Raw genomic sequence first — 57,671 nt, forward strand, 5'->3', positions numbered from 1 at the left:
TACTGAATATGCACTTTGTGAGGTTTATCATAACAACAAGTTGCTCATTGTGCAAATTTACTCATTGTGCAATTATTTTTATATGACAGCTATACTGCGAATCAATGCTTCAACTCCTGAGGAATGAATGTTAAAATCAATAGAAAAACTTGGGGCGATAACGAGATATGAGTAGTCGTAAACAAAGTTTATTGGAAACAGCACTTGCACTATTTTTAGAGCATAGCTATGCAAATACAACAATCCAGATGATCTTGGATCAATCGGGTGTATCCAAAGGCACATTCTACAAATTCTTCAGTTCCAAAGAAGACTGTTTATATTCGATTATTGATCAGCGTATGCAAGAGGATGTTTTCATTCGTAAAGAGCTTGAACAAAATCACTATACATCGGATTATGCCCTGCTTGTTGATCAGATTGTCATTCCCATGTCTGGACCTGACAAAGAACGAGTGTGGGAATTGTATTGGACTGGTTTTTACGCCGGAGAGATCAACTCAGCGAAATTGGCTAAAGTACATCTAAACTGGCTGTCTACACGCTTGATTCAGGTGTTCGGAAAAGACATCAGCTTATATGCCAACGAAGGTGCAATATTGTGCTATGGCATACTGCATCAGATTGCCAACACCTCGAGAAGTCTAAATACGAAAAAACCGGTTTGGAGCGAAGTTGTTCCAAAAGTATTGACCTACATTGAAGTGATATTAAGAACAATGCACCAAAGAAATGAACATATTTTTGACGTTCAGTCTCTTTATTTTCTGAATGCCGATGAGCGTAACCGTGATCATGGTCTCGATATCGACAAGCTGTTGGAGGAATTGGATGAGTTCAACAAGATTGTTCAAAAATCCAAGGAATCTACATCATTAAAGCAACTTTCCAAGGGACTTTTGGCGTTATTACAGGATAAAGAGGATTTAAATATTCCTGTAATCGAAGTTGTCCTTCAAGCATTTCACAAAGAGTACAAATCAAGTGCGTTTCACTCCAAAGCCAATAGACTAACCGAAGCCTGTTGGTGGTATTTGGAACTTGTGAAGCACCATAATTAATTTGGAGGTTGGCCCCAAAGCCGACCTCTTTTTTTTCTTTTTTATGCTTGTAGTTATTATTAATATACTATTAGTATATTAATTAATTGTTGTTATAACAGTTGAATGGTGCAGTTTAAACTACGGAATTTGAAATTAATTATACGAGTAGTATATAATCGAAATGAACATATATTTCCATAGATTTCAATAACTTCACTATGAAAGGAAGATTTCAATGAATAATAACCAAACATCGGAAAAATCAGAATTCAATTTGTTTAGTGAAGAAAATGTTAAAGATCAATTTGCCATGTTTAAACAGATGCGATCCAGAGGCTCCGTTGTTCCTGTTCCCAATCCAATGGGTGGAACAGAGCAAACCTGGATTATAACTCGGATGGACGTCGCCATGGAAGTGTTGAAAGACCACTCTCGATTTACGGTAGATATGAACTCTATCGATAATGGCAATGATATTCGAAAGAATCTCTCAGACGATCTTGGTTCATCAGAACCCCAGACCTTTTTTACCGGAAAGTCGATGCTCTTTGTTGATGAACCGGATCACCGAAGACTGCGTAGCCTGGTGTCCAAAGCATTCACTCCAAGATATATGGAAAGCCTGCGTCCGCGTGTCCAGGAAATTGCTGATGAATTAATTGATCAATTTGAAGGAAAAGGAGAGATGGATCTTGTAAAAGACTATGCCTACCCTTTCCCAATTAACGTCATATCCGAAATGCTCGGTGTACCTCAGGAAGACCGACCTCAGATCCATGTATGGTCTGAAGCCATTGCGAAAGGTCTCGGTTTCGGTAAACAAGACCCTGAAGTAGCGCAGCATTTGCGATCATTCGCAGAATACACGGCTCAGCTTGTGGCGAACAAACGAGTGGAACCTTCCGATGACCTCATCAGTCAATTAATTGTGATCGAGGAGGAGGGGGATCGACTGAATGAAGATGAATTAATATCCATGATCACGTTATTAATATTTGCTGGACATGAGACAACGTCGAATCTGATTGCGACCGGCTCTTATCTACTTCTGACACATCCCGAACAACTGGAACAACTTAAACAAGATTTGAATCTGGTTCCTTCTGCGGTGGAGGAGTTGTTACGATATAACGGCCCCGCGACTTCGTCAGGTCCTCGATATGCAACGCAGGACACGGAACTGGATGGACAACAGATTAAAAAAGGAGATGTTGTGATTCCTCTCTTGAAATCAGCGAATCGGGACGAGTTACAGTTTGACCAACCTGAAGAACTGGATCTTGAGCGCAAAATAAAACGGCATTTGGCATTTGGCCATGGTATTCATATGTGTCTTGGTGCTCCACTTGCCCGTGTGGAGGGAGACGTAGCGTTTACTACGCTATTAAGTCGACTTCCTGGTCTTCAGCTTAGTGTTCCTCCGGAAGAGATTCATTGGCACTACTCACTATTATCTGAGGGATTGGCATCATTACCAGTAAAATTTAATAGATAAATTTAGTGTGTCTCACTGGAGTATGACGAATTGTCGTCATACTCTTTATTTATAATGATGATAGAACGGTATGAACAAGAAGCATTCCAATGGAGTGAACATGCTAATGCAAAAACATAAAATTGAGTACATAAATTTTGTTGCGGAGGTAAACTTTATGAATAAAGATGAACTATCATGCATAAAGCCATTGAGATTGATTTGCAAGCTCGCAAAGAAGGAAACGAACCATTCGGCCCATGATCAGTTAGTGGAAATTGCTGGCAGCAACAGTATGATCGCGTGTGAAGAAGTATATGAGAAAAGTCCTCAAAAACCTGAAGTAGTGGGGGGATTACTGAGCGCAGGAGGCTTGAAAGTATTCGAAGGATATCAATTTCTTTCTTAGTTCTCGTTCGGACAAAAAAATAATTTTTAATTATTGCTTGATTTTTTTTTCAACGTCTGATAGTGTAAGACCTGTGATTTTGGGAAGTTAATTTATCAATATGAATTAGAGCTTTCCAGCAGATAATTTTGACCACTTCACCAGGAAGTTAAGGCCATACGGACAGCCGGGTCAAACGCCGATTGGCAACTTACGTTGCTTTATTGATTGAGTTCAAAGCTCAAATTTTATAAGTTGGTTACTTTACAACCAGTGCAATTGCACATCAACTTGTGAAACGGTCAATAAGAGTGGTAAAGGCGAATTATTTGCTATATAGACTCTGATCCAATATTGATATACATGAAGGAGCTTTCCGCAAAAGGAGTTCTTGTGAACTTTTTTGGTCATGGAGACTTCACGTCTTTTTTATGATGTATATCGATAAGCAAGTGTGATGATGCGCGATTGCGGGCATTTTTCACCTTGCTTTTTTTGTTGTCTTGTTGTCGTTACTGTATCAAACAAATTAAACCAATTTAAAAAAATACATATTGGGATAGGAGAATGTAAAATGGGAAAAGCACTAATCATCGGCGCCGGCGGCGTTGCTTCCGTGGCAGTACACAAATGCGTTCAAAACAGCGAAGTTTTTGAGGAAATCTGCATCGCGAGTCGTACAAAATCCAAATGTGATGAACTCAAAGCCAAGCTGGACGGCGGAAAAACAAAAATTACAACAGCACAAGTTGATGCTGACAATGTTGACGAACTGATCGCTTTGATCAACGAAGTTAAACCGGATATCGTTATGAACCTTGCTTTGCCGTATCAAGATCTGACTATCATGGATGCTTGCCTTGCAACGAAAACAAATTACATGGACACAGCTAACTATGAGCCACATGATACAGCGAAGTTTGAATACAGCTGGCAATGGGATTACAAAGAGCGTTTTGAACAAGCAGGCATCACTGCATTGCTCGGTAGTGGATTTGACCCAGGCGTAACTGGCGTATTCTCCGCTTATGCCCTGAAGCACTACTTTGACGAAATTGAGTACATCGATATTCTGGACTGCAATGGCGGCGACCATGGCTATCCGTTCGCAACCAACTTCAACCCTGAGATCAACATTCGCGAAGTATCTGCGAACGGAAGATACTGGGAGAATGGTGAATGGATCGAAACGAAGCCAATGGAAATCAAACGTGTCTACGACTTCAAAGAAGTTGGCGAGAAAGACATGTACCTGTTGTACCATGAGGAATTGGAATCTTTGGCAAAAAACATGCCAGGTCTGAAACGTATCCGTTTCTTCATGACATTTGGTCAAAGCTACCTGACTCACTTGAAAGCTCTTGAAAATGTAGGCATGACTTCAATCGAGCCTATTGAATATGAAGGTAAACAAATTATTCCATTGCAATTCCTGAAAGCAGTACTGCCTGATCCAGCATCCCTTGGACCACGTACTGTCGGTAAAACAAACATCGGTTGTATCTTCAAAGGTAAAAAAGACGGTCAAGACAAAACATATTATGTATACAATATCTGTGATCACCAAGAGTGTTACAAAGAAGTGGGTTCCCAAGCGATCTCTTACACAACAGGCGTTCCAGCTATGATCGGTGCAGCAATGGTCATGACAGGCAAATGGAACAAACCAGGCGTATACAATGTAGAAGAGTTCAACCCGGATCCATTCATGGAAGAGTTGAACAAATGGGGCCTCCCATGGGTAGAAGACTTCAACCCGGTACTCGTTGATGAGCTGCCAGAAGAAGTTAAAGAATCGGAGCTAGTTCGTTAAAATGCGGTTCGAGCAATTACCGACACCATGTTTTGTTGTTGACGAGGCGCTTATCGAGAGAAACCTGAAAATCCTGAACGGTGTTATGCAGCGTACAGGTGCCAAAATCGTGCTTGCTCAAAAAGCATTCTCCATGACTGCGATGTATCCGCTGATTGGAGAATACCTGAGTGGTGCAACGGCGAGCGGTTTGTATGAAGCGCGTCTGGGCCATGAGGAAATGGGCAAAGAGAATCATGTCTTTGCTCCAGCATACCGCGCAGAAGAGATCGACGAGATTCTCTCCATCTGCGACCACATTATTTTCAACTCATTTTCACAGCTTGCAAAATTCAAGGATAAGGCGCTTCAAGCTGGCCGTAAGGTCGGCTTGCGCGTCAATCCAGAATGCTCTACCCAAGAAGGACACGAGATCTACGATCCGTGTTCTCCAGGTTCGCGTTTTGGCGCGAAACTTGAGGATTTCGATGCAAACATGTTGGAAGGTGTCTCCGGATTACACTTCCACACGCTGTGTCAGCAAAATTCCGACGATCTGGAGACTACGCTGAACGCAGTTGTTGAGAAGTTCGGACAATGGCTGCCACAAATGGAATGGATCAACTTCGGTGGTGGACACCATATCACACGTGAAGATTATGATATTCCAAGACTGGAAGCATGCATCAAACGTATGCAGAACGACTATGGCCTGGAAGTATATCTGGAGCCGGGAGAAGCTGTTGCGCTGAACGCGGGTTATCTGGTGACTTCTGTGCTGGATTTCCATAAAAATGGCATGGACATCGCCATTCTGGATACTTCAGCTACATGCCATATGCCGGATGTGCTGGAAATGCCTTATCGTCCGCCGCTGATCGGTTCGGGAGAAGTGGGCGAGAAAGCCCATCTGTATCGCCTAGGTGGACAAACCTGTCTGTCTGGTGACGTGATTGGGGATTATTCATTTGATCAGCCTCTACAAGAAGGCGACCGTCTGGTATTCGAGGACATGGCGATTTACTCCATGGTGAAAACCAACACGTTCAACGGCATGCCGCTTCCAGCGATTGCTGTTAAAAGAAAAGACGGCGATTGCGAAGTTGTTCGTGAATTCGGATATCAGGATTTCAAAATGAGGTTGGCATAATACTTCATTATATAGTAAGCATAGAATATTAATACAATGAAGGGAACCTGGAGACAGGTTCCCTTTTTAACGTTAACTGATGTTTAGCGATTAGATTTAATGATGTTTATCAGTGAGGTTAGATTAATGTTTACCGGTAATGAGCCGACTTAGCTTCGACTTCAGTTTTCGGGTTAATTTTGTGGTTTTGAGGCTGCTCTCGCAGCATATGGAAAGATCGGTTCTCTTAGTTCAAAGTCATACGTCAACCCATCCACAATGCCGACTACACTCTCACTGTCATACAACTCCAACAGAAAACCAGCCATTTGTTCCGCCGTATGGAATTTAGGAACTCTGCCCTCATATTCAAACTCATCTACATTAAAGGAATGTTTCGCAAATTCCGTCTCCGTTGCAGCCGGGGCGAGAACTTTGGCTTGCATTGCTGCGTTCTTGCCTTTCAACTCTTGCGCAAGTCCTTCCGTAAAGGCACTTACATAGAACTTGGTTGCACAGTAGGTTACTGCATCGGCTACAATCGTATATCCTCCACCAGATGAAATATTAATGATCTGTGTGCCATCAACGTTTGCATAATCACGTACATACAGGGAAGAAAGAATCGTAAGAGCTTCTATATTAAGATGAAGCATCTGCTCAATCTTGGGTAGGTGTTGTTCGCCAACGGAAGCAAAATTCCCGAATCCTGCATTGTTAATCCACGTCTCAATGGAGTAAGCCTGAAGACTCTCATAGAATTCATGCACATTAGCGGCAATGGACAGATCCACTGTACGAATGACAACATCCAGATCAGGATTGATTTCAGCTACTTTTGCTTTTAATTTGTCCAATTCATCGGTTCTGCGTGCTGCCAGGATCATATTTTTGCCGCGGGCTGCAAAAGCTAAAGCCGCTTCATATCCAATGCCCGAACTGGCACCGGTAATCACTGTGTATTTCATGGGAATTCCTCCTGGATCTGATTTCATTTTTTATTGTGATATGACCACGAGTTGATTATACTGATTAGAGCTTACTCTAAGTCAAGCGGGAAAATGGAGGGGAGGTTAACCATGCATACCATTGGTGAAGTGGCAGAATTACTCCATATCAGTGCACATACGTTACGTTATTATGAGAAGGAACAGATTGTAACCCCTCTCCGAGATGCGAGTGGAGACAGGCGATATAACGAGTCACACCTGAAATGGCTGCAATTTGTAATTAAATTAAAAGAGACTCAGATGCCCATTGCTACCATTAAGAAGTATGCATCCTTGTTTCAGGAAGGGGAGCATACGGCGGCGGATCGTTTGAAGCTGCTGGAGGAGCATAAAGAGTCGATTCAAAAACAGATGCACATACTTAACACAGCAGATGAGATGCTTGAGCATAAAATTTCGTCGTATCGAACATTCATCGGACAATGATGTAACACACATCAATGACGTTCTATTGCCAAAACAGTGATTTTTATTATAGACTATTTTTTATCGGTTGTTCATCAAGGGGGAAATGCAATGCATCAAATCAGAAAACAAAAGTCAAACAAGTTAAAAATCCTCTCCAAAGTATTATTGATTATCATTGGGGGATTTATAACGGCATATGGTCTCGAAGCCATATTGATCCCGAATAATGTCTCAGATGGTGGTGTCACAGGTCTGAGTATCGTAGGATCACAGTTGTTCGGATTACCACTGGGGATGCTCATCGGGATTATTAACATTCCATTTGTGTGGCTCGGGTACAAGCAAATCGGAAAAAGCTTTGCGTTATATTCGATCATCGGTATTGCTTCACTCGCTATCAGCACCAGTCTGATGCACCATGTACCAACCATCATTGAAGGTGATACCTTGCTCGTTACCGTTGTCGGCGGGATTATCATCGGTTTTGGTATGGGACTTGCATTACGTAATGGCGGGGCATTGGATGGCATAGATATGCTGGCAGTACTCCTTTCGCGAAAAGTACCTTTTGGAACCAGTGATCTCATTCTGTTCCTCAACATGTTTGTCTTTATTGTCGTTTCTACCGTGTTTGGCCTGCAAGGCGCAATCTTGTCAGGACTTGCGTATTTCATTGCTTCTAAAGTAATACATATTGTTGAAGAGGGCTTGAGCGGCTCCAAAACGTTTAAAATTATTACGAATCAACCTGAGATTATGGTTGAAACCATTCGGGATCGCTTAGGCCGTGGAGCAACGTATACCGAGGCTTACGGTGGCTACTCGAATGAGCAATTCAAGGAAATTACTTGTGTTATTAACCGGATGGAAGAGAGTAAAATTAAAGATATCATTCACGAAATTGACCCAACTGCCTTTGTAGTTGTATACGATGTAGCTGAAGTAAGAGGCGGCAATTTCAAAAAGAAAGATATTCATTGATACGACGGATTGTCAAACCAAGTGCGACAGTTCCTCTGTGAAAGATTCGTGAGCCGTCTTCCAACCCAAGCATTTTCGTGGTCTGTGATTCATTAGATCGAGTGAGTGTGCGAGTTCTTCATCCTCCACTTGAGCGAAATCTGTACCTTTGGGGTGGAACTCTCGTAGTAAGCCATTCGCATTCTCGTTGGAACCGCGTTGCCAAGAGGAATACGGATCAGCAAAAAAAACGTGTAGGTTATGCGTGGTTTCCAAACTGGCATAACATGCAAACTCCTTTCCTCGGTCAGCCGTGGCTGTGAGAAAGGTCCCTGTAGGGTACTGTGAGATGGCTACACCGAGTGCAATCTCCATCGACAACGCGGTACGGTCGGGCATGAGAACAGCGGTATATAGGCGTGTTTTACGTTCAATCAACGTGGCCACGCAGCCTTTACTTTTCCCACGGCCCGATACGACGGTATCCAGTTCCCAGTGCCCAAACGTTTCACGGGAACGTACCTCTTTGGGACGATCCGAAATGGATCGACCAATGGCAAATTTACCACGAGTTTCTGCGGGTTTTTGACGCTTCCCTTTGTGCCGAAGAATCTGTAATACGCCTTGAACCAAGCGCCCCGTGTAGATCCAGCGATAGATGGTTTTGAAGGTGACGGTTGGCAGGCCTTCCATGCGGAAACGTTCAGTGATTTGTTCTGGAGACCACGTCGCCTGAAGCTTCTTCTCCAAGGAAGCAGCCAAGGCTTCTGACCATTTACCTAGGGAGACAGAAGCCTTACGACGCTCCTCATAAGCGTTTTGAGCGTGTTCTGCCTGATAGGGTTGCGATGCAGCAACACGATCTAACTCACGACAAATCGTCGACGGATGCCTCCCCAGTTCTTTTGCAATGGCTCTCGAACTTTGGCCTTGGCTGTGGAGGATTTCTAGCTTGCTGCGTTCGATTATGCTAAGATGTGAATAACTCATGGACTGATTCTCCTTGTGTGAATGCTTGTGTGGTAACTTTCATTCTACACGAATCAGGCTATGAGCCATTTTTTTATTTCCAGTAGGTGTCGCACTTCATATTACAATCTGTCATACGAAAAACAAAATGAACTTAAACGTGTTAGTCAACCAGGAACTTCTGGTTGGCTTTTTGTTTGTTCACAGCTTAACTTGGAGTTTTAAAAGGCGGATTTCCTTGTTAATTTAATACGAATATTTAAATTTGCAAATAAAATAAAGATGGTTTATTAATATATCAAATGATACAAATAACTATCATTATTTTAAATTAAGTGTTGATCACAAAACAACAACATGAATGCAGAAGAGGAGAATGTTTTATGGCGTGGTTATTTCTTATTCTTGGAGGAATCTTAGAGATAGGTTGGGCATTAGGTTTGTCATTCTCCGATGGTTTTTCGAAAATCGAGATCGTAATCCCCACGGTTATTTTAATGATTGGCAGCTTCTACTTCTTTGCAAAATCCACTAAAATACTTCCTGTATCAACCGCTTATGCGGTGTTTACCGGTCTTGGTTCATTTGGAACCGTAATTGTGGGAATGATTTTTTTGGGGGACCCCGTAAGTGCAATTAAAATCGTGTTGGTCATGATATTAATCAGTTGCATCATCGGTCTGAAATTTGTATCCAATGAACCTAAACAAAAGGCAGGTGTATAGATATGAGTTGGTTTTTCTTGATCTTGGCTGGTTTATTTGAAGTTGGCGGTGTAATATTTCTGAAACTTTCAGATGGATTCACCAAATTGAAACATACATTTACGTTCGCTCTGTTTTTGTGATTAAGTTTTATTTTTCTTTCCCTGTCTTTGAGAGAGATACCAATCAGCATTGGTTATGGAATCTGGACAGGTATTGGGGCATCGGGCAGTGTACTATTAGGAATGTATGTATTCAAAGAGCCCAAAAATGCTAAGAAATTGGCTATCGTTAGTGGGATCATCGTCAGTATTGTGGGATTGAGACTAGTCTCTTAACTGTATAAATTAGCTACACTAACAACGGAACTATATCCATCTCATCTATATTCATGCATAAGTACAGCTCTCTTATGGAAAACTTCTATAGTGCGAATACAATGCATGATTTCATGTATGGGAGGTTAGCATAGTGACAAAACAAGACCCGCAAGAGCTTTTGAAGCAAAAACACGAGCTGGATGAGCAAAAAAGACAGTTCACTAATTTTTCGCGGAATATTTCAGGTCATGGTGAGGTTGAAGCTGGTCAAGAGTTCAGTGTTGACCGGGTATCAGATGATCAAAACCGTATGAAATCGGTTGAGAACAGACGCGGCGAAGCCTAAAACGTTACAACATAAGCCGATCCTTTCCGGGATCGGCTTATTCGTGCGCAGCAGTGTGATAAACTAAGAATATGTATTGTAATTGCGCATAGGAGAGTATATATATGGTGGTCAATCGTTGGAAAAGGTCGTATATTAATAATATGTCGATTGTGGAATTGAATATGGACCACATCGCAAAATGATAAACGATCTTACATAGAAGGACGGGAAAAAATGGATTTTAAACCGCTTGCTTCATTTATCGACCGCATTACATCCTGGCGTATACCGTGGGCAGAGGTGCTGGTGATGCATCGAAATGATACCGTTTTCCATTATCGTAATGGATACGCCAATCTGGAAGAGAAAACACCTGTCGGTGATGGAGCGATCTTCAATCTATACTCCATGACCAAAATTATGACCTGCGTGGCAGGGCTGCAACTGGTGGAGAAAGGGGCAATGCTGTTAAGTGATCCCTTGTCTGATTATCTGCCAGAGTATGCTGAGATGACGGTAAAGAAAACGATGCCGAACGGGGAGATCCGACTGGAAAAGGCGACAAGAGCCATTACAGTACGTGATTTGTTCACCATGACTGCCGGGTTCTCGTATGACGTTGGTTGTCCAAGCATTCAAGAAGCTGTAAAAAGCACCGATGGAACATTGCCAACACGTGATTTCGCGAGAGCGCTTGCCAAGGAACCGTTGCTGTTTGAACCAGGGACACACTGGAATTACAGCATGTGTCATGATGTGCTGGGAGCCTTGGTGGAAGTGGTAAGTGGCAAACGCTTTGGTACGTATCTACGGGACGAAATCACCGGACCACTTGGCATGAACGACACAGCATTCAATCTGAACGATGAGCAGCAGAAGCGCCTGATTCCACAGTATGCTTACAATGATGAGCTTGAAAAGGCTGTACGTTTGGACGGCAATGGATTCCGTGTGGGTACGGAGCTGGAAAGCGGCGGTGCAGGGTTGTTATCAACCGTTAGCGATTATGCACGTTTTCTGAACGCGCTTACTGGGCATGGTACGAGTCCTGAAGGTGTGCGCATTCTGTCACAAGCTTCAGTAGAACTGATGCGAACGGATCACCTGAACGAGATGACTCGTGCTGATTATTCGTGGGATCATATGTATGGATACGGCTATGGACTGGGTGTTCGCACACATATCTCCAAAGCAGGAAGCGGCTCACTGAGTCCAATTGGCGAATTTGGATGGAGCGGCGCTGCTGGTTGTATGGCTATTATGGATCCGGATTCAGAGCTTACAGTTATGTATGCACAGCACCTGCTGAATAGTCAGGAACCATACGTTCAACGACGCTTACGTAATGTGGTTTACTCCTGTCTGTAAATGATATCGTATTCGAAGTTAAAGAGCCGCTAAATAGCGGCTTTTTTATGTTACATGAGTCGAAATCTATTCTTTAGATTGTTATTTCTTTATTAGAAAGGGTATGATATCATTCTTAGGAAAATAGTACTAGTAGGAGGCATATGCTTATTGAACTGAACCTATATTCATTACATAGTTTGATCAAGGTTACACGCTAGCAAGTTTGATTGTTGAGATTGTGCACGGTTTAGAATTAGAAAAGCGCTACTAGATTTTTATTTTTTTACTCAAAGGAGATTCAATCATGATACACCCTAAACACAATGCAAAATGGGCTTCTCTGGCCCTATTAACTTTAATTGCCTATGTTCTGAGCGCATTACTTCTGCTACCACCCAATGCTGCTGCCAAAGGAGAGCAAATCTCAGCCAAGCAGCTCGAAAGTATGAGTCGGCTTTCATTTACGCTTCGTGATGCCAAGCAAACGGCTTACACCGTTTATATTTTTGCTTATGATGAACAGAAGAGCACACTAACCGAAGAAAATGGTTGGACCAACAATAAAAAAGGCGACAAGAGTTATTCAGGCACTTATCGTGCAGCCTTGTTGAAAAAAGGTGCAGCATACGGAACTGTTCAGGCGGCAAAACTGGATCTGAATACGATTATTTTGCCTCAAACCTGGAACTTCGTTGTGAAAAGCAAAGAGGCTAGTACACCAGACATGCTGATGATCACCGATTGGGGAACTTCTAATTTTAATGAGGTGAAAACGTATATTGTTCGTTCCGGGGAATTGCGCCGTGTAACATATGTCGATAATAAGGGGAAAAAATCGACGATTCCTACTCTGCAAGCAGAGATGATGGAATCCGTACTCTTTCAGGTGCCCGAGTACAGTTCAAAAATTACAACAACCTTCAATTTGTCTATGGAGTTAATACGTTTAAGTTGAATGTGAACAAATCGGAATTGCGGTTGGAAGATACGCGTAACCTCCGTTCAAAAGCTTGGCCGAACTCTGGTGTTGGTGATCGCGCTTACCTGAAAAGCCTGAAGGAAGCCGCTTTAAAGGGGGTATTGCCAGGTCGGACGGACATCAAGATTGGCATGACGCTTCAAAATGCGCAGAAAAAACTTGGGAAACCAACCTCTCGTTCAAACGAGGAATGGGGAGCGTTCTATTATTATTCTAAATTCGGCGTCGGGTTTGATTCATACATGCACGAGCTTACCAACAAATCACGTATTGCCGTTTTTGATTTGTACAATGAAAAGCAAAATCTTTCACCATGGAATGTGAAAAAATGGATGGGGAAACCTTCCTCAGAATACTACAATGAAGTCGTTGGTGGTTATGAGATGGTATACCAATTAGGTAATCACGCCATTGTATTCAACTATGAGGAAGAAGAGGACTTGATTGACTTTACGAGTATATATTAAGGTATAACACAGTAAGAATCAAAAGTATATCGTATACGAATTTACACGAAAAGCCGCTGATTAGCGGCTTTTTTTGTTATCCACGGAAGTGGACGGGTAGTCTATTTTATTGGAGTGTTATTAGAGCTTTGCACAGAACGTACACGATTGACTAAATAAATACCGACCGATACAAACAACAATGCAGCCAGATTCTTCAGTTCCAGAATCGTTTCCCCCAGGAATAATGCTGATAATAAAGCTCCAAACACAGGGATTAGAAAGTTATAAACAGACACTCTTCCGACCTTGTTGTACTTGAGAAGCATATTCCATAGACAAAATGCGACGGATGACAGTAAGGCCAGGTAGATCAAGTTACTGGTGGATTCCAAGGTGAAATGAGTAACCCGACCGCCGAGTGATAGACCTAACAGCGTAAGTACCAGTCCCCCAACGAACAGGCTGACCCCTGTTATGATCAGAACATCGATCGTAGCGGTGAGACGTTTTGCATAGAGGGCTGTAACGGAAAAAACAAGTGCTGCTATAATCACGAACCCTTCACCTGTGAATGAAAAGGAAAAAGCTAGCAGATCCGTATGGAAGTTTACGATGATTACACCAACAAATCCGAGCAAGCAGCCAACGATTTTATTTCTGCTTAATTTGTCATTTTTATAGATGAAATGGGCCAGAACAACACTGAAAAAGGTCGTCGTTGCGTTCATAATGGAGCCTTTGACACCCGTCGTATTGGCTACGCCAACGTAGAAAAACATATATTGCAAACCGGTTTGTAATATACCTAACATGATGAGGCCTGTCCACTGAGGTCTGGACAATTGAAGCTTCTCTTTTCTAACGATACGAGACAGGAGCAAGAGAAGCAAGCCCGCCAGTGTAAATCGATATCCTGCAAATACATACTTGGAAGCAATATCTTCCGGCAGAATGTTAAATGCGATATATCCAAGTTTGATGGATGGGTACGCACTTCCCCATAACAAGCAACACAGGCTTGCCACAAGCATGACAAAAATGGGATCACTAAATTTACTCGGTTTCTCAAGGGTATTTCTCTCTATCACTTTCGATCTTCTCCTCACATTTCATGCACATATGTATGTATGAATCTATTAATATCCTCCCTGACCATATCACATATCGCCAATGTTTTGTAATGAAAATTAATGAACCGCTCTTCAATTGGTAAGATTATAAAGAAGGAACGGTTCATGAGGGGCCGTTGTTATATATTCCTTTCTACAGCACATTGCGATCACTGCGGGTACACCGGAATGGTTGGAACCAGTGACAGATGAAGTTTACGGGAAGTTGTAAAATAAACGCTATGAATTGATTTATTCGAAAATGTTACTCCTAATTTGTTAAATTAAAGGCTATTTAAGGTCAGCGAGATTGCTGATTCTTATGTTGATCTGGGTGCCATCACTCTGAGTTTTAATCGAGTGATGGCCTCTTTACGTCTATGAAGTATCGATCTCCCTGACAGGTGAAAACCATGATACAGATGGATAGCACTGCACATTCATGTATACTTGGAGAAATTTCCAGATTGAAAACGCTTGTCAAACAGAAAAGAATATGATAATTTAATGTCTGTAACCGGTTACACATAGAGGAGAGCAACTTATGACAACAATTAAAGATGTAGCTCAACTGGCTGGCGTATCTGTTGCCACCGTATCCAGGGTCATTAACGATAGAGGTTATGTTCATGCGGACACACGCAAGAAAGTAGAAGATGCTGTGAAGGCGCTTAACTTTTCGCCGAATGAAGTGGCCCGCTCATTATATAAGCGCAAGTCCAAACTGATTGGCCTGTTGTTGCCGGATATCGCCAACCCTTATTTCCCGCAGTTGGCCCGCGGCGTAGAGGACAGGATGCAAGAGCAGGATTATAGACTGATATTTGGAAATAGTGATGAGGATGAACGGAAGGAGCAGGATTACATCCAGACGTTTATCCAGAACAACGTGGTCGGTGTGATCTCTTCAACGAACTACCCTCATTCTTCAATATATGAAAACCTGAAGATTCCCGTTGTGTTTCTGGACAGAACATCACTCGATCGTCCATCCGTGTATGCGGACGGCAGGGAAGGTGGAAGACTAGCTGCAAGGGAGATCATCAAACGCGGCAGTCGCCGGATCACAGTTATGCAGGGACCGTCACAGATCAGACCCGCTCAAGATCGCTTTGAAGGAGCGATTGAAATCATCCGTGATGCTGGGTTAGACTACAAGGTAATCCAGACGACCTCATTTTCAATTAACGAGGCAGGTGTATGGGCTGAAGAATTATTCAGAAAGTATGCGGACACAGACGGGGTCATTGCCAGCAACGACATCGCAGCCATGGCCGTACTGCATGAGGCATCACGAATCGGAAGAAAGGTTCCTGATGACGTACAAGTGATTGGTTTCGATGACATTCCGATGAGCAGGCTGTTATCGCCGGCATTGTCCACCATCCATCAGCCAGCATACGAGATGGGAAGGGAAGCGGCGGGATTACTTATCCAGCTTGTGGAACAAGCTGCAATAGAGAACAAAAACATACAGTTACCCGTAAGTTTCATCGAACGGGGCACTACGAGAAAGGTGAGATCAGATGGCTAAAATATGTGTAATAGGAAGCAGTTCGATGGATCTGGTTGTTACTTCGTCAAGACGGCCGGGAGCGGGGGAAACCGTTCTTGGCGATAGCTTCAAAACGGTTCCTGGTGGCAAAGGAGCCAATCAGGCTGTTGCCGCTGCACGACTGGGTGCCGAGGTTGCGATGATCGGCCGGGTAGGCGACGATGCTTTTGGCAAAGATATTTTAGAGAACTTTAGAGCAAATGCTGTAAATACGCAAAATGTGAAACCGGTTACACATTCAGAAAGCGGAACGGCTCATATCATTCTGGCAGAAGGTGATAATAGTATTATAGTGGTTGAAGCGGCGAACCGGGAAGTCACTCCTGCATATGTCGATGAAGCAGCTGAAGTGATCCGCGATGCAGATATCGTACTAATTCAGCAGGAAATTCCGGAGGAAACGGTTGTGCATGTGAGTATATTATGTGCAGAATTCGGAACACCGCTGTTGCTTAATCCCGCTCCGGCGAGAACATTGCCGCAAGAAGTGATCGACAATGCCGCATATATCACGCCGAACGAGCATGAAGCCGAGATTTTGTTTCAGGGCATGAGTCCGGCACAGGCATTACGTCAGTATCCTAACAAGTTGTTCATCACGGAGGGCAGTAAAGGTGTACGTTACTTTGATGGCACTGAGGAAATTTTAGTCCCAACTTATAAAGTTGAGGCTGTCGATACTACTGGGGCAGGGGATACGTTCAACGCTGCATTTGCAGTTGCTTTGGCAGAAGGGAAGGCCTTGCAAGAGAGTATACGCTTCGCCAATCGGGCTGCATCGTTGTCCGTCACCAAGTTCGGAGCGCAGGGCGGCATGCCGACGCGTGATGAAGTAGAGGAGAGCTTGTAATGAAAAGAAATGGCATGTTGAATAGTCACATTTCCAAGATTTTGTCTGACTTGGGCCATACGGACATGATTGCGATTGCGGATGCAGGTCTGCCGGTACCGGACGGGGTAGTCAAAATCGATCTGGCTCTCAAACTGGGAACACCAAGTTTTCGCGAAGTGGTGGAAGCGATCACTGAAGATATGGTCATTGAGAAAGTCATTGTGGCTGAAGAGATTCGCGAAGGCAATCCCGTAGCCATGCAATTCATCACAGAGAAATTTGGGGTAGAAGCAATCGATGCTTCGGTCAGCCACGAGCAATTCAAAGCATTAACACGGCAGGTGAAAGCAGTCATCCGTACAGGTGAAGCCACACCCTATGCTAATTGCATTTTACAATCGGGAGTCCATTTCGGTTAAAAGGAGGTTGCGTAATGCACATTCAGATGCAAGACATTCATAAAGCGTTTGGAACGAATCAGGTGCTGAGCGGAGTGGATTTTGAACTAAAGGATGGTGAAGTTCATGCCCTGATGGGGGAGAATGGAGCCGGGAAATCCACACTGATGAATATTCTGATTGGTCTCCATCAGAGAGACCAAGGGACCATCATGATCGACGGAGAAGAAAACTATTTTGCAAGTCCAAAGGAAGCCGAGAAACTGGGTATCACATTCATACATCAGGAGCTGAATGTATGGCCTGAAATGACGGTGCTGGATAATCTCTTCATTGGTAAGGAACTGACATCATCGTTCGGATTGCTTAATACAAGACAAATGAAAGCGCTTGCCAAAGAACAGTTCGCCAAGCTTTCCGTAGACATACCACTGGAACGCCCTGCGGGAGAGTGCTCTGTCGGGCAGCAACAGATGATCGAGATTGCCAAAGCGCTAATGACAGATGCCAAGGTCATCATTATGGACGAGCCAACAGCAGCACTTACGGAGCGTGAGATCCAGAAGCTGTTTGGTGTAATCAGTTCGCTGAAGAAGGAAGGCGTATCCATCGTGTATATCTCTCACCGAATGGAGGAGATATTCACGATCTGTGACCGGATTACCATCATGCGTGACGGAAGAACGGTGGACACGCAAGCTATTCCGCAGACAAGCTTTGATGAAGTGGTGCGGAAAATGGTAGGTCGTGAACTTACCGAGCGTTATCCTGTCCGGAATCCTTCGTATGGTGAAGTTGTCCTCGAAGTAAGAAATGCAAGCAGCAAAGGTCTATTCGAGAATATTAACTTCACGGTGAGAGCGGGGGAAATACTCGGCTTCTCAGGACTCATGGGTTCTGGACGAACAGAGATCATGAGAACCATCTTTGGTTTGGATACGTTGGATAGCGGTGAAATCTTCATCCGCGGCAAAAAAGCGAACATTCGTAAACCGGCAGATGCAGTGAAACATGGAATCGGGTTTATTACAGAAGACCGCAAGGATGAGGGGCTGGTATTAGACTTCTCCATTCGCGAGAATATGGCGTTGCCAAATCTGTTCAGTTTCTCAAGCAAAGGTTTCATCTCAGCTTCCAAAGAACAAGACTTCGTAGATACACTGATCAAACGTCTACAGATCAAAACGCAATCCTCCGAGACGGCGGCAAGGAATCTATCCGGGGGTAACCAGCAGAAGGTGGTTATTGCGAAATGGGTTGGTATCGGACCAAGCGTGCTTATCCTGGATGAACCTACCCGCGGAGTGGATGTCGGGGCGAAGCGCGAAATCTATGAATTGATGAATGAACTGACTGACCGCGGCGTTGCAATCATCATGGTATCGTCGGAGCTACCTGAAGTGCTTGGCATGAGTGACCGGATCGCGGTTGTGCATGAGGGACACATCAGTGGCGAGGTTGCAAGGGAAGTAGCAACACAAGAACACATTATGACATTGGCCACAGGGGGACAGTGATATGACAACAATGCAGGAAAACAAAACGGCTAAAAGCGGATTCCGTTTCTCAAACGTGATACAAAAATTGGGACCGCTACTTGGCTTAATCATTCTTATTCTCATCGTATCGGTGTTGAATCCAAGTTTCTTGGAACCACTTAATATCTTGAATTTATTGCGTCAAGTCTCGATTAATGCGCTGATAGCCTTTGGTATGACGTTTGTTATTCTGACGGGTGGAATTGATCTGTCAGTTGGATCGATCCTGGCTTTATCCAGTGCTTTTGTAGCAAACATGATGTTGTCCGGCCTGGATCCGATCTTGTCCATCATTATTGGTGTAGCACTCGGTGGTGTCATGGGTATGGTGAACGGACTGATGATTACCAAAGGCAAAATGGCTCCGTTTATCGCTACACTCGCTACCATGACGATATTCAGGGGACTAACATTGGTGTACACCAATGGTAATCCAATTACAGGCCTCGGCGATAATCTGTTGTTCCAACTGTTTGGCCGCGGTTACCTGCTGGGCATTCCGGTACCTGCAATTACGATGCTGATTACCTTCATGATTCTGTGGATTGTTTTGCATAAAACGGCTTTTGGCCGCAAAACGTACGCCATCGGTGGTAATGAGAAAGCTTCCATTATCTCGGGTATCAAAGTGAATCGCGTGAAAATTATGATTTACTCCCTAACAGGTATGCTCGCTGCTCTGGCAGGTGCAATTCTGACATCACGTTTGAATTCAGCGCAGCCAACGGCAGGTACATCCTACGAGCTGGATGCGATCGCAGCAGTTGTACTGGGTGGTACAAGTCTTGCTGGAGGACGCGGACGCATCGTTGGTACACTGATCGGTGTTCTGATTATCGGCGTGTTGAATAATGGATTGAACTTGCTTGAAGTAAACTCATTTTATCAAATGGTTGTAAAAGGTATCGTCATTGCCATTGCTGTCCTGCTGGACCGCAAGAAAACAGCATAAGGAGAGAAGCGAATATGAAAAAGTGGACTGTAACACTCATAAGTATGCTGATGATCATCGTTCTGGCCGGGTGCTCTCTGGAGCCACCGGAATGGGCGAAACCTAACCCAAACAAAAGTAACGGACAGAAGAAAATAGGTTTGTCGATATCTACACTGAACAATCCATTCTTTGTATCACTGAAGGACGGGGTAATGGCCGAAGCCAAAAAACAGGGAATACAGGTCATCGTGGTGGATGCGCAGAACGATTCGGCCAAACAAACCAATGATGTGGATGATCTCATTCAGCAAGGCGTTAGTGCACTGCTAATTAACCCTGCGGACTCTGCAGCGATCTCCACAGCGGTTCAATCCGCTAATAGTGTGGGCATTCCTGTAATCACGCTGGATCGCTCCGCAGATAAAGGCGAAGTGGCGGCACTAGTGGCATCTGATAACGTTAAAGGTGGACGCATGGCAGCTGAATATTTTGTGGAACAACTGGGTGAGGGAGCAAAAGTCATTGAACTTGAGGGTGTGCCTGGTGCTTCCGCAACAAGAGAACGGGGTAAAGGTTTCCATGAAGTGGCTGACAAGCAACTTGATGTGGTTTCCAAACAATCTGCTGATTTCGATCGGTCCAAAGGATTAAATGTCATGGAGAATCTGCTTCAGGGTAATCCTGACGTGCAGGCAGTATTTGCTCATAATGATGAGATGGCACTTGGTGCGATTGAAGCGATTCAAAGCTCAGGTAAAGACATTCCGGTCATCGGATTCGATGGTAATGATGATGCAATCAAATCCATTCAGGATGGGAAATTGACGGCAACAGTCGCTCAGCAGCCTATACTGATTGGCCAACTGGCGCTGCAAGCAGCTCTGGATGTGCTCAGTGGCAAGCAGGTGGAGTCATCGATTCCCGCTGAATTGAAGCTGGTAACGAAGGAAAATGTGAATGAGTAAATACATCATAAAACATGTATCTTCTTGGACATGAACATAGGACTAAACCAAGCCGCTAAATTAGCGGCTTTTTTCATTTTGGAAGAAGCGTGCGAGCATCACATCAATCAGATTATTGACTTTTAAAAGCATATTAAAGGTGCCCCAATTGAATTAATGTCCACTTTGTCATTTTGGACTGCTCCAAAAGAGCATTTTTGGATATGTATATCCAATCCATGCGTTGCTATACTAGCATGACGTTCTACACAGTCTTCACAACATAAGGAGGAGCTAATCTCATTGATACATTCCTGTTCGGAATAGAAAGAAGGTGGCTGACATGAAACATCTAGTAGAAGAAAATCTTCAAGCTGTAAGACAGCAAATGGCATTGGCCTGCCAGGCTTCAGGTCGCAACATAGAGGACATCAAGTTGTTGCTCGCGACCAAAACGGTACCGCTTGAGAAATTACAAATAGCTATTCAAGCAGGTGAGGTCCTCTTTGGAGAAAACAAAGCTCAAGAACTCCGAGACAAATTCCCACTCATGGAACAAAGCAAGCAGGTGGAATGGCATTTTATCGGACATCTGCAAACAAATAAAGTAAAGGAGGTTGTTAAATATGTTACTCTCATTCATTCCGTAGATCGTCTGAAACTGGGTCAAGCGTTACATAACCAGCTTCTCAAAGAGAATAAGACCTTAGACATTCTTGTGCAAATTAACACGTCCTACGAAGAAAGTAAATTTGGTGCCTCTCCAGAAACAGCCGTTGAGCTTGTAGAACAGTTAACTCAATTCGAGACATTGAACGTGAAAGGTTTAATGACGATTGGAAAACTGAATGCGACGAACGAAGAAACGCGACATTGTTTTCGATTGTTAAACCAGATCCGTTCACAGATTAAAGAGAAAAATATTCCACGCGTAGAAATGGATATTTTATCGATGGGTATGTCTGGTGACTTCCAGGTCGCCATTGAAGAAGGAGCTACAATGATACGTGTAGGGACAAGTGTATTTGGTCAACGCTACTTACCGGACGAGTATTACTGGAATGAAAACACACGCATCGATGATTAAGTGAGAGGTAGTGTTAAATATGAAGACAGCATCCCCTTCGTTACGTGGCCGTGATTTGATATCGCCGGTGATCGCCGCTTTAATATCCGTAATTGTTAATTACGGGGGAACGTTTATCCTTGTTTTTCAAGCTGCAAAAGTCGCTGGTTTAAGTCCGGAAATGACCGCTTCCTGGATTTGGTCCATCTCGATTGGGGTAGGAGTAACAGGAATTTGGCTCAGTTATCGATATAAGGAACCGATTATTACAGCCTGGTCTACACCGGGTGTGGCGTTTCTCGTTTCAGCATTAGCGGTAACCCCTTATCCAGAAGCTATTGGCGCTTACATGATTTCAGCAGTCGGATTTATTATTTTAGGTTTGTCAGGCATGTTTGAACGTTTCGTTCGACTTATTCCCCCAGGCATCGCTTCCGGATTGTTAGCCGGTATTTTACTACAGTTTGGTATTTCGGCCTTTGGAGGGGCGAAGGTAGATTCTTTGCTTGTGATTGTACTGTTTGCAGGCTATATCGTGCTAAGAAGGTTTACTTCCCGTTACGCCATTGTTGGCATATTGGCAATCGGCTTGATTTATTTGATATGCATGGGGAAAACAGACTTCAGTACGATCCAATTGGCTGTAGCATCGCCTGTATTTGTTGTTCCAGCATTTTCGTTAAATGCTTTACTTGGCGTTGCGCTACCGCTGTTCATTATTACCTTGACAGGGCAGTATATGCCCGGAATGCTTGTTCTGCGTAATGATGGATTCAAGACAAGTGCCAATCCTATTCTAGCTGTAACAGGTTTGGGTTCGCTTCTTGCAGCCCCATTCGGATCACATGCTTTTAATGTGGCAGCTATTACAGCAGCGATTTGTACAGGGAAAGATGCACATGAGGATTCAACGAAGCGGTATATTGCAGGTATTGCTTGTGGTGTTTTTTATATTTTTATCGGCATTTTTGGCGTAACATTGGCTGCTCTGTTTTTGATTCTTCCTGCTACTTTTATTGCAACATTAGCGGGATTGGCCTTACTTGGAACCATCGGTGGCAGTCTTGCCAATGCATTAACGGACCCTAAGGGACGTGAAACTGCATTGATTACGTTTTTGGCGACAGCAGCGAATGTGACTTTGCTTGGTGTGGGTGGTGCATTTTGGGGACTGTTTGCAGGAATGATGGCACATCTACTGATGAATAGTAAATTTCCCAAAAAACAACTTGGAACGAATAAATAACCGTAATATTGAGAGGAAGATGTTCATGAAACATTTGGAGAAGCAAGATAAAGTAATAGGAATGGCTGTCCAGCAAGAGCTTGGAAGGCAGCGGGATAAGATAGAACTGATTGCATCAGAGAATTTTGTAAGTCAAGCTGTGATGGAAGCAACAGGTTCGGTATTGACCAATAAATATGCGGAAGGGTATCCGGGCAGAAGATATTATGGCGGGTGTGAGCATGTCGATACAGTCGAAGAGATAGCAAATAGCCGCCTTAAAGCACTTTTTGGCGCTGAACATGCGAATGTGCAGCCTCACTCCGGTTCTCAGGCCAACATGGCAGTATATTTTGCCTCGGTTGAGATTGGGGACACAATACTTGGCATGAATCTATCCCAGGGTGGTCATCTAACACACGGAAGTACTGTTAATTTTTCAGGTAGGTTTTACAATTTTGTTTCATATGGTGTCGATGCACAGACGGGCCGCATTGACTTTGACGAAGTACGTAAACTTGCTTATAAGTATCGTCCACGCATGATTGTTGCAGGTGGAAGTGCATACCCGCGGACCATTGAGTTTGAATTATTTGCCCAGATTGCCGCCGAAGTGGGAGCTCTTTTCTTTGTAGATATGGCGCATATAGCAGGAATTGTTGCGGCAGGTTTGCATCCTAACCCGGTACCACTTGCCCATTTTGTTTCAACCACCACACACAAGACCTTACGAGGACCACGAGGGGGAGCCATTTTTTGCCGGGAGTCCTGGGCAAAGGCGATTGACAAAGCTGTATTCCCGGGGACTCAGGGCGGGCCATTCATGCACGTTATCGCGGGGAAAGCGGTGGCATTAGGCGAGGCATTGCAAACCGAGTTCACAACATATATTGAAGGTGTTCTGAATAACGCCAACGTATTGGCAGAAACTTTAATGAATGAAGGACTTACCCTTGTATCGGGAGGAACAGATAATCATATCGTGTTGGTTGACTTACGAACTATGGGCCTTACAGGCAAAGAAGCCGAAGCTTTACTGGATGAAGTAGGGATTACGGCGAATAAAAATGCAATTCCTCACGATACGGCAAGTCCTTTGGTTACAAGCGGTATTCGTTTTGGAACTCCGGCTATGACTTCAAGAGGGCTTGGAGCCAGGGAAATGAAAGAAATTGCTCAGTTGATAGGGCTTGCTTTTAAAAATCCAAAGAACTCGAATGTGAAAAATCAAATATTAGGTAGTGTCCGTGAAATCACTTCGCAATTTCCTCTATATGAAGGGCTTAAATAGCTCACAGCAGACACAAATAGAGCCTGCAATTGTTCCTGATGGATAACAATTGCAGGCTCGTAATGTGCTTGTTTATATTGAAACTAAGACGGCCCTAGTAGGCTATACCTACACGAGATTGTACATACTCATCAGACATTAATTGCTGATAAGCAAACTCCGCAGTATCGATTACAGATATAGAAGTTCCACCGTCAGGCAAATAGTCGCGCTCAACCCGGTACTTACCAAGAGATTCTCCATCAAATAAGTAGGTAGGACACACGATGGTCCATTCTAACTCTGAAGCCTTCAGAATGTTGTACATCTCCAGATGCTCTTCAGCTGCTCGCGTGGACTTACGTTTGGACTCAGGGGATTGAAAACGAAGCAAGCCAGGATCCGTTCGACTTTCCAATATTCCTGCTGTACCAATGGTAATGATTCTTTTGATACGCTCCTGAGCCATAACCTCAACAATATGTCCCATGGATTGCGATAATGTAGTTGTTCCATCGGTACTTAAGGAACTAACAACGAGATCCACACCCTGTATGGCGTAATGAATATCCTCTTTGACTAAAGCGTTTCCTTGATGTAGAACGAAATTGTCATCGTTGATTTGTACCTTTTCCGGGCTTCTAACCAGTGCAGTTACATGATGATTGGAACGTAGGGCATTAGAGACGAAATGACTTCCAACCCGTCCGGTGGCTCCTAACACTAAAATGTTCATTACAAAAAACATCCTTTCGAATCCGATTGGAGAGCATGTTCTCCATCATAATACAATCTTTGCAAGCCGATGTATGCCTTCCTCAATCTGCTCCTCATCCACTTTCGCAAAACCTAATATCCATCCTTTTCGATGACTCTCCAAGCAATATCTACTAAGCGGATACACGCGTACACCTTGATCAAGGGCAGCATTTGTCAGCGCTTCTTCGTCAAATGACGTTTCAGATTCTAGAAGCATATGTAATCCCGTTTCCACACCACTTAATGTAAATCGTGAGCCTAGCCCAGAAGCAACAATGGCTTTGGTCATGACTTCGTGTCTGCGTCGATATATGTTCCGAACTCTTCTCATATGGCGCATAAAATGACCACGCTCAATAAAATGAGTTAGCGTTAATTGTTCCATAATCGGCAGATGACGATAGGTTAATTCATGAACTTGAGTAAGGCGATCAATGGCTATTTTGGGGCCGATGATAGCGGATAGTCGAATGCCAGGTGCAACCATTTTAGAAAAACTCATCATATAAAGCGTATTCTGAGGTTGCTGACTAAATATAGTTGGAAGCGGATCTCCACGGTACCTAAATTCGCTATCGTAGTCATCCTCAACAATCCAATATCGATGATGAGCTGCCAAGTGCATCAATTGTTGCCTGCGTGGCTCCGACATAATAACACCAACGGCGCATTGATGAGAAGGTGTGACAAATACGAGTTTCGTCTGTGGGTGAATATGATCTACACTTAATCCATACTCATCGACTGGAACGGGATCGACTTGCATCCGGCGGTATTTCATCGCCATCCATGCAGCAGGAAAGCCGGGATCTTCTACGGAAACTGTGTCTCCCTCACTTAAGAGTGCTTGGGCAATTAAATCAATGCTATGTTGTGCACCTGAGGTTAACAAGATTTGATCAACATCGATATGAATGCCTCGTTCAAGTGACAAATAACGCTGAATCTGTTCTCTTAATGCCAGTAACCCTCTGGCATCGCCATAAGTCCATATATCCAGATTGGGTTCAGTGGAAGCTTGTAAAAAAGATTGCCTCCAGGCTTTTGTGAAACTTTCATCCAGATAAGGCTCGTGGGGATTAAAATCAATTTCTATTTTGCGATTGTCCCTATTGCCAAACCAACTATGCAGATGACCAATCGATTCGTTCAGTGCAGGCAGTTCGGGGGGGGTAGGCCCTTGCATCGTGACGCCTTCTGATGAACGAGGTGCATAGGTCCAATCACTAACCCTTGTCCCGGCCCGACGGGAAGTTACCGTATACCCTCGACTGAATAATTCCTCGTACACAATCTGTATGGTTGACCGTGAAACACCAATTAATTGAGCAAGTTCGCGTGATGGAAGCAGCAATTCGCCTGGTTGCCATTTCCCGGTTGTGATATTATGAATCGCTTGATCCAAAAGTTGCTGCCAGATCGGGCGATGGTCATTCCGATTAACTTTTAGCATTGTTTCACTCCATTACTCATCCTGAATTATGGATTGCATTTATTTATGTATTTAGTCATGTTATTGGCACTCCATTGATTGATATACCATTATAGCAAAAGTTTAATTTGCAAACAAAATAAAGCTGGACTACAGCGATTTTTACTGTGTGTCCAACCTATTTGGGTTGATCCTGCTTGGTTCATACTCGATTCATATTCAAGCCACAGACAGTTCATCTTCTTCGGTTACACTACGGGAGTAATAACCCAGAGATTCCTAATCCATAGACTAGACAGGAGAAGATGAGATTGACACGAAAGAAACGAACGTCTATCGCCGCCATAACTTTGGTGTTTGCAATGATGTCCCCAATGTCGGCCATGGCCACACCCGCTACCAGTAACGGTAGTAGCCCTACGTATGATCTAACTAAAAAGGCAGTAAGCGCAAAGGCCAAGGTACTCACTGAATCATACGCTACGACAAGTGTGCAGTACGCACTGATGGATGAGAGCGAGATTGTGATCTCCGGTCAGGCAGGCAAAAATGATCTGAAAAACAACATCCCGCTTTCTTCAGATACCATGTATGGCATTGGATCAACCAGCAAAATGGTGCTCACAACCGCCGTAATGAAGCTCGTTGACCAAGGCAAGATCGATCTTGATGAGCCTGTCGTGAAGTATATTCCAGACTTTGAAATGAAAGACAAGCGTTACCAACAGATTACACCACGCATGTTACTGAATCATTCATCCGGACTTCTAGGAACGTCAAGTAACAGTGCAATACTGTTTGGAGATAATGATACCTATGCACATGATACGTTACTGGAACAATTGGCGACGCAACATCTGAAGGCCGATCCTGGCACATACTCGGTGTATAGTAATGACGGTTTTACATTGGCTGAAATTCTGGTTGAGCGGGTCAGCGGCATGGACTTCACAACTTTCATGCACCGGTACATAACTGAACCCCTTGGTATGGAGCATACCAAAACACCGCAGGATATTGTGGACTTTAGCCAGATGGCAGCAACATATGCCCCTTCGGATGAGGAGAAACTTCCATTAGAGACAACAAATATGATTGCCTCGGGAGGCATCTATTCCACCGCTGAAGATCTGGTTCGGTTCTCGAAAATCTTTACAGATGAGGTTGAAGGTGTTCTTTCGGAGGAATCCGTAGAGGCCATGGAGCAAGAAGAATACAAGAGAGGCATGTGGCCAGAAGAAGGCGATTCGTCCATTGGTTACGGCCTGGGCTGGGACAGCGTGGACCTGTTTCCTTTTAATGATTACGGCATCCAGGCAGTAAGCAAAGGTGGCAATACAATAACCTATCATTCCTCCTTGATTGTGTTACCGGAGTATAATATGGCTGCTGCCGTAACCTCTTCGGGTGGTCATAGCTCAACGGATCAATTGCTGGCAACTGAGCTGTTGCTTAGTGCGCTTGAGGAGAAGAATATCATTCCAGAGCGTAAACCGGAGAAGTCACATGATGCACCGGTGAAAGCAACCATGCCGAAGGAGCTTACACAGCACACAGGCATGTACGCGGGTGGGGCAAACATGTTAATGAAGATGGACGTAACAGATGATGGGCAATTAACGCTATCTAATCTGTCGTCTCCTAACAGTCCTGATCAGACCTATACGTACACCGCTGATGGCTCATTTGTTAATGATGCGGCTACGGAAAAGCTGAAATTCGTTCAGGAAGTCAACGGGAACACATATTTGTGGTCTCGCTCGTATCAGTCTGTTCCTGGGCTTGGGCAAGTTGCTTCCTCTGAATATAAGGCAGAAAAGCTTGAAACCAATGAATTGTCGGAAGAAGCAAAGGCCGCATGGCAGAAACGGGAAGGCAAAGCCTACGTGTTGGTTAATGAAAAATACACATCAACACTGTACAACGCAGCGATGCCGATGATTCCCATTCATACTTTTAATGAGCTACCGGGTTATGTCTACACGAATAAAATCGTTGGAGCTAACCAAGCTGTGAACCAATTGCAAATTCCTGGATTAGCAGGCCGTGACACGATGGAGTTTAATTTCTATGAGGAAAATGGCGTGGAATACGTTACAGCTGGAGGCAACGTTTATGCTGCTCAAGAAATTATAAAACCGATCTATACGGGAAGACAATCAAAGACAACCATTCAAGCGAATGGTCATGCCACATGGTATTCGATTCCAGCATCAGCTGCAGGTAAAGAAATGACGGTCAAGATGTCTTCAAACAGCGCATTTGCTGTATACGACCAAGCAGGCGTAGGCATGAATCATACGGTGGTCAGTGGACAAAACGAAATTGTATTGCCTGAGAATGGAACCATTGTGTTCGCGGGTGAAGCTGGCTCGAAGTTCGAGATTGTATTGACAACCAGAGAAAATTAATAGATGATAAAAAACTGTACAACAGAAAGTCGCGGATAACGCGGCTTTTTTTGAGTTTTAAATTTTAAATAATACGTTTTAAAGTAAATGTACCTTTTTTTAGATTCACGATGTAATACTGGGTTTCGCAAAGCTTACCTGGAGGGTAAGTATTAAAAGGACTTTTACTGATTGGAAAAAATGATGGAGGAAAATGTTGCAAGTGGAAAGGCAAAGCATTGATTGTTAAAATACAGTAAATAATAACAATCAAATGGGCAGAAGATCGACAAAAAGCATAACCGTAATACCGATTCCAAAGAAAATAATGATTATTCGGACAATACCGAGACGGGGAGGACACATGAAAACAACGAAGATCTCATTTTTTATACTTTCACTGATGCTGCTCCTGGTGAGCGGTCTATCAGGATGGGTAGGGAACGCTGCTGCAGCGTCCGATTCCGGTAAAACCTATGTTATCGGAACTGATGTCACATTTGCTCCATTCGAATATGAAGATGAGAATGGTGATTTTGTTGGTATCGACATGGATTTGCTGGATGCCATCGCCAAAGATCAAAATTTCAAGTATCAAATCAAATCCCTGGGATTTAACGCAGCTGTACAGGCACTTGAGGCGAATCAAGTCGATGGTGTGATCGCAGGGATGAGTATTACGGATGAGCGAAAAGCAAAATTTGATTTTTCTGATACTTATTTTGAATCAGGTGTCGTTATGGGTGTTAGTGCCAACAATGACACAATTAAGAGTTATGAAGACCTTCGTGGACAGAAGGTAGCCGTGAAAACCGGAACAGAAGGGTTTAGTTTTGCAGAGTCCATCGCTTCAGAGTATGGATTTACGATCGTTCCGTTTGATGAGTCATACCAAATGTATGAAGATGTAAAAACCGGTAATTCCGTAGCCTGTTTTGAAGATTATCCTGTACTGGCCTATGGAGTTAATCAGAACAACGGTTTGAAAATTGTTACCGACAAAGAAGAAGGCGCTCCTTACGGTTTTGCAGTAAGCAAGGGGAAAAACCAAGAGCTTCTGGAGATGTTTAATACAGGTCTCGCCAATATCAAAGCTAACGGTGAATATAAGCGCATTACCGAGACATATCTGGGTGAGAACGCTCTGACTGTTGCTAATCAAGGTCGCTGGGAGCTAATTCAGAAATCTCTTCCTGCACTTTTTAAAGGTCTGGGAAACACACTTTTATACACGATTGTGTCCCTGTTTTTCGCATTTATCATCGGTCTGATTTTCGGATTCATGAAGGTGGGACAGAACAAATTCCTTCGTGGTGTTGCCACCGTATTTGTGGATATCTTCCGCGGTATTCCGCTGATTGTCCTGGCATTCTTTATCTATTTCGGGATTCCACAGGCGATGGGCTTCACGATGCCATTGTTCCTGGCGGCCATTCTGACACTTAGTCTGAATGCAGGGGCGTACGTAACCGAGATTATCCGAGGCGGGATTCAATCGATTGATCGTGGTCAAATGGAAGCTGCCCGTTCATTGGGCCTGCCTTATCGCAAAGCGATGATAAAGATCGTTATTCCGCAGGCGGTACGTGTTATGATTCCTTCTTTCATTAACCAGATGGTTATCACGTTGAAGGATACGTCAATCTTGTCCGTTATTGGGCTCGTAGAGTTGACACAATCGGGTAAAATTGTTATTGCAAGAACGTTCTCCTCTTTTGACATTTGGTTAACGGTTGCGGTTATGTATCTGATTGTTATCATCACATTGACCAAAATTGCTGATTATCTGGAGGTGAAGGTTCGTCGTGGCTAAAATAAAAGTTGAAGGTTTGAAGAAAAGTTTCGGCTCGAATCAGGTCCTCAAGGGAATTGATGTGGCGGTCAACGAAGGAGAAGTCGTCTGTGTCATCGGACCTTCCGGTTCGGGAAAAAGTACTTTCTTGCGCTGCATCAACCAATTAGATGCCATCACGGCAGGCCGAGTGATCGTGGATGATCAGGATCTGAATGACCCTAAAACCAATTTGAACAAAGCTCGTGAAAATATTGGTATGGTATTTCAACATTTTAACTTGTTCCCTCATTTTAGTGTACTTAAAAACATCATGTTTGCACCTAGAGAACTCGGGATATTAAATGCACAGAAGGCGCGTGATACAGCACTCCAATTACTTGACCGTGTGGGTCTGTCTGACAAAGCAGACAGCTATCCAACGCAACTGTCAGGTGGACAAAAACAACGGGTTGCTATCGCTCGTGCGCTTGCTATGAATCCGGATGTTATGTTATTTGATGAACCGACGTCGGCGCTTGACCCTGAGATGGTAGGAGAAGTCCTCAGTGTTATGAAGGACCTCGCGAGCGAAGGCATGACGATGATGATTGTTACCCATGAGATGGGTTTTGCTCGTGAAGTAGCTGATCGTGTGATCTTCATGGACGGTGGTTATATTGTCGAGCAGGGCACTCCTGAAGAGATATTTGGAAATCCGAAGAATGAACGGACGATCAGCTTTTTGGAGAAGGTACTCTAGAACTGAATCGAGAATGAACACATTGAAAGTCGCTATTTAAGCGGCTTTTTTTGTTATATTTATGAGGTGATTTAATAGAAAGACGGATTATAACTAAGCCAAGAAAGTGAGGTCTATACTCCATGGAAAACGTGTCACAAGAAGATCAACTGCAATCCATTAAAGCCTTTCAATCAACCATCCGCAAATCGGAAAATGCCTTAGTGAATATGACTCAGAAAAGGAATAACACAACATTGTTACAGAAACGTCTCCAAGCTTTATACATCGGCCTAGCACTGTTGGAAAAGGTATGGAATCAGAAATCTCATCCCTACACGGAGGAAGATATCGCAGAAGCTCGTCTTGTCTTGATGGGATTGTTCCCATCTCTAGAGAGCATGTATGCCAATTCCAAAGAAGGTAGCCCACAAAAGACTCTTCTAGAAAGAAGGATTAAAGCATTTCATCTGGCCGTACAAGCCATGGATGATCTCGCAATTTAAGTATTCCAACATTCTGCTTATTTTGATTGAAACCACTGAAAATGGTTTACGTATCATTGTTTTGACGGGAAGACTGGGTATGCGTAATTGACCATGGATACACATATGTCTATCGAATGGAGAATGATCATGGAAGAAGAAACGAATCAAGCAGGATTACCCGGAGAGCAGATCAACTCAATGAATGCTATGGTGTATGATACTTACGGAACCCCAGACGTACTTCGATTGGAAAAGGTGCCCATTCCTGTGCCTAAAGATCACGAAGTGTTAATTGAGGTCTATGCCACTTCGGTAAATTCATGGGATTGGGATCTATTGCGCGGGAAACCACTCGTTAACCGTATCGGCGCGGCAAGGCAGCCTCGTTATCGAATTCTTGGCGCAGATGTGGCAGGGCGCGTAATCGCCGTTGGAGCTTCTGCTACACGGTTCAAACCAGGAGACGAGGTGTTCGGAGATCTTTCCGGTTGCGGGTGGGGTGGATTCGCGGAATATGTATGTGCAGCTGAGAAGGCCTTGACACCCAAACCCGCCGGTATCAACTATGTGCAAGCGGCAGCTATTCCTCAGGCAGCCGTTCTGGCTTTGCAAGGTTTACGTGATCGGGGAGAGCTGCAAAAGGGACAGCGTGTTCTGATTAATGGCGCAGGTGGTGGAGTCGGGACATTTGCCATCCAATATGCCAAATTGCTTGGGGCTGAGGTGACTGGCGTTGACAGTGCTGAAAAGCTCGACATGTTGCATGCTGTGGGAGCTGACTATGTGTTGGATTATAGGAAAGCGAATTTCACTGCAGTAGGTGTACAATACGACCTGATTCTGGATGTCATCGGGAAGCATTCGGTTTTGGCTTTGAAACGTGCACTAGTTAGCGGAGGCAGGTACGTGATGATCGGAGGTCCAATGCCGCACATTCTTCTCAATCTGATATGTGCACCGTTCATTGCCAAATTTGAACATAAGAAAATAATGCTTCTCATCCATAAACCGAATCATGAGGATCAAGAGGTATGGAGAGAACTTGTTGAATCAGGCCATGTCTTGCCGATTGTTCACCGCGAGTACGCATTAAATGAAGCAGCTCAGGCCATTCAAGATATTGGAGAAGGTCGTGTGAAAGGAAAAGCCGTCATCTCCATCAAGAAAATAGATTTATGAATAGAAGGGCATCATGAAGGTAGCTTGTCATTCGATATCAAAATTATAAGATCATATTTCCTTCGAGGTCGCTAAGTTAGCGGCTTTTTTTGTGCGTTCAAGTATTATTGGAAATATACCTTGACAACAACAAGCTCATTAGTTATTATTTCATCCATGACAGTGATTACTGACATCCAGGGAGGAGATATATAGACATGTCCATTAGCAGCAATCTTAGCAGTAAAGAAAAATTAATGTTGACGGCTATCGATTTAATTTCAAAAAAAGGCTATAAAAGTGTGACGACACAGGAAATAGCCACAACAGCCGGACTAAGTGAGAAAACCTTGTTTCGTCTCTTTGGAACCAAACAAAACTTGTTAGAGACTGCCTTTGACCAATATCATTATGCAGAAGAGATGACAAGGATCTTCAATGAAAAACTCGTATGGGATCTGTATACAGATTTGTTGCTGATCAGCAAGACATATCATAACATCATGAACCGTAATCGAAAATTGTTTATGATTAGTCTGAAGGAAGTAGAGCATCTACCCGGTTATAGAGAGAGAACGGTAAAGCATCCTCAACAACTTTTGGATATTCTAACCAATTACTTTAATATCATGTATGATAAAGGAAAGTTGGTTAAAATCAATCCTGAACTGCAAGCTTTTTCATTCATGTCATTGAATTATGGCGTATTCATAAATAATCTTGAAGAAGATGTACTTTTTCCAGGGCTCTCATTGGAAGGTATCATTACAGAGAGTGTATGGACGTTTACTAGGGCGTTAACTCCCTAGTTTTTTTAAACTTTTAAATGTCAGTAAGTACTGACAGACTAAATATATTCAAAAGAATTGAGGAGAGTATGATGAACACCAATAAAGAAGCGTTATTACTCCGTGTTCTTGTTTTCACACTGATTATATCAGTCATGAATGGAATGATGTTTAATGTTGTATTACCTGTGATTGGTGAAGAGTTCCAACTTACTGCTTCTCAAGCGAGCTGGATCGTTACAGGTTATTTAGTTGTATATGCGATTGGTACAGTGACTTACGGGAGACTTAGCGATAAATACAGCATGAAGGTTCTAATTTCGTTTGGTCTTTGGATATTGGCAGCAGGCTCTCTTCTGGGGATTGTGGCAACAGAGTATTGGATGGTTATTATCGCACGGATCGTACAGGCTGCTGGTGCAGCGGTCATACCTGCATTGGCCATGATTATTCCCGTTCGATACTTCGCACCGGAGAAACGCGGGCAAGCCTTGGGTACCTCTGCCATTGGTATAGCTCTTGGAAATGCCCTTGCTCCGATCGTGGCCGGATTTGTATCGAGCGCTTTGAGTTGGGAATTTCTTTTTGTAATCCCATTACTTTCTCTTGCTACGCTTCCTTTTTATCGAAAATACCTAGATGAAGAAAAAGGCGGCAGTGAAAAAATGGATTATTTGGGTGGAGCGTTATTAGCAGGAACAGTTGCTACACTGTTGCTCTCATTAACCCAATCTAATGCATGGTTTCTATTAACAGGAATGGTCTTATTAATACTGTTCATCATGCGTATTCGTTATGCGGAAGTGCCGTTTGTGAAACCGGCCGTATTTCAAAACAAGGCATATTCAGCTGGAATGGGAATTGGATTCCTTCTGGTCGCTATCAGTCCTGCTATTCCATTTACTACGCCACAATTGCTCTCGGAAGTACATGGTCTATCCCCAGCATTGACAGGTGTCATTATGCTACCTTCTGCGCTCGTAGCTGCACTCCTCGGACGCAAAGGTGGAAGGCTTGCGGATGAAAAAGGGAATCCTTTTTTACTGTATACGGCATCTTCACTACTTGTTGTTGGTTTCATAAGCCTATCATTAGTAGTAGGTGCTACACCTGTCTTGATTTCTTTTTTTCTTGTTTTTGGTGTTCTGGGTCAGTCTTATCTGCAGATTGCGATCTCAAATACCATTGCTCAGACGCTTCCCAAAGAGCAAGTTGGAATCGGGATGGGGTTGCTATCCATGTTTAACTTCATTGCAGTGTCTGTGTCTACTGCTGCCCTAGGAAAGGTGCTTGACGGGGGAAAAAGCACGCTTCAACTGAACCCTTTGATTCAAGATAAGACAGTTTTTGTGTACAGTAATATTTTTATTGTGCTCGCTTTGTTTGTTATTGCGATGACCATGCTATATATGCTGCAATTTGGGCGTAAGTCCAAAACTGTTCATCCTTCGAGTGCATCTTAACGATAATCATGAAATGTGAGAGGTCTGTCTAATGAACGACAGACCTCTCTTTTTCTTTTGCAAGCTTAGGAAAACCGATAGAGACGCACGCCGTGCGCAGGTACAGTAGTAACTAAGGAGTTCTCTGTAAATTCAGCTGCTTCTCGGCTCCACAATTCAGTACCTTTGGTAATGCCGGACAGTCCGACCTCATCAATGGACAGATTCACAGGTAGAGCATTCTCACCGATGTTAAACACAGCGACGTAAGAGGAACCATCCGTATGCTGGGCAGTCCATACAATAAGATCTTCTTTGCGTAAGGCTTCTCTGGCTCCGTAACTCTCACGATGCATTCGCAGAACCTCGCGATTGGTCAACAGGGATAGTGTCCAGTCATCGTTATCTCGCAGTTCACCACCAAAGATGAGCGGGGAACGGAAGATGCTCCACAGCGACATCATCGTCAACTGCTCGTCAGGCGTGAACCGAGTCCAGCGATCTGCTCCACCACCATCTACAGAACGGATACCGATATGACCCAAAGGCAACATATCACAGTCTGGCCAGCAGCCTGCTTGGGGAACGCCCTGCCACGTCCGGCAGCGGTCGAACATATCCAATAACAACGGCCAAAGGTCCCAGAAATCGTCGGTGACACGCCACATGTTGGCATGATCAGCCAAGAATTCTGAGTATTCCACCGGGGCAGGGCCAGGAGAGAGACTTAGTACCATGGGCCGACCGGAGCGCTCAATCGATTTGGATATCATTTCGATCTCAGGCTGATGGGTGTCATAGAGCCTTGAAGCAGCAATATCGTCAACCTTCACCAAGTCAACGCCCCATTGTGCATACAGTTCAAAAAGCGAATCGTAGTAGGCTTGTGCACCTTCTTTTGAGCTATCAACACCATACATATCTGTGTTCCACGGACAGATGGAGTTCGGATGAGCAATATCACGCGCAGTGGTGGTTGTTCCCAGAATCGGAGTAGCCGCATGTGCAGCTTGACGTGGAATACCGCGCATGATGTGAATGCCAAATTGCAGCCCAAGACTATGAACGTAGTCGGCTAATGGCCTAAATCCCTGTCCACCTGCAGCGGAGGGAAAGCGATTCTCGGCAGGCATAAGCCGCGAATATTGATCCATGATAAGTGGAACGAACGGACGATATTGCGAAGAATTGGCCAAAGGCTCGTACCATTGAATGTCGACCGTAATGTAGCTCCAGCCGAAGTCTTTAAGATGTTCTGCCATGTACTCGGCGTTGCCACGAATTTCGTCTTCCGTAACGGCTGCGCCGTAACAATCCCAGCTGTTCCAGCCAAGCGGTGGAGTTGATGCTGCAAGTGTATGATTCATGGGAATGCTCCTTTATGGATTAATTATTGCTCTCGCTCAATTCATCATAATAAAGGATTTTATTAATATCTACAGTAATGTTGAGTGTCGAATAGCAAAATATTGCGGTTAGTCGAAGAACAATTTACGGTACACAAGGCTTTCTCCGCCACTACGAAATTCACCTGGCGTAACGCCTGTTATGCTGCGAAAGGCTTTGATAAAATAACTTCCGCTGGAATACCCGACTTGCTCGGCGATGACTTCAATGCTAAGAGAAGTTCCGCGCAGCAGTTCCATTGCTTTCTCTGTACGTACACGAGTCAAATAAGCACCTGGGGTCAAACCTGTACTGGAGGAAAAGCGACGTATAAAGTGATATTTGGAAAGGGAAACATGCTCCGCAAGGTGATCGATACTGATCATTTTGGAGTAGTTGTTTTCTATGTATTCAACGGCTATTTGAATGTTTTCAGACCAATTCTCCCTGTTGCGCAATGTTGTTTTCTGTAATCGAGTCAACTCTGTCATGAACTGATATACGCTGGATGATGCGATCAGAGGATCAGTGATTCTGCCTGCTGCCGCATCTGTCACGATCATCCGCAACAGTCGAATGGGTGTACAATCAGCGGGTAAATAGGGGACTTCTCCAGCTTCCCGAAGGAACTTTCGCCAATGGGGCAGAATAAGAGTGGGCCTGAACAGCAGGAACAGAAACTCCCAAGGTTCTTTTGATGCTGAATGGTAGTAATAGCGATGAGCTCCCGGAATTTCGGTCAAAAAAGCTTGTCCTGCGGTAACATGATGAATGCGATTATTCGACTCAAACACACCTTCACCCGAGATTGTATATTGGAATAACAGGAGAGGCCCGTCCGAACGTTCGAGTCCATCCCAATGATAAGAAGGATCGGTTATTGAATCACATCCAGCCGCATACAGTACACACAGTTGGAGCTCCTTGTCTTCCGCAAATCGAAACCCATAGGTTCCTCTAGGGATATTCATATCAGCTCTCCTTGTGCCCTGAATTTTTACTGCGCTCCGCGAATGAAAATATCTACTAGCTTCTGGCCTAGCGAAAAGTTGGAACCATATTTATGCAGGTTATCTTCCCGATTACCCATTAACATCAATGTCGAGAAGGTCTCTGCCAGGAAAAACGGATCGTCCGTTCGAAGTCTGTTTTCATCCATTGCCCGTTGGAAATGGTAGGCTAACACTTCGTGAATCTGATGCTCGGCGTTGCGTATATCCTGAATTTGAGCTGGTTCAAGAAAAGGTTCAGCTTCTCTGAGCATGGTTTCAATCTCCGCATGTGGATTACCCAGTCTGGCCTCTGCCAGACGAACAAGCCCCGACTCCAGATTCTCGGCTTGATCAAGGATATGCGAGGTTAACCGGCTCACATTCTGTAACATCGTTGTAAAGGCAACCTTAAACAGCTCTGGTTTGCTGGTGAAATGATAATAAATGGTTGGTTTTGATACGCTACATGTTTTGCCAATTTGCTGAAGCGTGACCGTTTCGTAGCCATACTCCATGAATAACTGTGAAGCAGTTTGAATAATGGTTTGCTGAATTGAGATATCGTCGTTGCCATGTTTGGGTCTTCCAGGCAATCGTTTGGGTGATTTTTCTGTCATTGGACTTCCCTCCATGAATATTTTATGACAAATAACGATAGTAAGCAAAATCATCTTGTAATTATACTTACCGGTAAGTATAATTATGGAGAGTTAAAAAAGACATATCATTATCCTCATACTAAGGTGGTTTTAAGGTTGAAAACAGCACAACGTACTAACAAATGGAAAAAAATAATCATGTGGACCATCTTGTCCATCGTTATCATCGCAGCTGGAGTTTTTGTATATCTCAATTCAGTTACGTATAGTCCCTCTGAGCGATCTGAAGCGGCGATGACAAGTGATGCTCAGGTTAATGTCACTAAGATTAAGGACGGTTACCGATTTGAACCCGTGGGTACAGAGATAACCAAACCGAATATTATTTTTTATCCGGGCGGTCTGGTCAAACCTGAAAGTTATTCTCCACTTGCCAGAGAAATGGCAGAACAAGGTCACCGGGTATACATCGCAAACATGCCAATAAACTTGGCGATTTTCGGTCAGAACAAAGCTGATTCCTTTATCGAGGAACATCCTGACGAATCGTTTGTTATTGGTGGCCATTCGTTGGGAGGGTCATTTGCATCACGGTATGCTGCGGAGCACAATGAGAAGTTGGAAGGCGTCTTTTTCTTGGCTTCTTATGCAGATGAAGGGGGGAGCGTGAAGAATACTGACTTGTCTATCTTACAGATTACAGGCTCGGATGACGGAGTGCTTAACTGGGAAGACTGGGAGAACTCCAAAGCAAATCTTCCGGAAGACACGACATATGTGAGTATTGAGGGTGGAAATCACGGTCAATTTGGCTCATATGGCATGCAAAAAGGAGATAATCAACCTGCAATTACAGAAGAAAAGCAGTTGGAAGAGGTAGCTATAGCCCTAGAGAACTGGATGGGGAAATTAAAATAATGTACTAAATGAATGTATTGAATGGTAATGATCGTGGTACGATTAAAGTCGCTATTTTAGCGGCTTTTTTTGTTGAATGATAAGCATATGCATCAATGGAGCAGAGCAGGCTTAGCTGCTTTTACCGATTGGATTTGTCTCAATGATTGGTTTATATAATTGCTTTAATTACCACATATCGTTAACATTAGAAGCATTGTCATCGTAATAGTAGCAAAACGGAAGACAGCAAGAGCAAGAACATCAAAAGGAGAAAAGATTATGGTTTTCAGAAAATTCGCTTACACATTAGTGATCATCCTCGCTGCATTATTGTTCTCAGGCTGTACGTCAGAGTCTTTGCTTGATCTCGGATCACCTCAAGTTTCGGAGGATATGGGATTTGATGAGGTTGCCGACTATATATCGGAGCACAATGAACTCCCACCAAATTACATTACCAAGAAAGAGGCAAGAGATCTGGGATGGGAACCAAGCGAAGGTAACCTGCGAGAAGTCGCTCCAGGCAAAAGCATCGGTGGCGACGTGTTCAGGAACCGGGAAGGATTGCTCCCCAACAAAAAAGGCCGGATCTGGTACGAAGCCGATATAAATTACTCAGGAGGACGGCGCGGAAGCGACCGAATTTTGTACTCGAATGACGGTCTAATCTACCAGACGACAGATCATTACAAGTCATTTGAACAGATAAAATAAACGGAGGAAATGATATGAGCATCATTCAGATTAACGGAAACGACTTTCACAGCAAGGAAGAGCTTCATCAAATTTTGCAGAACCAGCTTGAGTTAGACGAGAGTTATGGAGGCAATTTGGACGCACTATGGGATGTCTTAACTGGGGCTGTAAGCATGCCGCTTACTGTTCAATGGATTGGTTTTGAGAAAAGCAAAGAGATTCTTGGAGATTACGCTGACCAACTCATGGAATTGTTGCGTGATGTGGAAGGGGAGATCCTAGGATTTACGTTGGAATTATATTATTGAAATGCAGGTTTGGCTTTATAAGGCGATGGGCAACCATCGCTTTTTTTGTTCTTCACATTTTTACTGAAACTCATGTCTAGATCATGCTATTTTCATGGCTTAATAATCAAGGTTGGGGTTATTAGACTTCCTTATACTTTAAACATGGAATAGGGTAGGCAGGATTGTAGTCGTTTACTAACAGTTGAATATGTAAGCGTATACTATTTCAAAGTGAACCATCGTAATGTCTGGATTGGTTATTACAACTAACACCATTTAGGGGGCAGAAAAATAATGAGAGCCATTTCAAAAATGCTAGGAGCTTGTCTCGTAACAAGTGTTGTGCTAGTTTCCGCCGGTTGCGGAAACGCTGGAGAGAATTCCGAATCAAATACGAGTGACCCCAACAGCCCGATCACATTTACCTTCTTCGGCGCAGATGCAAGTCCCAACTGGAACAAAATGCAGGATGCGGTAGGAAAAAAAATTACGGAAGAAACCGGTGTAAGCATTGATGCTGAATTCGATATTTCGAGCGGAGGCGGAAACGACCGTATTTCCCTGATGGCTGCCAGTGGCGATTATCCGGATTTAATCTTCCCCAAAGGTAACTTGACCAGACTCGTTGATGCCGGTGCAATGATTGATTTGACGGATCTGATCGAAGAACACGCACCCAATTTGAAAAAGATCTACGGTGAGCAATTCAATCGGTTGAAATACAGTAATGACGATCCTTCAATCTATTGGATTCCGACAAATGGTGCGATCGATCAGGTCAGCTTCGATGCCACGAATGGTACCGCCATTCAACATCGTGTAGTCAAGGAACTCGGGTATCCTGAGATCAAAACCTTAAACGATTTCGAAAATGTGCTACGTGAATATTACGAGAAACATCCGACCACAGATGATGGCCAACCCACAATTCCGCTGACGCTTAGTGCAGATGGATGGCGGCGAATGATCACTGTTACTGATCCCGCTGTTATGTCTACTGGAGGACCTGGAGATGGTGAATATTTCATCAATCCGGACACCTACGAAGCCGTTCTGCATTACAAACGTCCCGAGGAGAAGGAATATTTCCGGTGGTTGAACAAGATGTACAATGAAGGCTTGCTGGACAAGGACAGTTTTGTTCAGAAGGATGACCAGTATAAGTCCAAAATCGCCAGTGGTCGCGTGTTATCCTTGCTTGATCCAAGCTGGGGATTCAGTGATGCGGAAAATGCTTTGAAAAGTGCAGGAAAAGATGATATGACCTACGGATTCTATCCAGTAACGCTAGATGACAGTTTTCAGCGTAAGGATTTCCAAAATATCGGCTTTGATGGTTATGGCATTGGTATAACGGTAGATTGTGAAGATCCTGTCCGGGCTATTAAATTTTTGGATTGGATGTCTTCAGAAGAAGGGCAAGTATTGAGAAACTGGGGCGTTGAAGGCGAGCAATATAACGTGGAAGACGGTGTTCGCACCATCCCGGCCGATGTACAGGAACGTAAAAACAAAGACAATAACACATTCACCAAAGAAACCGGAGTAGGCTTGTATTACATTTTTGGTGCTCACTACGGGGATGGTGTCAAAGATTCAACGGATAACTACTATACAACGAATTATCCTGAACAGATTCAGCAAAGTTATTCTGATGAGGAGAAAGAAGCTTTGAAAGGTTATGGCATCACTACATGGAAGGACTTGTTCCCTTCCGAAGAGGAGTTTCCGGTAAAAGAGTGGGGCGCGGCTTACAATATGCCGATTCCTTCGGATAGCGGGGATTATAACGTTGTGTATCAGAAAACGCAGGATATTATTCAGAAACGGATCGCTGAAGCGATTACATCCTCTCCGAGTGCCTTTGAAGGCATATACGACAATATGATTACCGAACTTGACAATGCAGGTGCAGTAGCCATGGAACAGCAGTATACGGAGTGGATTAAAGATCGCGTTCGATTGTGGACGGGGAAAGAGATCAATTAACTTGCGGATATAATCACAACAATGAATTGTTTGCAGATCGGAAGTATATCCAAAACTAAAAAACATCGAGCCATGCAGGATGGTTTGATGTTTTTTAGTTTACATTGAATGAGCTCATCATTATTTTGGCAAAGCTTCAATCACATCACGTCTTTGTTTGATATATTTACCGGGGGAGATGCCGACCATTTTGGTAAAACTGCGAATAAAATTGGCATAGTCACTAAAGCCCGATTGAAAGCATGCATCCGTAATACTCATTCCTTCAGACAGGTGATATTTTGCCCGTTCAATACGACGACCCAAAATGTAGGAACGGATCGTCAATCCAGTATGCTTCTTGAACTGGCGGCTGATATAAGTACTGTTCATGTAGAACACTTCGGCAAGTTTGCGAAGCGTAATGTCTTGATTTAGATGTGTTTCAATATAATCCATGGTTTCACGAACCAGTTCAGGCATAATGTCATTGGGAACAAAGGAATTGTTATGAAACCAGACATTAATCATGACCAACAATTGGGCTACGGCAGCATTTATTTTGATATCGGTGCCATAAGCATCGGAAGCAAGCAATCCTTCCAGTTCGTTTGTACATTGCAGCATCTGCTTCAAGTTATCGTCGTCTAAATGTACGATGTTGCCTGTTCCTTTGGGGCGATGATCAAAACATGACGATAGATTGGTTGATGGTGTGGAAAGTTGAAATAGATATGTTTTTTTGAGGTTGATTGTAATTCGCTCATACTCAGATTCATCCAGAATAAAGGCGCGGTGCATCTCCTCGGGTGACATCACAAGCAGATCACCAGGCTGCACATGGTAACATCGATTTTCTACATAAAAGTGAACGTTGCCACGAAGAAACAGGTAGATCTCGTATGCATTATGGCGATGATAGATCGTTTCCAGCTTATACGTCGTTACGCTGTGCAGATATAAGAGCTCAGGCTGGATGGGATCATAAAAACACTCAGAGGATCCACTCATGAAGTACCTCCCGTCATTTCACGCAATAAATAGAGCGGTTAACGCAATGAAATTGTACTCAGCTTACCTTAAAATGTAATCATCCTATCATGATACCTTTTGTATTGCAAACGCTTTCTTGTGAAAAGACACAACTAAAAACGATTATAGGGGGATTCTTTTGATGAATTATCATTCTACACCACAAGCTGGTGAGCAAAAGCAAGATCAAGCTGCCAATCTGGAGAGTATTCCAGGGGAGATTGGCAAGCTTCGTCCCAACGGTAACCCTCTGGTGGCCCACAAATTTGGAGCCGATCCCTATGCTTTGGTATTTAACAATCGAGTCTACTTATATATGACTAGTGATAAGCTGGAATATGATAAGGACGGTATTGCTCAGAAAAACAGCTACAGTTCAATCAACCGGATTACGGTCATTTCTTCTGATGATTTAATCAACTGGACCGATCATGGAGAGATCAGAGTGGCTGGACCTCAAGGCGCAGCAACATGGGCTTCGCAATCATGGGCCCCGGCAGCTGCTCATCGAATCTTGGATGGCAAGGACTGTTTCTTTCTTTATTTCGCCAACAATGCCAGTGGAATTGGTGTATTGTCTGCACCAACACCTGTAGGTCCATGGGTAGACCCTATAGGAAAGGCACTTATTACAAGAGAGACGCCGGGAGTGGAGGAAGTAACCTGGCTATTCGATCCGGCTGTCATTGTAGATGATGATCATCAGGCCTATATATATTTCGGTGGTGGTATTCCACAGGGGAAAGCAGAAAGACCGGATACGGCAAGAGTTATGCGATTGGGAGATGATATGATCAGCGTTGTTGGCAAAGCGAAGGTTATTCAGGCGCCTTATATGTTTGAAGATTCAGGGATACATAAATATAATAATAGTTACTACTTTACGTATTGTTCCAATTTTGTTGAGGGTGATCGGCCAGAGGGCAGCCCACCACCTGGTGAGATTGCATATATGACCAGTGTTCAGCCAATGGGGCCATGGACATATCAGGGAACGTTGCTCCAGAATCCGGGCCACTTTTTTGATGTTGGCGGCAATAACCATCATGCTATATTCCAACTGGCCGATCAGTGGTACATTGCCTATCATGCCCAGACATTATGCCAAGCGATGAATATCCCCGAAGGTTACCGTTCAACACATCTGAATCGAGTCGAGCATGATGAGGCCACGGGTAAGATCAAGAAGGTACATGCCGATTATCAGGGCGTAGATCAAATCAAGTGCTTTGATCCCTATGGGCGGGTAAGCGGATCGACGATTGGATGGAGTAGCGGAGTATCAACAGAGCAATATCCTGACTCTGGTGAGATGTCTGCATCTGATGCGAATATGATTTCCGCTAAGCTGCAAAATGACAGCTGGATAGCTATATCCAAGGTCGACTTTGAAAGTGAAGGACCCACAAATTTCACAGCCACGATTGCGAATCAAGCAACCGAAGGTACGTTGGAACTTCGACTTGAACGTGCAGACGGACCGTTAATTGGTGAAATCATTGTTCCGCCTGCGACAGAATCTCTTCAATGGATGGAACTAACAACTAATGTTACGGGTGCGAAAGGTGTGCAAGACTTGTATATTAAGCTTAAAAGTTCAACAGACAGCTCAATCATCCTTTTGAGAGAATGGAAGTTTAACAGAAAAAATGAGGTGTAATTAAAGTATGTATCCGAATCCGATTATTTGGGCCGATTACCCGGATCTTGACGTTATTCGTGTAGAAGACACATATTATATGGTCAGTACAACCATGCATATGATGCCGGGATGTGTCATCCTGCGTTCATATGACCTGATCCATTGGGAAGTAGCCACATATGTATACGACACATTGGACGATACACCTGCCCAACGGCTGGTGGATGGTCATCACGTTTATAGTAAAGGCATGTGGGCTGCATCACTCCGTTATCATCAAGGGATGTTCTATGTGATCTTTGTTGCGAATGATACCCGTAAGACATACTTGTATACGTCGACCTCCATCTCGGGAGTGTGGAAGAAGCAGATCGTGGAAGGGTTTTACCATGATTGCTCCTTATTTTTTGATGATGATGAACGAGCCTATCTCGTATACGGTAATACCGAGATCTATCTGACCGAATTAAGCTCTAATCTGTCCGGGCCCAAACCTGGTGGAGTACATCGCTTGATTGTAAAAGACGAGCAGTCTCATCACCTTGGTTATGAAGGAGCACATTTTTACAAGATCAATGGTAAATATATTGTGTTCCTGATTCATATCACGAAAGCTTCCGGACGTAGAACACAGGCGTTTTATATGGCAGACTCTCTGGAAGATGTCTTCACTGGTGGAGAAGTATTCAATGACGATATGGATTATTTCAATTCAGGAGTTGCTCAGGGCGGTATCGTGGATACGCCGGATGGAGACTGGTATGCAATGCTGTTTCAGGATCATGGGGCTGTTGGCCGGGTTCCTGTTTTGGTTCCGCTACACTTTGATCAAGGTAAACCAATCTTTGCAAACAAAGCGCCGAAGCAGATTGATATCCCGAGCACGAGACCAGAGCACCGTTATAACCCGTTAGTGGGTAGCGACAGTTTCAATTATGAACCCGAGGAAGATGGAAACATCCGCCTCCGTGATTTTTGGCAATGGAATCATACACCTAATCATGAACTTTGGTCCGTTACAGAGAAACCGGGAGTGTATCGTGTTCGAACGGGACAGATCAGCCCAAATCTGACGTTTGCGGTCAACACACTAACCCAGCGTTCAATGGGGCCCGCTTGCGAAGCAATAGTTACGCTTGACGGCAGTCGTCTGAATGATGGGGATTATGCCGGGTTGTGCTTTTTGATCGGTTCGTACGGTATGATCGCTCTCACGAAGCAGGATAGCAAGTTTTACTTGGTCATGCATGCCAGAGATAGTGAAGATTCCACCATATTTGGCAATCTGATCGACCAGAAGCCAGCCACTGAACATGAACGTATCCCGGTATCAGATCCAATAGTTAAACTAAAAGCATTCGGAAATTTTGAGAACAATCTGGATGAGTGCTCTTTTGCCTATTTCGATGGGGTTGAATGGAGAGATATAGGGATTGTCCACAAAATGATATATAAACTGGATCATTTTATGGGTTGCCGAACGGGATTGTTTGTATATTCAACGGAAATAGCTGGAGGAACAGCTGATTTTTCGAATTTTGAATATCGTGTGATTAATCCTGATGAGAAACAATGAAAATACGTAAAAGCCGCCCAACGGCGGCTTTTCGTATTCAATGAGTACAAGTTGTTGTACAATGATATGGATTCAAAGTTGACAGAGAGAAGAGAGTTGTTCAAACCGAACTGGGGGCATGTCGTCATGTATAAGAGATGTCTGGACATAACAAGATGGACCTTCATTCTGTTCCTTGCTGTATCCATACCAGCAGGTCATACCGAAGGTAATACCAAACAACATCATCCGCAGCAAGATGGGCAGCAGATTCAACTTCCCGCTACGTTTGAGAGGTATTCTCCTCCCATCGTTGTCTCTTTTGTCAGGGAAACTGGAGATGACCTTGAGCGTATGATTAGTCAGTTATCTGGTGAGACGATACTGGATAATCGCTGGACTCGTTTGTACGAGAAAGAGCTAGGTATTCAAATTCACTATGACTGGACTGCTAAGGGAGATGTATACAATCAGAAGTTGGGTGTATCACTTGCTGCAGGACGTTTTCCAGATGTGGTGAAAGTTAATCCATATCAACTTAGACAACTGAGCAACGCTGGAATGATCGAAGATTTAACCCATGTGTACCAAGAGCACGCTTCCCCACTTACAAAGAGTATATTGGAGGCGGAGGGAAGAGGTGCATTTGATGCGGCAACCATTGATGGCAAACTCATGGCTATTCCCGAATCATCTTCCTCCATTGAGACAGCGCAGTACCTGTGGATTAGAACCGATTGGTTGGAGCAACTGGGGCTACGGCCGCCTAAAACGATGGAAGAGCTTCTCCAGGTTTCGAAAGCGTTTACAGAGGGAGACCCCGACGGGAACGGAGAGCATGATACGTACGGACTTGCGCTAACGAACCATCTATGGGATCCAGTTATGGGAGCTGCAGGGGTGATGTCCGGCTATGGGGCCTACCCTAATATATGGGTTAAAGATGCAGAAGGAAACCTCACTTATGGAGGTATTCAGCCTGAAGTTCGGGAGGCTCTGAAAGTACTGCAAACGTTGTATCGTGAAGGCCAACTTGATCCGGATTTTGGTTATAAAAGTGGAAACAAGGCGTTTCGTCTAGTTCAAGATGGAAAAATAGGGATGCTTTACGGCGAACAGTGGACATCCTTTATGCTTCAGAGCACCCGTGATAAAGATACAGATATAGATGTAGAATGGCAGGCATATCCCATTGTTGCCAAGTCGGATCGGAGCCTGTTCGTACCGCTACGTTCCAACACGGGGCAATACTTTGCTGTAAAAAAGGGCTTCTCTAATCCGGAAGTTGTTGTAAAGCTCATGAATCTGCATCTGGACATCAACTGGGGGGATCAGGCACAGTATGAAACATACTACAATGACGACTCCCGAGCTGTGTGGATGCTTTCACCGGTAACTCCTTTTCCTGGTAATAAAAATATAGATGCTTACAAACAAATTCGGGATGCCAGAAGTACAGGAGACTTCTCGGCTCTGCAGAATGAAGCTCTCGCCATTCACAAACGCATTGTGGCCTATGAATTGGAAGATGTAGAGAGCGGCTGGGGCTGGAAACAAACCTATGGGCCTTCGGGTGCTTTTAGCATTGCTGATTCTTATGAGAAGAACGGCCAACTTCTCTATGATCAATTCACGGGCGGAATTACGGACACGATGGTTGATCGACAAATTATTCTTCGGGATCTTCAGCTTGAAGCCTATATGAACATTATTCTAGGCAGGTCGATAGATGAGTTTGATCAATTCGTTGAGAACTGGCGCAAGCTGGGGGGAGATCAGATCACATCGGAGGTTAACGCGTGGTTTCGCACCAGCAAGCCAAAGGAGCACTAATGTTCACTTTATTCTTACAAGGAACCCACTCAGCCTTTGGCATTGGAGGTGAAGGTATTGATCAAGATCCCTGCTAAATCATGGTTTAACAGTATATTTGCGCGATTAATAATCACCTATCTGGTATTTGTGCTTCCTCTTATTCTTCTTGGCGTGTATCTGTATCATTGGAGTTATGACAATGCAAGCCAGGAGATATCGTTGTCAACGGAAAGACGGTTAAACCAATATGTGGTGGAATTGAACAGAGAGATAGAATGGATGGAATTACAGCAGTTTGATATCGTTGAGGATCGAAAACTCAATCGTCTGGCGATTCTCTGGGACATGATGGATCAGGTTGAGCGGCGTGATACATTAAATTACCTGACAGAACGACTCGCTTCATTCAAGAATAGCACTGCTTATATCAAAAACGTTCATGTACATATCCCTTCTGTTGGCAAGAGTATATCCGCGATCCAAGGCATCGATGATTTCGATAAAAGTTCTTATCTATATTTTAGTTCAGGCATGCAAGGAAAAGGTACACGTTTCACTGTGAAAGAGGACGCCTTGAACTTAAGTGCCGTCAGGCTGACAGGCACGAGAGGAGAACCCCCGCTTTTTGTCATTCAAGTGGAGCTGGATACATACCATTTTCAGAATGAACTCACACGGCTTAATTTGTACCCGGAGAGTTCAACGTTTCTGATTGAGGACAAAACGGGGCATGCCATCACAGATAAACATCAAGCTAGTGTTATTCTCACGAATTACCGTGAGCACAGTGTAAAGGGTACACTTGATGGCTTTCGAATGAAGGTGGGGGACACCATGTACCATGTTAGTCAGTTGCATATGGACTCCCTGGGCTTATCCGTAGCTACATATCTACCCGAGGCAATTGTTACCAAGCCACTTAGCAAGTTCTATCATTGGGCTTGGCTGTTTGCGATTACATCATTTGTTGCCATCACGGCGTATCTCTATTCAAGTTACAAGTTAATTCATATCCCGTTACTGTTGTTGGTGAAAAGATTCAAAAAAATGGAGGGAGGCATGCTTGATGTCCCCATTGCGCATAACCGAAAGGATGAATTTGGCTTCCTCTACACGCGTTTCAATCTAATGATTGAAAATCTTCAATCCCTGATCGACCGTGATTTCAAGAAAACACTGATGATGCAGCGGGCCGAGTTGAAACAGCTTCAATCGCAGATTAATCCTCATTTTCTGTACAATAGCTTCTTTATTCTGAATTCACTGGCAAGGACAGGAGAAACCGAACGTATTGAGCAATTCACTAACATGCTTGGAGAGTATTTCAGGTTCATTACCCGGAATGAAACAGATCATGTGAAGTTGAAAGTGGAAGTTGAGCATTCACGAATCTATACAGAGATTCAACAATTACGATTCTCCAGACGAATCAAGGTCGATTTTGGGTCACTGCCTGCTGAGATGGAACATATTCACGTTCCCAGGCTCATTATTCAACCCATTATTGAGAATGCATATGAACACAGCCTTGAAAAGAATACCGACTCTGGTCTTCTAATTATCGGGTTTCATATGGAAGGTTCATATGCCGAGATTACCGTAGAGGATAATGGAAATGAGTTGGAAGAGCAACATATTCAAGCTCTTCAACAACGGTTGCATAAGGACGGAAGTACGGATGAAATGACGGGTTTAATCAATATTCATCGACGTCTGGTGCTGACGTATGGCGAAGGAAGTGGCCTTTTCCTATCCAGAAGTGAACTGCAAGGATTAAAAGTCACAATTCGAATCCAGTGGAAAGAGGGAGAGAACGAATGTATCGACTTTTGATTGTAGATGACGAGGAGATTATCACAGATAGTCTCTATGAAACGTTCGCCAGACACATACCTGATCAGCTTGATGTATGTAAGGCCTACTCTGCAACAGAAGCATTGTCCTGGATGCAACGTTCAAGAATTGATATTGTTCTAACGGACATCCGCATGCCGGGTATGAGTGGCTTGGAATTGACAGAGCGGATTCAAGCCAGTTGGCCGAATTGTCGCGTCATTTTTCTGACAGGACATAGCGATTTTGATTATGCCTACCAAGCTTTTCAGATGGCCAATGTGCGTTACTTGCTCAAAACGGAAGGCTATGACAAGGTGATGTCTGTTGTCGAAGATGTGATGGAAGAGATTCGGCGAAGTCACAGCATGCTTGAGTTGTTGGAACATTCTCATAAAGTCAACTCGCAGCTTGCACTGATTCAACAAAAAGAGTATTTGCGTAAGCTGCTTCAAGATTGTACAGCGGTTATGGCTTCTACTAGGGATATGCAGGACGAATTATTCAAAAGAGATATAAGTTTACAAATTAACTCACCTGTTTATCTCATACTGGGTCGGTTCAATCATCCGCCTGAAAAAGGTTCGGACCTGACACAAGTTCAGGAATCTGTTCGCATTATTGGCTCATCTCTAATGAATGAACGTACAGTGTGCGCAAGTGTAACAGACCATTACGGGGATACGATCTGGCTGCTTCAGCCGAAGCAGGAGGAAGAGATGACCAATGATAAACTTGTACGATTCCTGGAAGGCACACTTGAATTGGTACAGGAAGCTTGCATGGCATCACTTGGCGTATCCATTGCTTTTTCATTAGGTGGTCGAAGCTGTAATTGGTCTGAGCTAACCAAACAATATGAACGTCTGAGATTACTCCAATGGATGAAAATTGGGGATGGCGTATCCATGGTACTCACGGATCATCGTAATGATCTTTCATCGGATGTACCCAAAGAATCCATGCGGATCTCAAACCGGATCGAGATGATGTCGGGATATTTGGAAACGGGACGAATTCAGCCATTTTACGATAGTTTTGAGGAGCTAACGGGCGAATTACTGCAACAGGATATTACGATGGAACGTGCCATGGAGACATACTACAATCTGGCCTTATTATTGCATTCAACGATCAATCGTTGGGGTCTTCAACAGAAGATCCCGGATCAACGAAGTTTGCTGCATTTAGGGGAGTATACTTGCATGAAGGATGCAGTACAATTTTTATATCGTGCTGCCGATGAATTAGTCCGGTACAAAAGATCAAATGAACAGGAACGCGCTAACGTTGTCATTCATTCCTTATGCAGTTACGTTAAGGAGAATCTGGAGAAAGATCTCTCTCTGGTGAGATTGGCAGAACTTCATCACTTTAATCCATCCTATCTGTCGCGATTCTTTAAGCAGGAAATGGGAATAAACGTGTCAGAGTTCATTGACGACTGCCGAATACGGAAAGCCAAAGAATTGCTTCAGAACACAAATCTTATGGTACGTGAGGTCGCACTTCAAGTGGGGTACGAGGCTGCACATTCGTTTACCCGACTTTTTAAGAAAATAACGGGAATGACTCCCCAAGAATACCGGGAATCCCTTTTGGTACGTTAATGGTGAATCCTTTGGAATTGACCAAACCCAAACAACCACAAAAAAACGCAGGAAGAAGAATACATCCTGCGTTTTTTTGTGGTTATTATCTAATTGATAAACAAACCGATTGGGCAATCCACCTTTAGGCCGTGTGGATTTTTTGTCTTCTATAAGCATTGGGACTCGATCCGGCATACGCTTTGAACTTTTTATAGAACCAGTCAATATCCTTATAACCTACCTCAATAGCAATCTCATATATTCGCAGATTGGTGGAAGACAACAACTGCTGTGCCTTTTCCATACGTTGCTGGAGCATATAATCATTGAAAGACATCTTCTCTTCCAGCTTGAACTTCTGTCCAAGGTACGCACAGTTAAAATGAAGCATGTCAGAGATCTTCTTCAGCGTGATTTCATCACTCAGATGATCCCGTACATACGCCTTCACGATACGAATGACATGACTGGAGTGCATGGGCTTACCGTTCATTTGAACGGGTGTTTTGAAGAACGACGACGTTTTGTGTGCCGGGTCGGTTTCAAGGTGAGATCTAAGTGCATGTAGACTGTTAAGTAAAGAAGAGGGACTAACAGGATACGGGAGATAATCATTTACCTGATACGTCAAGGCTTTGCGTACAAACCTGAAGTGATCTCTTCCACCCATAAGGAGGATGGGTATCTGACTTTTTTTTCGAATGTCATTGCATAACCAGAGCCCCGCGGTATCAAACCTCTCTGTATGTACCATAACAAGGGAAAAGTCTCGTTCTGACAATGCGGTCAAAGCCTCGGCCGATGAGAACACACAATTTGCGATAGTATATTGAGCTTTGCTCCGTAGCAACATCTGTTGCAACTCTCCGCACAAACGACGGCTGAAATCCACAAGTAAAATATCATACATGAAGCAATACCTCACCTTCTGCTGAATTGTAATGCGCTAGATTAACTAAAATTTGACTTAATTTCATTATGGTAATAAAAGAAAGCGCATACAATGTGCATATTTTTGTAGACAGTGCATTTCTTTACCAATTAAAACCTATAATGCACTTTGCTCGCACAAAATTACGCGAATCTATATTCAGCCCGGGTAAACATCTGTATTCTGGCAGGTTGTTTGCGCTTTCATTTGAACGATACACTGTGATAGCAAACGACAATCAGGGGGGAAGACGATGAGAAAACACAAGTTCATGCTACTGAGCCTGGTATTTGCGGTCTTGTTGGTGATTGCTGCATGCAGTTCTGCACCTACCGCTCAACCCGAGCCGGAAAAAACACCACAGGAGGAACAAAAACCCGCGGAAACCGAGCCAAAGAATGAAAACTCCACGCCAGAAATGGATTTTGACATGGGCGGCAGAACCATCAAGGTTGTTGCTTGGTGGGACATGGAAATACAGGGGAATAACCCAGACAACATTCAACGCCTTGAGAATCTCGAAGCGCTGAAGAAAAAACACAACTTTAATATTGAATACGTTTCCATCGATTTCGGTGAATATCAGGAAAAAGTAGTTGCTTCCCTGATGGCCGGTGAACCGCTTGGCGATCTTGTGAGACTGGGCAAAAACTATGCCATTCCGGCATTGACCAAACAGGATCTGTTATGGCCGGTGGATGATTATATTAAAAACGACAAGGTTTTCAACCAGAAAACAACCAAGGAATACATGCAGTATGAAGGCAAAGGTTACGGCTTTACCGAGGACCAGTCCTCGTTTATCAACGGGATTTTCTATAATCGCACGCTCATGCAAGAGCTCGGCTTGAAGCCACTTCAAGAGTATGTGGATGCCGATGAATGGAACTGGGATACGTTCATCAGCGTTGCCAAGCAAGCGAACAAGGATCGAAACAATGATGGCAAGCTGGACACTTGGGGACTCGCTCAAACGGGCTTGCTGGAACCGATTCTGTATTCCAACGAGGCTTCTCTGACCAAAGAGGATAAGCAGAACCTGGAAGATCCAAAAACAAAAGAAGCGTTGAACTTCCTGTCCAAACTGGCTACCGAGAAGGTCGGCAGAGCTTCTGAGGGCGGCGATTGGACAGAGCCATCCACGTTCTTCCGTCAAGGTAACACCTTGATGTATTCAGGTGCCATGTACGAAGTCGAAGGTATTATGACGGATATGCAGGATTATGATATTGGTTTTGTACCGTTTCCAAAAGGTCCAAGTGCAACAGCGTATCACTCCGGTGAGTCACGTTACCAAGCGATAACAATTCCAAAAGCGGTAGAGAACCCGGAACAACTGATGTACATCTGGGAGAAAATTAACGAGATCGATTCGATCTATGAGTATCCGGGACAATCCACACTGGAGACACATCTGACCGATGAAGCAGATATCAACAACGCCAGAGAGGTGGCGGAAGGTATGTTGGTTCTCGACCATAACACATTCCCGTCCTTGCCGTTCTGGGATTTTGATGGGGAACTCAAAGAAGGGGTATCCGTATCCACGCTGATCGAGAAATACAAGGCTCCTTTCCAGGCTGCGATTGATGAGGTTTACAAATAAGTATCACGTTACACGGGCAGAACGCACCAGTGAAAGTGCGGTCTGTCCGGGTTAGTCAATCGTTCAGTTCTCTCAACGCTTACAGGAAAGGGGATACATTCAAACATGCGGTCACGTAAGAAAAAGGGACTAATCCTGGTGCTTGTCCTGGCCTTGGTGCTCTCCATATGGACACTATATCCATCGCGGGATCGTAATCCGGGAACGGTACATGCGCTTGAGGACTTTGAGGCGGTATCGGGAACCGAGGATTCATTCAGTTATGAGCATTATCTGACTGCTCATGACAATACGGCCAAACCGGATGAAATTGTACGCATCGAAGGCGAATCTTATGTTCAGGCAGAGGATGGGGAATTTGAGGTTGTGCAAGGGTACGCCGGATTAGACGGAAATGCCGTAATTACGCCGGAAACTGGAACCATTCGCTGGGATGTTCCTGTTCAAGTGAGCGGTTTGTACAACATTCGCATTCACTATTATCCCGTAGAAGGTAAAAGCTCCGGGATCGAACGCAGGCTTGAGCTTAACGGTAAGGTCCCGTTCAGAGGGGCCGATATTCTTCTGTTTGACAGGGTATGGGGGAATCGCGAGGACAACGTCCGGCAGGACGATCGTGGCAACGAGCTTAGACCCAGACAAGTGGAACAGCCCGAATGGCAGCTGACTTCCTTCAAGGACAGCGCAGGGTACTTCGAGGAACCGTTTCAGTTTTATTTTGAAAAAGGCAGTCAGAAGTTATCGCTCACTTCATTAAGAGAAAGCATGGCGATCGATTATATTGAGCTATATCAAGAAAGCGAAGTTCCTTCCTATGCAGAGCTGGAGCAGACCTATGCCTCACTCGGCTTGAAACAATCGGCTCCTGTTATGTTGAAAGTACAAGGGGAGGAAGCTGTCAGCAAGTCATCCCCTACACTGGCACCAATCTCGGACCGATCAAGCCCTTCACTGGAGCCTTATAATGTATCGAAAATTCGGATGAACGCCATCGGGGGCATTAACTGGAAGCTGCCGGGGGAATGGATAGAATGGGAAATTGATGTGCCTGAAGACGGACTGTATCAACTGGCGCTTAAGGTGAAACAGGATCAATTGCGTGGCATCTATGCCACCCGCAGTCTGACGATTAACGGTGAAGTTCCGTTTAAGGAAATGAAACGCATTCGATTTAACTACAGCCCGGCCTGGCAAACACAGGTGTTGGGTTCGGGAGAGGATCAGCCATATCAGTTTCATCTTGAAAAAGGAAAACACCGGATCCGAATGACGGTTACACTTGGCGACATCGCTCCGCTGCTGCGGACCGTGGAATCCAGCGTGCTGGAACTGAATGAGATGTATCGCAAAATATTAATGATTACCTCCAACAGTCCAGACCCACTGCGGGATTACCAGCTGGAACGGCGTATTCCAGAGATGACGGAGGTGTTTGAACGACAAGCTGACATCTTGCGCTCCGTTGCAGATTACCTGGAAAAGGCCACGGGTGAGCAAAGTGACAAAGTGGCCGTACTGCACGCCATGGTATTACAGCTTGAAGATATGGCGGCCAGACCAGAGACGGTTCCCAAACGGCTGGATACGTTCAAAATTAACGTAGGTGGTCTCGGCACATGGATTCTATCGGTACGTGAACAGCCGATTACGTTGGATTACCTTGTCGTTTCTCCGCCGGGTGAATCGCTGCCAAAAGCGGAAGCGAGCACCGTCCAGCAGGTGAAGCACGAACTGGGCGCATATGTTGCCTCGTATACCGAAGATTACGACAGCATTGGCAACGTGGAACAAAAGAAGGATGCCATCACTGTATGGATCACGACCGGACGAGATCAGGCCCAAGTACTGAAAGGTATGATCGACGATTCGTTTACCCCGGATACGGATGTGTCCGTGCAGTTACGTCTCGTTCCGCCTAATATTTTGCTGCCCGCAACACTCTCGGGGGAAGGACCGGATGTTGCCATGCAGATGGGCGAAGACATTCCGGTGAACTATGCGATGAGGAATGCAACGGCGGATCTAAGCCAGTTCCCTGATTTCGAGGAAATTTCGGGCAGGTTCCGTGAAAGCGGATTGACGCCATACCGCTACAATGACGGGGTATATGCCCTTCCGGAGCAGCAGCATTTTCCAATGCTCTTTTACCGCAAAGATATTCTGAATGAACTGGGCCTCGAACCGCCAAAAACGTGGCAAGACGTATATAACGCCATCGCCGTGCTGCAGAAGCATAACATGGAGTTTTATCTGCCGATTGAGGATACGCTGAACAATGCCAACCTGGTTCCGAATTCAACCTTTGCCATGTTGTTATATCAGAATGACGGAACGTTCTACACCGAAGACCAGAAGAAAAGTGCGCTGGATTCGGAGATTTCAATGGACGCGTTCAAACGCTGGACGCAATTTTATACCAATTACAAGTTTCCGCTCAAAGCCGACTTTCCGAACCGCTTCCGTACCGGGGAAATGCCGATCGGGATTGCTGATTACACCACGTATAACATGTTGACGGTTATGGCTCCGGAAATCCGCAATCTTTGGGACTTTACGATTGTTCCGGGTACACAGCTTCCGGATGGGTCCATACGGCATGAAGTGGCCAGCGCTACGAGCGCGGTGATGATGCTCGAAAATGCCGACAACAAGGAAGCGGCGTGGAAGTTCATGAAGTGGTGGACTGATGATCAGACCCAGATTGAATACGGGAGAGAAATGGAAGGTCTTATGGGAGCGGCTGCCCGTTACCCGACGGCCAATATCGAAGCCTTGAAGCAATTGCCTTGGCCTGTGAAGGATTATCAAAATCTCGAGAAACAATGGGAATGGGTACAGGGAATCCCGCAGCTTCCTGGAGGTTATTTCACGGGACGACATCTGGACAACGCCTTCCGCAAGGTGGTCAATGCTAATGAAAATCCGCGTGAAGCCTTATCGGACTATGTATTGTACATTGATGATGAAATAGAGTTGAAACGCAAGGAATTTAATCTGAAATAGAGGAAAGGGAGGGTAACGGTTGCAAGCTAAAACTACCAAGACAGCCGCCGCTCCTGCCGTCCATACCCGCCAGGTCGGCTGGTGGTCCCTATTGAAGCGGGATCTGTATCTTAGCAGGCATTATTATGTATTGATGGCACCGTTTATGCTGATTTTTTTCATGTTTACTGTCATTCCGGTCGGCATTTCACTCGGGCTCAGCTTTTTTCATTTCAATATGCTGGAGCTGCCGCGATTTGTCGGCTGGCAGAACTATTCCCGGCTTTTCCTGAACGATGACGTATTTCTGATCGCGCTCAAAAACACGCTGCTTTTTGCCGTAATTACAGGTCCTCTCAGTTATATTGCCTGCTTTTTGTTTGCGTGGATCATCAATGAGCTGTCTCCTAAAATTCGGGCGGTCATGACGCTGGTTTTCTATGCCCCTTCCATATCGGGCAACGTCTTTTTCATCTGGCTGATCATCTTCTCGGGTGACAGCTACGGGTATATGAACGGCTTCTTGATGCGCCTTGGCGTCGTACTGGAACCGATCCAATGGCTCGCAGACGAGAAGTATGTACTGGCAATCGTCATTATTGTACAGCTGTGGCTGAGCCTGGGAACCAGCTTCCTGGCCTTTATTGCAGGACTGCAAACCATTGATCGTTCTCTGGTTGAAGCAGGAACCGTAGACGGGATCAAAAA

At 44.2% G+C, this 57,671-nt stretch carries 50 protein-coding genes and 1 pseudogene (1 of these 51 running past the window's edge); 41 read left to right on the forward strand and 10 right to left on the reverse strand.

Annotation, left to right across the window (positions count from 1 at the left end; translation table 11 throughout):
- Positions 1–167 precede the first annotated feature (167 nt).
- From MKY92_RS14435 to nspC, 5 genes are all read left to right on the forward strand, one after another.
- On the forward strand, positions 168–1,061 hold the full coding sequence (locus MKY92_RS14435; protein WP_339301422.1) for a TetR/AcrR family transcriptional regulator: 894 nt from the start codon (positions 168–170) through the stop codon (positions 1,059–1,061).
- 217 nt (positions 1,062–1,278) lie between these two features.
- Positions 1,279–2,538 carry a cytochrome P450 gene (locus tag MKY92_RS14440; RefSeq protein WP_339301424.1) on the forward strand — a complete coding sequence of 420 codons (1,260 nt, stop codon included), beginning with the start codon at positions 1,279–1,281 and terminating at the stop codon, positions 2,536–2,538.
- Positions 2,539–2,695: 157 nt separating this feature from the next.
- Positions 2,696–2,926 carry a hypothetical protein gene (locus MKY92_RS14445; protein ID WP_339301426.1) on the forward strand — a complete coding sequence of 77 codons (231 nt, stop codon included), beginning with the start codon at positions 2,696–2,698 and terminating at the stop codon, positions 2,924–2,926.
- Between the two features lie 553 nt (positions 2,927–3,479).
- A complete protein-coding gene (locus MKY92_RS14450; protein WP_017688530.1) occupies positions 3,480–4,718 on the forward strand; it encodes a saccharopine dehydrogenase family protein in 1,239 nt (412 codons plus the stop codon).
- 1 nt (position 4,719) lies between these two features.
- Complete coding sequence (gene nspC / locus MKY92_RS14455; RefSeq protein WP_221819364.1) at positions 4,720–5,847, forward strand: carboxynorspermidine decarboxylase; 1,128 nt, start codon at positions 4,720–4,722, stop codon at positions 5,845–5,847.
- 173 nt (positions 5,848–6,020) lie between these two features.
- On the opposite strand, the gene MKY92_RS14460 is transcribed toward nspC, so the two are convergent.
- Entirely contained in the window at positions 6,021–6,794 is a 774-nt protein-coding gene (locus MKY92_RS14460) for an SDR family NAD(P)-dependent oxidoreductase (RefSeq protein WP_307412863.1), read from the reverse strand.
- Between the two features lie 111 nt (positions 6,795–6,905).
- Here MKY92_RS14460 and MKY92_RS14465 point away from each other — a divergent pair, with 111 nt between their 5' ends.
- The gene (locus MKY92_RS14465; protein ID WP_237175416.1) at positions 6,906–7,262 is read left to right on the forward strand and encodes a MerR family transcriptional regulator; all 357 of its coding nucleotides are present in this window, start codon (positions 6,906–6,908) and stop codon (positions 7,260–7,262) included.
- A 90-nt stretch (positions 7,263–7,352) separates the two neighbouring features.
- Positions 7,353–8,225 (forward strand): YitT family protein, encoded by an 873-nt coding sequence (locus MKY92_RS14470; protein ID WP_221819361.1) that lies wholly within the window; start codon positions 7,353–7,355, stop codon positions 8,223–8,225.
- Positions 8,226–8,237: 12 nt separating this feature from the next.
- Here the strand turns inward: MKY92_RS14470 and MKY92_RS14475 are convergent, their stop codons facing one another.
- Positions 8,238–9,194: an IS30 family transposase gene (locus tag MKY92_RS14475; protein ID WP_339296788.1), complete on the reverse strand. Its 957-nt coding sequence runs from the start codon at positions 9,192–9,194 to the stop codon at positions 8,238–8,240.
- Positions 9,195–9,556: 362 nt separating this feature from the next.
- Between MKY92_RS14475 and MKY92_RS14480 the strand changes: the two genes are divergently transcribed.
- The 6 genes and pseudogenes from MKY92_RS14480 (at position 9,557) to MKY92_RS14505 (ending at position 13,321) form a co-directional block, all read left to right on the forward strand.
- Entirely contained in the window at positions 9,557–9,898 is a 342-nt protein-coding gene (locus MKY92_RS14480) for a multidrug efflux SMR transporter (protein ID WP_339301428.1), read from the forward strand.
- 2 nt (positions 9,899–9,900) lie between these two features.
- Positions 9,901–10,215 (forward strand): annotated as a pseudogene (locus MKY92_RS14485) (multidrug efflux SMR transporter).
- Positions 10,216–10,348: 133 nt separating this feature from the next.
- A complete protein-coding gene (locus MKY92_RS14490; RefSeq protein ID WP_339301429.1) occupies positions 10,349–10,543 on the forward strand; it encodes a hypothetical protein in 195 nt (64 codons plus the stop codon).
- Positions 10,544–10,759: 216 nt separating this feature from the next.
- Positions 10,760–11,893, forward strand: coding sequence for a serine hydrolase domain-containing protein (locus tag MKY92_RS14495; protein ID WP_339301430.1), 1,134 nt, complete (start codon positions 10,760–10,762; stop codon positions 11,891–11,893).
- A gap of 286 nt (positions 11,894–12,179) precedes the next feature.
- Complete coding sequence (locus MKY92_RS14500; RefSeq protein ID WP_339301432.1) at positions 12,180–12,830, forward strand: hypothetical protein; 651 nt, start codon at positions 12,180–12,182, stop codon at positions 12,828–12,830.
- 2 nt (positions 12,831–12,832) lie between these two features.
- Entirely contained in the window at positions 12,833–13,321 is a 489-nt protein-coding gene (locus tag MKY92_RS14505) for a DUF4309 domain-containing protein (RefSeq protein WP_339301433.1), read from the forward strand.
- Between the two features lie 101 nt (positions 13,322–13,422).
- On the opposite strand, the gene MKY92_RS14510 is transcribed toward MKY92_RS14505, so the two are convergent.
- The gene (locus MKY92_RS14510) at positions 13,423–14,391 is read right to left on the reverse strand and encodes a DMT family transporter (RefSeq protein ID WP_310335262.1); all 969 of its coding nucleotides are present in this window, start codon (positions 14,389–14,391) and stop codon (positions 13,423–13,425) included.
- A gap of 565 nt (positions 14,392–14,956) precedes the next feature.
- Here MKY92_RS14510 and MKY92_RS14515 point away from each other — a divergent pair.
- The 9 genes from MKY92_RS14515 (at position 14,957) to glyA (ending at position 24,195) form a co-directional block, all read left to right on the forward strand.
- Positions 14,957–15,946, forward strand: a complete 990-nt coding sequence (locus tag MKY92_RS14515; RefSeq protein ID WP_339301436.1) for a LacI family DNA-binding transcriptional regulator — start codon at positions 14,957–14,959, stop codon at positions 15,944–15,946.
- Positions 15,939–16,817 (forward strand): ribokinase, encoded by an 879-nt coding sequence (gene rbsK, locus MKY92_RS14520; protein WP_339301438.1) that lies wholly within the window; start codon positions 15,939–15,941, stop codon positions 16,815–16,817. Before MKY92_RS14515 ends, rbsK begins: the two co-directional genes overlap by 8 nt.
- A complete protein-coding gene (gene rbsD, locus MKY92_RS14525; protein WP_339301439.1) occupies positions 16,817–17,218 on the forward strand; it encodes a D-ribose pyranase in 402 nt (133 codons plus the stop codon). Before rbsK ends, rbsD begins: the two co-directional genes overlap by 1 nt.
- A 14-nt stretch (positions 17,219–17,232) precedes the next feature.
- The gene (locus MKY92_RS14530) at positions 17,233–18,714 is read left to right on the forward strand and encodes a sugar ABC transporter ATP-binding protein (protein WP_339301441.1); all 1,482 of its coding nucleotides are present in this window, start codon (positions 17,233–17,235) and stop codon (positions 18,712–18,714) included.
- A 1-nt stretch (position 18,715) separates the two neighbouring features.
- Complete coding sequence (gene rbsC, locus MKY92_RS14535) at positions 18,716–19,687, forward strand: ribose ABC transporter permease (protein ID WP_036615973.1); 972 nt, start codon at positions 18,716–18,718, stop codon at positions 19,685–19,687.
- 14 nt (positions 19,688–19,701) lie between these two features.
- The gene (gene rbsB, locus MKY92_RS14540) at positions 19,702–20,634 is read left to right on the forward strand and encodes a ribose ABC transporter substrate-binding protein RbsB (RefSeq protein ID WP_036615972.1); all 933 of its coding nucleotides are present in this window, start codon (positions 19,702–19,704) and stop codon (positions 20,632–20,634) included.
- Positions 20,635–20,956: 322 nt separating this feature from the next.
- Positions 20,957–21,700 carry a YggS family pyridoxal phosphate-dependent enzyme gene (locus tag MKY92_RS14545; protein WP_339301443.1) on the forward strand — a complete coding sequence of 248 codons (744 nt, stop codon included), beginning with the start codon at positions 20,957–20,959 and terminating at the stop codon, positions 21,698–21,700.
- Positions 21,701–21,719: 19 nt separating this feature from the next.
- Positions 21,720–22,925 (forward strand): benzoate/H(+) symporter BenE family transporter, encoded by a 1,206-nt coding sequence (locus tag MKY92_RS14550; protein ID WP_339301445.1) that lies wholly within the window; start codon positions 21,720–21,722, stop codon positions 22,923–22,925.
- Between the two features lie 25 nt (positions 22,926–22,950).
- Positions 22,951–24,195 carry a serine hydroxymethyltransferase gene (gene glyA / locus MKY92_RS14555; protein ID WP_339301447.1) on the forward strand — a complete coding sequence of 415 codons (1,245 nt, stop codon included), beginning with the start codon at positions 22,951–22,953 and terminating at the stop codon, positions 24,193–24,195.
- 94 nt (positions 24,196–24,289) lie between these two features.
- Here glyA and MKY92_RS14560 read toward each other — a convergent pair whose 3' ends face one another.
- Both MKY92_RS14560 and MKY92_RS14565 read right to left on the reverse strand, forming a co-directional pair.
- Positions 24,290–24,910, reverse strand: coding sequence for an SDR family oxidoreductase (locus MKY92_RS14560; RefSeq protein WP_339301448.1), 621 nt, complete (start codon positions 24,908–24,910; stop codon positions 24,290–24,292).
- A 45-nt stretch (positions 24,911–24,955) separates the two neighbouring features.
- Positions 24,956–26,386 carry a PLP-dependent aminotransferase family protein gene (locus MKY92_RS14565; RefSeq protein ID WP_339301449.1) on the reverse strand — a complete coding sequence of 477 codons (1,431 nt, stop codon included), beginning with the start codon at positions 26,384–26,386 and terminating at the stop codon, positions 24,956–24,958.
- Between the two features lie 284 nt (positions 26,387–26,670).
- Here MKY92_RS14565 and MKY92_RS14570 point away from each other — a divergent pair, with 284 nt between their 5' ends.
- The 7 genes from MKY92_RS14570 to MKY92_RS14600 all read left to right on the forward strand — a co-directional run bounded on the left by MKY92_RS14570 (position 26,671) and on the right by MKY92_RS14600 (position 35,165).
- Complete coding sequence (locus MKY92_RS14570; RefSeq protein ID WP_339301450.1) at positions 26,671–28,776, forward strand: serine hydrolase domain-containing protein; 2,106 nt, start codon at positions 26,671–26,673, stop codon at positions 28,774–28,776.
- A 343-nt stretch (positions 28,777–29,119) separates the two neighbouring features.
- Entirely contained in the window at positions 29,120–30,568 is a 1,449-nt protein-coding gene (locus tag MKY92_RS14575) for an amino acid ABC transporter substrate-binding protein/permease (protein WP_339301451.1), read from the forward strand.
- A complete protein-coding gene (locus MKY92_RS14580; protein ID WP_339301452.1) occupies positions 30,561–31,289 on the forward strand; it encodes an amino acid ABC transporter ATP-binding protein in 729 nt (242 codons plus the stop codon). The genes MKY92_RS14575 and MKY92_RS14580 overlap by 8 nt, the downstream gene beginning before the upstream one ends.
- 122 nt (positions 31,290–31,411) lie before the next feature.
- Positions 31,412–31,774 (forward strand): hypothetical protein, encoded by a 363-nt coding sequence (locus tag MKY92_RS14585; protein WP_339301454.1) that lies wholly within the window; start codon positions 31,412–31,414, stop codon positions 31,772–31,774.
- A 105-nt stretch (positions 31,775–31,879) separates the two neighbouring features.
- Entirely contained in the window at positions 31,880–32,935 is a 1,056-nt protein-coding gene (locus tag MKY92_RS14590) for an NAD(P)-dependent alcohol dehydrogenase (protein ID WP_339301455.1), read from the forward strand.
- Between the two features lie 197 nt (positions 32,936–33,132).
- On the forward strand, positions 33,133–33,723 hold the full coding sequence (locus MKY92_RS14595; RefSeq protein ID WP_339301456.1) for a TetR/AcrR family transcriptional regulator: 591 nt from the start codon (positions 33,133–33,135) through the stop codon (positions 33,721–33,723).
- A gap of 71 nt (positions 33,724–33,794) precedes the next feature.
- Positions 33,795–35,165, forward strand: coding sequence for an MFS transporter (locus tag MKY92_RS14600; RefSeq protein WP_339301794.1), 1,371 nt, complete (start codon positions 33,795–33,797; stop codon positions 35,163–35,165).
- Between the two features lie 65 nt (positions 35,166–35,230).
- Here MKY92_RS14600 and MKY92_RS14605 read toward each other — a convergent pair whose 3' ends face one another.
- The 3 genes from MKY92_RS14605 to MKY92_RS14615 all read right to left on the reverse strand — a co-directional run bounded on the left by MKY92_RS14605 (position 35,231) and on the right by MKY92_RS14615 (position 38,139).
- Positions 35,231–36,511, reverse strand: coding sequence for a glycoside hydrolase family 27 protein (locus MKY92_RS14605; RefSeq protein WP_339301457.1), 1,281 nt, complete (start codon positions 36,509–36,511; stop codon positions 35,231–35,233).
- A gap of 108 nt (positions 36,512–36,619) precedes the next feature.
- Positions 36,620–37,501, reverse strand: coding sequence for an AraC family transcriptional regulator (locus MKY92_RS14610; protein WP_339301459.1), 882 nt, complete (start codon positions 37,499–37,501; stop codon positions 36,620–36,622).
- 26 nt (positions 37,502–37,527) lie between these two features.
- Positions 37,528–38,139, reverse strand: coding sequence for a TetR/AcrR family transcriptional regulator (locus MKY92_RS14615; RefSeq protein ID WP_339301461.1), 612 nt, complete (start codon positions 38,137–38,139; stop codon positions 37,528–37,530).
- A 138-nt stretch (positions 38,140–38,277) separates the two neighbouring features.
- On the opposite strand from MKY92_RS14615, the gene MKY92_RS14620 reads away from it, so the two are divergent.
- The 4 genes from MKY92_RS14620 (at position 38,278) to MKY92_RS14635 (ending at position 41,996) form a co-directional block, all read left to right on the forward strand.
- Positions 38,278–39,039, forward strand: coding sequence for an alpha/beta hydrolase (locus MKY92_RS14620; protein WP_339301463.1), 762 nt, complete (start codon positions 38,278–38,280; stop codon positions 39,037–39,039).
- Positions 39,040–39,300: 261 nt separating this feature from the next.
- Positions 39,301–39,735, forward strand: coding sequence for a ribonuclease domain-containing protein (locus tag MKY92_RS14625; protein WP_339301464.1), 435 nt, complete (start codon positions 39,301–39,303; stop codon positions 39,733–39,735).
- A gap of 14 nt (positions 39,736–39,749) precedes the next feature.
- Positions 39,750–40,025, forward strand: coding sequence for a barstar family protein (locus tag MKY92_RS14630; protein ID WP_339301465.1), 276 nt, complete (start codon positions 39,750–39,752; stop codon positions 40,023–40,025).
- Between the two features lie 276 nt (positions 40,026–40,301).
- Positions 40,302–41,996, forward strand: coding sequence for an ABC transporter substrate-binding protein (locus MKY92_RS14635; protein ID WP_339301467.1), 1,695 nt, complete (start codon positions 40,302–40,304; stop codon positions 41,994–41,996).
- Positions 41,997–42,116: 120 nt separating this feature from the next.
- Here the strand turns inward: MKY92_RS14635 and MKY92_RS14640 are convergent, their stop codons facing one another.
- Positions 42,117–42,986, reverse strand: a complete 870-nt coding sequence (locus MKY92_RS14640; RefSeq protein ID WP_339301468.1) for an AraC family transcriptional regulator — start codon at positions 42,984–42,986, stop codon at positions 42,117–42,119.
- Positions 42,987–43,149: 163 nt separating this feature from the next.
- Between MKY92_RS14640 and MKY92_RS14645 the strand changes: the two genes are divergently transcribed.
- From MKY92_RS14645 to MKY92_RS14665, 5 genes are all read left to right on the forward strand, one after another.
- The gene (locus MKY92_RS14645) at positions 43,150–44,667 is read left to right on the forward strand and encodes a glycoside hydrolase family 43 protein (RefSeq protein ID WP_339301470.1); all 1,518 of its coding nucleotides are present in this window, start codon (positions 43,150–43,152) and stop codon (positions 44,665–44,667) included.
- Positions 44,668–44,674: 7 nt separating this feature from the next.
- Positions 44,675–46,225 carry a glycoside hydrolase 43 family protein gene (locus tag MKY92_RS14650; protein WP_339301471.1) on the forward strand — a complete coding sequence of 517 codons (1,551 nt, stop codon included), beginning with the start codon at positions 44,675–44,677 and terminating at the stop codon, positions 46,223–46,225.
- Positions 46,226–46,303: 78 nt separating this feature from the next.
- Entirely contained in the window at positions 46,304–48,037 is a 1,734-nt protein-coding gene (locus MKY92_RS14655) for an extracellular solute-binding protein (RefSeq protein ID WP_339301472.1), read from the forward strand.
- A gap of 57 nt (positions 48,038–48,094) precedes the next feature.
- A complete protein-coding gene (locus tag MKY92_RS14660) occupies positions 48,095–49,852 on the forward strand; it encodes a histidine kinase (protein ID WP_339301474.1) in 1,758 nt (585 codons plus the stop codon).
- Entirely contained in the window at positions 49,837–51,462 is a 1,626-nt protein-coding gene (locus MKY92_RS14665; RefSeq protein WP_339301475.1) for a response regulator, read from the forward strand. The genes MKY92_RS14660 and MKY92_RS14665 overlap by 16 nt, the downstream gene beginning before the upstream one ends.
- A gap of 124 nt (positions 51,463–51,586) precedes the next feature.
- On the opposite strand, the gene MKY92_RS14670 is transcribed toward MKY92_RS14665, so the two are convergent.
- Positions 51,587–52,354 carry a helix-turn-helix domain-containing protein gene (locus MKY92_RS14670; protein WP_036670943.1) on the reverse strand — a complete coding sequence of 256 codons (768 nt, stop codon included), beginning with the start codon at positions 52,352–52,354 and terminating at the stop codon, positions 51,587–51,589.
- 274 nt (positions 52,355–52,628) lie between these two features.
- Between MKY92_RS14670 and MKY92_RS14675 the strand changes: the two genes are divergently transcribed.
- The 3 genes from MKY92_RS14675 to MKY92_RS14685 form a co-directional block, all read left to right on the forward strand.
- The gene (locus MKY92_RS14675; RefSeq protein WP_339301476.1) at positions 52,629–53,981 is read left to right on the forward strand and encodes an extracellular solute-binding protein; all 1,353 of its coding nucleotides are present in this window, start codon (positions 52,629–52,631) and stop codon (positions 53,979–53,981) included.
- A 105-nt stretch (positions 53,982–54,086) separates the two neighbouring features.
- On the forward strand, positions 54,087–56,984 hold the full coding sequence (locus MKY92_RS14680) for an extracellular solute-binding protein (RefSeq protein WP_339301479.1): 2,898 nt from the start codon (positions 54,087–54,089) through the stop codon (positions 56,982–56,984).
- Positions 56,985–57,003: 19 nt separating this feature from the next.
- Positions 57,004–57,671 carry the 5' portion of a sugar ABC transporter permease gene (locus MKY92_RS14685; RefSeq protein WP_036615906.1) on the forward strand. Its footprint extends 289 nt past the window's final position, so only the first 668 of its 957 coding nucleotides appear in the window; the start codon lies at positions 57,004–57,006; its stop codon lies beyond the right edge, outside the window.

The organism is Paenibacillus sp. FSL R5-0623 (assembly GCF_037974265.1).
In the GTDB taxonomy this organism is placed as follows: Bacteria; Bacillota; Bacilli; order Paenibacillales; family Paenibacillaceae; genus Paenibacillus.

Bases quoted from the DNA above. Each gene is read 5' to 3' on its own strand.
- MKY92_RS14435 (WP_339301422.1), top strand. From the start codon at position 168: ATGAGTAGTCGTAAACAAAGTTTATTGGAAACAGCACTTGCACTATTT.
- MKY92_RS14440 (WP_339301424.1), top strand. From the start codon at position 1,279: ATGAATAATAACCAAACATCGGAAAAATCAGAATTCAATTTGTTTAGT.
- MKY92_RS14445 (WP_339301426.1), top strand. From the start codon at position 2,696: ATGAATAAAGATGAACTATCATGCATAAAGCCATTGAGATTGATTTGC.
- MKY92_RS14450 (WP_017688530.1), top strand. From the start codon at position 3,480: ATGGGAAAAGCACTAATCATCGGCGCCGGCGGCGTTGCTTCCGTGGCA.
- nspC (WP_221819364.1), top strand. From the start codon at position 4,720: ATGCGGTTCGAGCAATTACCGACACCATGTTTTGTTGTTGACGAGGCG.
- MKY92_RS14460 (WP_307412863.1), bottom strand. From the start codon at position 6,794: ATGAAATACACAGTGATTACCGGTGCCAGTTCGGGCATTGGATATGAA.
- MKY92_RS14465 (WP_237175416.1), top strand. From the start codon at position 6,906: ATGCATACCATTGGTGAAGTGGCAGAATTACTCCATATCAGTGCACAT.
- MKY92_RS14470 (WP_221819361.1), top strand. From the start codon at position 7,353: ATGCATCAAATCAGAAAACAAAAGTCAAACAAGTTAAAAATCCTCTCC.
- MKY92_RS14475 (WP_339296788.1), bottom strand. From the start codon at position 9,194: ATGAGTTATTCACATCTTAGCATAATCGAACGCAGCAAGCTAGAAATC.
- MKY92_RS14480 (WP_339301428.1), top strand. From the start codon at position 9,557: ATGGCGTGGTTATTTCTTATTCTTGGAGGAATCTTAGAGATAGGTTGG.
- MKY92_RS14495 (WP_339301430.1), top strand. From the start codon at position 10,760: ATGGATTTTAAACCGCTTGCTTCATTTATCGACCGCATTACATCCTGG.
- MKY92_RS14500 (WP_339301432.1), top strand. From the start codon at position 12,180: ATGATACACCCTAAACACAATGCAAAATGGGCTTCTCTGGCCCTATTA.
- MKY92_RS14515 (WP_339301436.1), top strand. From the start codon at position 14,957: ATGACAACAATTAAAGATGTAGCTCAACTGGCTGGCGTATCTGTTGCC.
- rbsK (WP_339301438.1), top strand. From the start codon at position 15,939: ATGGCTAAAATATGTGTAATAGGAAGCAGTTCGATGGATCTGGTTGTT.
- rbsD (WP_339301439.1), top strand. From the start codon at position 16,817: ATGAAAAGAAATGGCATGTTGAATAGTCACATTTCCAAGATTTTGTCT.
- MKY92_RS14530 (WP_339301441.1), top strand. From the start codon at position 17,233: ATGCACATTCAGATGCAAGACATTCATAAAGCGTTTGGAACGAATCAG.
- rbsC (WP_036615973.1), top strand. From the start codon at position 18,716: ATGACAACAATGCAGGAAAACAAAACGGCTAAAAGCGGATTCCGTTTC.
- rbsB (WP_036615972.1), top strand. From the start codon at position 19,702: ATGAAAAAGTGGACTGTAACACTCATAAGTATGCTGATGATCATCGTT.
- MKY92_RS14545 (WP_339301443.1), top strand. From the start codon at position 20,957: ATGAAACATCTAGTAGAAGAAAATCTTCAAGCTGTAAGACAGCAAATG.
- MKY92_RS14550 (WP_339301445.1), top strand. From the start codon at position 21,720: ATGAAGACAGCATCCCCTTCGTTACGTGGCCGTGATTTGATATCGCCG.
- glyA (WP_339301447.1), top strand. From the start codon at position 22,951: ATGAAACATTTGGAGAAGCAAGATAAAGTAATAGGAATGGCTGTCCAG.
- MKY92_RS14560 (WP_339301448.1), bottom strand. From the start codon at position 24,910: ATGAACATTTTAGTGTTAGGAGCCACCGGACGGGTTGGAAGTCATTTC.
- MKY92_RS14565 (WP_339301449.1), bottom strand. From the start codon at position 26,386: ATGCTAAAAGTTAATCGGAATGACCATCGCCCGATCTGGCAGCAACTT.
- MKY92_RS14570 (WP_339301450.1), top strand. From the start codon at position 26,671: ATGAGATTGACACGAAAGAAACGAACGTCTATCGCCGCCATAACTTTG.
- MKY92_RS14575 (WP_339301451.1), top strand. From the start codon at position 29,120: ATGAAAACAACGAAGATCTCATTTTTTATACTTTCACTGATGCTGCTC.
- MKY92_RS14585 (WP_339301454.1), top strand. From the start codon at position 31,412: ATGGAAAACGTGTCACAAGAAGATCAACTGCAATCCATTAAAGCCTTT.
- MKY92_RS14590 (WP_339301455.1), top strand. From the start codon at position 31,880: ATGTCTATCGAATGGAGAATGATCATGGAAGAAGAAACGAATCAAGCA.
- MKY92_RS14595 (WP_339301456.1), top strand. From the start codon at position 33,133: ATGTCCATTAGCAGCAATCTTAGCAGTAAAGAAAAATTAATGTTGACG.
- MKY92_RS14600 (WP_339301794.1), top strand. From the start codon at position 33,795: ATGAACACCAATAAAGAAGCGTTATTACTCCGTGTTCTTGTTTTCACA.
- MKY92_RS14605 (WP_339301457.1), bottom strand. From the start codon at position 36,511: ATGAATCATACACTTGCAGCATCAACTCCACCGCTTGGCTGGAACAGC.
- MKY92_RS14610 (WP_339301459.1), bottom strand. From the start codon at position 37,501: ATGAATATCCCTAGAGGAACCTATGGGTTTCGATTTGCGGAAGACAAG.
- MKY92_RS14615 (WP_339301461.1), bottom strand. From the start codon at position 38,139: ATGACAGAAAAATCACCCAAACGATTGCCTGGAAGACCCAAACATGGC.
- MKY92_RS14625 (WP_339301464.1), top strand. From the start codon at position 39,301: ATGGTTTTCAGAAAATTCGCTTACACATTAGTGATCATCCTCGCTGCA.
- MKY92_RS14630 (WP_339301465.1), top strand. From the start codon at position 39,750: ATGAGCATCATTCAGATTAACGGAAACGACTTTCACAGCAAGGAAGAG.
- MKY92_RS14635 (WP_339301467.1), top strand. From the start codon at position 40,302: ATGAGAGCCATTTCAAAAATGCTAGGAGCTTGTCTCGTAACAAGTGTT.
- MKY92_RS14640 (WP_339301468.1), bottom strand. From the start codon at position 42,986: ATGAGTGGATCCTCTGAGTGTTTTTATGATCCCATCCAGCCTGAGCTC.
- MKY92_RS14645 (WP_339301470.1), top strand. From the start codon at position 43,150: ATGAATTATCATTCTACACCACAAGCTGGTGAGCAAAAGCAAGATCAA.
- MKY92_RS14650 (WP_339301471.1), top strand. From the start codon at position 44,675: ATGTATCCGAATCCGATTATTTGGGCCGATTACCCGGATCTTGACGTT.
- MKY92_RS14665 (WP_339301475.1), top strand. From the start codon at position 49,837: ATGTATCGACTTTTGATTGTAGATGACGAGGAGATTATCACAGATAGT.
- MKY92_RS14670 (WP_036670943.1), bottom strand. From the start codon at position 52,354: ATGTATGATATTTTACTTGTGGATTTCAGCCGTCGTTTGTGCGGAGAG.
- MKY92_RS14675 (WP_339301476.1), top strand. From the start codon at position 52,629: ATGAGAAAACACAAGTTCATGCTACTGAGCCTGGTATTTGCGGTCTTG.
- MKY92_RS14680 (WP_339301479.1), top strand. From the start codon at position 54,087: ATGCGGTCACGTAAGAAAAAGGGACTAATCCTGGTGCTTGTCCTGGCC.